55 protein-coding genes (2 of these 55 cut by a window edge) are annotated in these 57671 nt (G+C 45.6%); 21 read left to right on the top strand and 34 right to left on the bottom strand.

Features of this window, described 5'->3' with window-relative positions:
- Nucleotides 1–410 carry the end of an AraC family transcriptional regulator gene (locus ACESPU_RS02945; RefSeq protein WP_008778253.1) on the top strand. The gene continues 460 nt to the left of window position 1, outside the view, so only the last 410 of its 870 coding nucleotides appear in the window; the start codon falls outside the window, past its left edge; the stop codon is at nucleotides 408–410.
- A gap of 7 nt (nucleotides 411–417) precedes the next feature.
- Here the strand turns inward: ACESPU_RS02945 and ACESPU_RS02950 are convergent, their stop codons facing one another.
- Entirely contained in the window at nucleotides 418–2010 is a 1593-nt protein-coding gene (locus ACESPU_RS02950) for an alpha-galactosidase (RefSeq protein WP_373133123.1), read from the bottom strand.
- A gap of 146 nt (nucleotides 2011–2156) precedes the next feature.
- Entirely contained in the window at nucleotides 2157–4199 is a 2043-nt protein-coding gene (locus ACESPU_RS02955; protein WP_009276336.1) for a M13 family metallopeptidase, read from the bottom strand.
- A gap of 182 nt (nucleotides 4200–4381) precedes the next feature.
- On the opposite strand from ACESPU_RS02955, the gene ACESPU_RS02960 reads away from it, so the two are divergent.
- A complete protein-coding gene (locus ACESPU_RS02960) occupies nucleotides 4382–5917 on the top strand; it encodes an alpha-N-arabinofuranosidase (RefSeq protein ID WP_373133124.1) in 1536 nt (511 codons plus the stop codon).
- Between the two features lie 82 nt (nucleotides 5918–5999).
- The gene (locus ACESPU_RS02965; RefSeq protein WP_005855808.1) at nucleotides 6000–6902 is read left to right on the top strand and encodes a nucleotidyltransferase; all 903 of its coding nucleotides are present in this window, start codon (nucleotides 6000–6002) and stop codon (nucleotides 6900–6902) included.
- A gap of 202 nt (nucleotides 6903–7104) precedes the next feature.
- On the opposite strand, the gene ACESPU_RS02970 is transcribed toward ACESPU_RS02965, so the two are convergent.
- Both ACESPU_RS02970 and ACESPU_RS02975 read right to left on the bottom strand, forming a co-directional pair.
- Nucleotides 7105–8130 (bottom strand): alpha/beta fold hydrolase, encoded by a 1026-nt coding sequence (locus ACESPU_RS02970; RefSeq protein ID WP_005867989.1) that lies wholly within the window; start codon nucleotides 8128–8130, stop codon nucleotides 7105–7107.
- A 17-nt stretch (nucleotides 8131–8147) separates the two neighbouring features.
- Nucleotides 8148–9311 (bottom strand): aldo/keto reductase, encoded by a 1164-nt coding sequence (locus ACESPU_RS02975; RefSeq protein WP_005867987.1) that lies wholly within the window; start codon nucleotides 9309–9311, stop codon nucleotides 8148–8150.
- A gap of 160 nt (nucleotides 9312–9471) precedes the next feature.
- Here ACESPU_RS02975 and ACESPU_RS02980 point away from each other — a divergent pair, with 160 nt between their 5' ends.
- Nucleotides 9472–10368, top strand: a complete 897-nt coding sequence (locus ACESPU_RS02980) for an AraC family transcriptional regulator (protein ID WP_005867986.1) — start codon at nucleotides 9472–9474, stop codon at nucleotides 10366–10368.
- Nucleotides 10369–10399: 31 nt separating this feature from the next.
- Here ACESPU_RS02980 and ACESPU_RS02985 read toward each other — a convergent pair whose 3' ends face one another.
- Complete coding sequence (locus tag ACESPU_RS02985; protein WP_373133125.1) at nucleotides 10400–11671, bottom strand: MBL fold metallo-hydrolase; 1272 nt, start codon at nucleotides 11669–11671, stop codon at nucleotides 10400–10402.
- A 195-nt stretch (nucleotides 11672–11866) separates the two neighbouring features.
- Here ACESPU_RS02985 and ACESPU_RS02990 point away from each other — a divergent pair, with 195 nt between their 5' ends.
- The 3 genes from ACESPU_RS02990 to dinB all read left to right on the top strand — a co-directional run bounded on the left by ACESPU_RS02990 (nucleotide 11867) and on the right by dinB (nucleotide 14460).
- Nucleotides 11867–12538 (top strand): peptidylprolyl isomerase, encoded by a 672-nt coding sequence (locus ACESPU_RS02990; protein WP_005867983.1) that lies wholly within the window; start codon nucleotides 11867–11869, stop codon nucleotides 12536–12538.
- Nucleotides 12539–12545: 7 nt separating this feature from the next.
- Nucleotides 12546–13310 carry a peptidylprolyl isomerase gene (locus tag ACESPU_RS02995; protein WP_057326624.1) on the top strand — a complete coding sequence of 255 codons (765 nt, stop codon included), beginning with the start codon at nucleotides 12546–12548 and terminating at the stop codon, nucleotides 13308–13310.
- Nucleotides 13311–13371: 61 nt separating this feature from the next.
- A complete protein-coding gene (gene dinB / locus ACESPU_RS03000) occupies nucleotides 13372–14460 on the top strand; it encodes a DNA polymerase IV (RefSeq protein ID WP_081024208.1) in 1089 nt (362 codons plus the stop codon).
- Between the two features lie 8 nt (nucleotides 14461–14468).
- Here the strand turns inward: dinB and ACESPU_RS03005 are convergent, their stop codons facing one another.
- Nucleotides 14469–17027, bottom strand: a complete 2559-nt coding sequence (locus ACESPU_RS03005; RefSeq protein ID WP_158533001.1) for a DUF5686 and carboxypeptidase-like regulatory domain-containing protein — start codon at nucleotides 17025–17027, stop codon at nucleotides 14469–14471.
- Between the two features lie 119 nt (nucleotides 17028–17146).
- Nucleotides 17147–20059 (bottom strand): bifunctional fucokinase/fucose-1-phosphate guanylyltransferase, encoded by a 2913-nt coding sequence (locus tag ACESPU_RS03010; RefSeq protein WP_158533000.1) that lies wholly within the window; start codon nucleotides 20057–20059, stop codon nucleotides 17147–17149.
- A gap of 145 nt (nucleotides 20060–20204) precedes the next feature.
- On the opposite strand from ACESPU_RS03010, the gene ACESPU_RS03015 reads away from it, so the two are divergent.
- Nucleotides 20205–20834: a master DNA invertase Mpi family serine-type recombinase gene (locus ACESPU_RS03015; protein WP_005867974.1), complete on the top strand. Its 630-nt coding sequence runs from the start codon at nucleotides 20205–20207 to the stop codon at nucleotides 20832–20834.
- Nucleotides 20835–21058: 224 nt separating this feature from the next.
- Nucleotides 21059–21520, top strand: coding sequence for a nucleoside-diphosphate kinase (ndk, locus tag ACESPU_RS03020; RefSeq protein WP_005867972.1), 462 nt, complete (start codon nucleotides 21059–21061; stop codon nucleotides 21518–21520).
- Nucleotides 21521–21715: 195 nt separating this feature from the next.
- On the opposite strand, the gene ACESPU_RS03025 is transcribed toward ndk, so the two are convergent.
- The 14 genes from ACESPU_RS03025 to ACESPU_RS03090 all read right to left on the bottom strand — a co-directional run bounded on the left by ACESPU_RS03025 (nucleotide 21716) and on the right by ACESPU_RS03090 (nucleotide 36004).
- Nucleotides 21716–22906: a glycosyltransferase family 4 protein gene (locus tag ACESPU_RS03025; protein ID WP_158532999.1), complete on the bottom strand. Its 1191-nt coding sequence runs from the start codon at nucleotides 22904–22906 to the stop codon at nucleotides 21716–21718.
- A complete protein-coding gene (gene wecB / locus ACESPU_RS03030) occupies nucleotides 22903–24063 on the bottom strand; it encodes a non-hydrolyzing UDP-N-acetylglucosamine 2-epimerase (protein WP_158532998.1) in 1161 nt (386 codons plus the stop codon). Before wecB ends, ACESPU_RS03025 begins: the two co-directional genes overlap by 4 nt.
- Before the next feature lie 29 nt (nucleotides 24064–24092).
- On the bottom strand, nucleotides 24093–25298 hold the full coding sequence (wecC, locus tag ACESPU_RS03035) for a UDP-N-acetyl-D-mannosamine dehydrogenase (protein WP_158532997.1): 1206 nt from the start codon (nucleotides 25296–25298) through the stop codon (nucleotides 24093–24095).
- A gap of 277 nt (nucleotides 25299–25575) precedes the next feature.
- Nucleotides 25576–25899 carry a nucleotidyltransferase domain-containing protein gene (locus tag ACESPU_RS03040; RefSeq protein WP_057320057.1) on the bottom strand — a complete coding sequence of 108 codons (324 nt, stop codon included), beginning with the start codon at nucleotides 25897–25899 and terminating at the stop codon, nucleotides 25576–25578.
- 228 nt (nucleotides 25900–26127) lie between these two features.
- Complete coding sequence (locus ACESPU_RS03045) at nucleotides 26128–27201, bottom strand: hypothetical protein (protein WP_373133126.1); 1074 nt, start codon at nucleotides 27199–27201, stop codon at nucleotides 26128–26130.
- Nucleotides 27202–27269: 68 nt separating this feature from the next.
- Nucleotides 27270–28397: a glycosyltransferase family 4 protein gene (locus tag ACESPU_RS03050; protein WP_057320045.1), complete on the bottom strand. Its 1128-nt coding sequence runs from the start codon at nucleotides 28395–28397 to the stop codon at nucleotides 27270–27272.
- A gap of 9 nt (nucleotides 28398–28406) precedes the next feature.
- Nucleotides 28407–29678, bottom strand: a complete 1272-nt coding sequence (locus tag ACESPU_RS03055; RefSeq protein WP_057320046.1) for a nucleotide sugar dehydrogenase — start codon at nucleotides 29676–29678, stop codon at nucleotides 28407–28409.
- 73 nt (nucleotides 29679–29751) lie between these two features.
- The gene (locus ACESPU_RS03060) at nucleotides 29752–30834 is read right to left on the bottom strand and encodes an EpsG family protein (RefSeq protein ID WP_158532996.1); all 1083 of its coding nucleotides are present in this window, start codon (nucleotides 30832–30834) and stop codon (nucleotides 29752–29754) included.
- Nucleotides 30831–31982: a glycosyltransferase gene (locus tag ACESPU_RS03065; protein ID WP_140394016.1), complete on the bottom strand. Its 1152-nt coding sequence runs from the start codon at nucleotides 31980–31982 to the stop codon at nucleotides 30831–30833. Before ACESPU_RS03065 ends, ACESPU_RS03060 begins: the two co-directional genes overlap by 4 nt.
- A 209-nt stretch (nucleotides 31983–32191) precedes the next feature.
- The gene (locus ACESPU_RS03070; RefSeq protein ID WP_373133127.1) at nucleotides 32192–33061 is read right to left on the bottom strand and encodes an EpsG family protein; all 870 of its coding nucleotides are present in this window, start codon (nucleotides 33059–33061) and stop codon (nucleotides 32192–32194) included.
- Between the two features lie 26 nt (nucleotides 33062–33087).
- Nucleotides 33088–34626 carry a lipopolysaccharide biosynthesis protein gene (locus ACESPU_RS03075; protein ID WP_057320050.1) on the bottom strand — a complete coding sequence of 513 codons (1539 nt, stop codon included), beginning with the start codon at nucleotides 34624–34626 and terminating at the stop codon, nucleotides 33088–33090.
- 219 nt (nucleotides 34627–34845) lie between these two features.
- Complete coding sequence (locus ACESPU_RS03080; RefSeq protein WP_022192974.1) at nucleotides 34846–35163, bottom strand: DUF86 domain-containing protein; 318 nt, start codon at nucleotides 35161–35163, stop codon at nucleotides 34846–34848.
- 49 nt (nucleotides 35164–35212) lie between these two features.
- Nucleotides 35213–35506, bottom strand: a complete 294-nt coding sequence (locus ACESPU_RS03085) for a nucleotidyltransferase family protein (protein WP_005855753.1) — start codon at nucleotides 35504–35506, stop codon at nucleotides 35213–35215.
- Between the two features lie 69 nt (nucleotides 35507–35575).
- Nucleotides 35576–36004, bottom strand: coding sequence for a hypothetical protein (locus ACESPU_RS03090; RefSeq protein WP_005855752.1), 429 nt, complete (start codon nucleotides 36002–36004; stop codon nucleotides 35576–35578).
- A 137-nt stretch (nucleotides 36005–36141) separates the two neighbouring features.
- Here ACESPU_RS03090 and ACESPU_RS03095 point away from each other — a divergent pair, with 137 nt between their 5' ends.
- Both ACESPU_RS03095 and ACESPU_RS03100 read left to right on the top strand, forming a co-directional pair.
- Nucleotides 36142–36705 (top strand): BT4734/BF3469 family protein, encoded by a 564-nt coding sequence (locus ACESPU_RS03095; protein WP_005855750.1) that lies wholly within the window; start codon nucleotides 36142–36144, stop codon nucleotides 36703–36705.
- A 55-nt stretch (nucleotides 36706–36760) separates the two neighbouring features.
- Nucleotides 36761–38593 (top strand): DUF3987 domain-containing protein, encoded by a 1833-nt coding sequence (locus ACESPU_RS03100; RefSeq protein ID WP_122144609.1) that lies wholly within the window; start codon nucleotides 36761–36763, stop codon nucleotides 38591–38593.
- Nucleotides 38594–38726: 133 nt separating this feature from the next.
- On the opposite strand, the gene ACESPU_RS03105 is transcribed toward ACESPU_RS03100, so the two are convergent.
- Nucleotides 38727–38966, bottom strand: a complete 240-nt coding sequence (locus tag ACESPU_RS03105) for a DUF4248 domain-containing protein (protein WP_005855745.1) — start codon at nucleotides 38964–38966, stop codon at nucleotides 38727–38729.
- Nucleotides 38967–39195: 229 nt separating this feature from the next.
- Between ACESPU_RS03105 and ACESPU_RS03110 the strand changes: the two genes are divergently transcribed.
- The 4 genes from ACESPU_RS03110 to ACESPU_RS03125 are packed head-to-tail and all read left to right on the top strand — an operon-like array spanning nucleotide 39196 to nucleotide 40498.
- Nucleotides 39196–39693: an HU family DNA-binding protein gene (locus tag ACESPU_RS03110; RefSeq protein WP_122144649.1), complete on the top strand. Its 498-nt coding sequence runs from the start codon at nucleotides 39196–39198 to the stop codon at nucleotides 39691–39693.
- Nucleotides 39694–39737: 44 nt separating this feature from the next.
- Complete coding sequence (locus ACESPU_RS03115; RefSeq protein WP_080598090.1) at nucleotides 39738–39938, top strand: hypothetical protein; 201 nt, start codon at nucleotides 39738–39740, stop codon at nucleotides 39936–39938.
- A 5-nt stretch (nucleotides 39939–39943) separates the two neighbouring features.
- Nucleotides 39944–40039, top strand: a complete 96-nt coding sequence (locus ACESPU_RS03120; protein WP_005855736.1) for a smalltalk protein — start codon at nucleotides 39944–39946, stop codon at nucleotides 40037–40039.
- Nucleotides 40040–40051: 12 nt separating this feature from the next.
- The gene (locus tag ACESPU_RS03125; RefSeq protein ID WP_057326612.1) at nucleotides 40052–40498 is read left to right on the top strand and encodes an N-acetylmuramoyl-L-alanine amidase; all 447 of its coding nucleotides are present in this window, start codon (nucleotides 40052–40054) and stop codon (nucleotides 40496–40498) included.
- Between the two features lies 1 nt (nucleotide 40499).
- Here ACESPU_RS03125 and ACESPU_RS03130 read toward each other — a convergent pair whose 3' ends face one another.
- The 6 genes from ACESPU_RS03130 to ACESPU_RS03155 form a co-directional block, all read right to left on the bottom strand.
- On the bottom strand, nucleotides 40500–40874 hold the full coding sequence (locus tag ACESPU_RS03130) for a DUF86 domain-containing protein (protein WP_044546756.1): 375 nt from the start codon (nucleotides 40872–40874) through the stop codon (nucleotides 40500–40502).
- Nucleotides 40867–41160, bottom strand: coding sequence for a nucleotidyltransferase family protein (locus tag ACESPU_RS03135; RefSeq protein WP_044546759.1), 294 nt, complete (start codon nucleotides 41158–41160; stop codon nucleotides 40867–40869). The genes ACESPU_RS03130 and ACESPU_RS03135 overlap by 8 nt, the downstream gene beginning before the upstream one ends.
- 69 nt (nucleotides 41161–41229) lie before the next feature.
- Nucleotides 41230–42378 carry an MraY family glycosyltransferase gene (locus tag ACESPU_RS03140; protein ID WP_087347289.1) on the bottom strand — a complete coding sequence of 383 codons (1149 nt, stop codon included), beginning with the start codon at nucleotides 42376–42378 and terminating at the stop codon, nucleotides 41230–41232.
- Nucleotides 42375–42764 carry a hypothetical protein gene (locus ACESPU_RS03145; protein ID WP_158533139.1) on the bottom strand — a complete coding sequence of 130 codons (390 nt, stop codon included), beginning with the start codon at nucleotides 42762–42764 and terminating at the stop codon, nucleotides 42375–42377. Before ACESPU_RS03145 ends, ACESPU_RS03140 begins: the two co-directional genes overlap by 4 nt.
- 65 nt (nucleotides 42765–42829) lie before the next feature.
- A complete protein-coding gene (locus ACESPU_RS03150; protein WP_217799588.1) occupies nucleotides 42830–43933 on the bottom strand; it encodes a transcription termination/antitermination protein NusG in 1104 nt (367 codons plus the stop codon).
- A gap of 509 nt (nucleotides 43934–44442) precedes the next feature.
- Complete coding sequence (locus tag ACESPU_RS03155; protein ID WP_009276318.1) at nucleotides 44443–45375, bottom strand: site-specific integrase; 933 nt, start codon at nucleotides 45373–45375, stop codon at nucleotides 44443–44445.
- A gap of 155 nt (nucleotides 45376–45530) precedes the next feature.
- Between ACESPU_RS03155 and ACESPU_RS03160 the strand changes: the two genes are divergently transcribed.
- The 5 genes from ACESPU_RS03160 (at nucleotide 45531) to ACESPU_RS03180 (ending at nucleotide 50825) form a co-directional block, all read left to right on the top strand.
- Nucleotides 45531–46034: a DUF4494 domain-containing protein gene (locus ACESPU_RS03160; RefSeq protein WP_005855722.1), complete on the top strand. Its 504-nt coding sequence runs from the start codon at nucleotides 45531–45533 to the stop codon at nucleotides 46032–46034.
- 4 nt (nucleotides 46035–46038) lie between these two features.
- Nucleotides 46039–46707: a YggS family pyridoxal phosphate-dependent enzyme gene (locus ACESPU_RS03165; protein WP_057327156.1), complete on the top strand. Its 669-nt coding sequence runs from the start codon at nucleotides 46039–46041 to the stop codon at nucleotides 46705–46707.
- Nucleotides 46708–46736: 29 nt separating this feature from the next.
- Entirely contained in the window at nucleotides 46737–47714 is a 978-nt protein-coding gene (locus tag ACESPU_RS03170) for a dihydroorotate dehydrogenase-like protein (RefSeq protein WP_005855718.1), read from the top strand.
- A 209-nt stretch (nucleotides 47715–47923) separates the two neighbouring features.
- Nucleotides 47924–48289: a MarR family winged helix-turn-helix transcriptional regulator gene (locus tag ACESPU_RS03175; protein ID WP_005855716.1), complete on the top strand. Its 366-nt coding sequence runs from the start codon at nucleotides 47924–47926 to the stop codon at nucleotides 48287–48289.
- A 67-nt stretch (nucleotides 48290–48356) separates the two neighbouring features.
- Complete coding sequence (locus ACESPU_RS03180) at nucleotides 48357–50825, top strand: FAD-dependent oxidoreductase (RefSeq protein WP_057327154.1); 2469 nt, start codon at nucleotides 48357–48359, stop codon at nucleotides 50823–50825.
- Between the two features lie 69 nt (nucleotides 50826–50894).
- Here ACESPU_RS03180 and ACESPU_RS03185 read toward each other — a convergent pair whose 3' ends face one another.
- The 6 genes from ACESPU_RS03185 to ACESPU_RS03210 all read right to left on the bottom strand — a co-directional run bounded on the left by ACESPU_RS03185 (nucleotide 50895) and on the right by ACESPU_RS03210 (nucleotide 56978).
- Nucleotides 50895–51152: a DUF2442 domain-containing protein gene (locus ACESPU_RS03185; protein WP_005855712.1), complete on the bottom strand. Its 258-nt coding sequence runs from the start codon at nucleotides 51150–51152 to the stop codon at nucleotides 50895–50897.
- A gap of 15 nt (nucleotides 51153–51167) precedes the next feature.
- Nucleotides 51168–52442 (bottom strand): serine--tRNA ligase, encoded by a 1275-nt coding sequence (serS, locus tag ACESPU_RS03190; protein WP_009276314.1) that lies wholly within the window; start codon nucleotides 52440–52442, stop codon nucleotides 51168–51170.
- A gap of 47 nt (nucleotides 52443–52489) precedes the next feature.
- A complete protein-coding gene (locus tag ACESPU_RS03195; protein WP_121956657.1) occupies nucleotides 52490–53029 on the bottom strand; it encodes an NlpC/P60 family protein in 540 nt (179 codons plus the stop codon).
- A gap of 129 nt (nucleotides 53030–53158) precedes the next feature.
- Nucleotides 53159–53869 (bottom strand): LytTR family DNA-binding domain-containing protein, encoded by a 711-nt coding sequence (locus tag ACESPU_RS03200; RefSeq protein ID WP_011966047.1) that lies wholly within the window; start codon nucleotides 53867–53869, stop codon nucleotides 53159–53161.
- Nucleotides 53866–54888, bottom strand: coding sequence for a sensor histidine kinase (locus ACESPU_RS03205; protein WP_057327152.1), 1023 nt, complete (start codon nucleotides 54886–54888; stop codon nucleotides 53866–53868). Before ACESPU_RS03205 ends, ACESPU_RS03200 begins: the two co-directional genes overlap by 4 nt.
- Before the next feature lie 98 nt (nucleotides 54889–54986).
- Entirely contained in the window at nucleotides 54987–56978 is a 1992-nt protein-coding gene (locus ACESPU_RS03210; protein WP_195284008.1) for a glycoside hydrolase family 97 protein, read from the bottom strand.
- Nucleotides 56979–57060: 82 nt separating this feature from the next.
- Between ACESPU_RS03210 and ACESPU_RS03215 the strand changes: the two genes are divergently transcribed.
- Nucleotides 57061–57671, top strand: the 5' portion of a protein-coding gene (locus ACESPU_RS03215) for an SGNH/GDSL hydrolase family protein (RefSeq protein WP_048928395.1). 1129 nt of this gene lie beyond the right edge of the window; 611 of the gene's 1740 nt are visible here — the first part of the coding sequence; it begins with the start codon at nucleotides 57061–57063; its stop codon lies off the right edge, out of view.

Consider the following 57671-nt stretch of genomic DNA (forward strand, 5'->3'; position numbering starts at 1 on the left):
ATCTCACGATATTCATGCAAGGAACGGCTGAGTTATATAAAAATCATAGCCATTGGACAAATGGAATCCGTACGCGCACCAATGAGATTTACCGTAAGTTTATCCAACTTGTCGTAGAGCATTATACCACCGAGCACAGCGTTTCTTTTTACGCCGCTCAATTAAATTTGTCGTTACCTCATTTCTGCACGACTATTAAGAAAGCGATCGGACTTACTCCCTTGGAAATCATCTCCTCCATTATCACGATGGATGCCAAGGCACAATTAAGATCAACAGACTTAACCGTAAAAGAGATCGCTTTCTCTTTAGGCTTTAACAACCTGTCTTTTTTCAACAAATATTTCAGGCAGCATACGGGAATGACACCTCAAGAATATAGAAGAATGAAAATTCCCTCAAGCACGTAGCCGGCAATCACTTCTTTTGTAAAACCATACGATCAATATCGGGCATCCATGAGTTTCCATTCGATAAGCGTATGCGATTCATCCCGGGTTTCAAACGGATCTCTATTTGCTCGCTAGCGACCTCATGCGCAGGATGAGCCTCTACATTTTTTACGACAACTCCATTAACTTGACAAATTAATTCTCGATTCTCCGCACACTGATAATCCACGGACATCAAGTATAAACCTCCCTCACGACTGTATACATTATGCCATTCCAGATAATTGCTATCACGATTACCTAATCCCGTAACCTTCGCACCTCCAGAGCAATTCCCGTCATCCTCATAAATCGCCGTTCCAAACGCTTTGTGATTTTTTATTTCTTGATAGTCTTGCAACCAAGCACATTCCGCCTCATAAACCGTCCGTTCTCCCCTTTCCGATCCATCCAGACGGAAAATACGTGTCCCATGCGCAGGTATGGTTACGGAAAAATCCCGATCCTTGTACTTTCCAAGATCTCTCCTTTCAAATAAGTCCCGTACACTCACGTCGCCCCGCAAATAGAAATCGGCAAAATCCAGATGAATAGTCCGTTCCTCATCCGTAGAGTTATAGACGGCAACAGCGCATGTATTCCCATTCACTTCTTCCAGATCCTTTGTCAAGATATACACTCCATCCATTTGCTTAACGACATAAGCTTGCAAGCCTAGTACGTCTTGATTTAACGCTATCAGTTCCTCGTTTTTCAATAGCCGCAAAGATTTCTCAGAGATGGTAGTCAGATCACAGCCGATCAATAAAGGGGAGCTCATGATACACCACATTCCAAAATGAGTTTTATCTTCTTCCTCACTCATTCCACGGCCGATCTCAAGCATATCCATATCATTATATTTTCCTTCGCTCGCATAAGCGGACAAATATAGATTCTGCCGGATAATATTCTTCACGGACTCCCAGCTAGGATTTATATCTTGCGAGATACGCCATGAGAAGGCAACGTCATGCACCCACGTACCGGGAAAATCCCAACGACATACATTCATACGCACATCTTTACGGCTGGTAGCTAGTATCGCATTATGGATCGCCGTGTATCGCTCTTGCTCATCCAGACCTAATTGATCGAAATTCTGTTTGGCATCGCCGCCACAAAAGTCGATCTTAATAAAATCGAATCCTATTTCCTTAAAGAAGTAGTCTGCGTCCTGACGATCGTGCCCATAAAAGCCGACATTAATCCCTAAAGAATCCTTATCCCAAAAGGAGCCGCAAGTATTCCGGCCCGCATCGGAATAAATACCCGCCTTAAACCCTAACGCATGGATATGATCTACCGTCTGCCTCAAGCCATTCGGAAAACGGACCGGATGAGTGATTAACTCCCCGCTCGCATCCCGTCCCCCAAAATACCCGTCATCAATATTGATATATTTATATCCAACCTCTTTCAAGCCATTCCGCGACATCGCATCAGCTTGTTTCATTATCAGTTTATCACTGATATTCACTCGATAGGTATTCCATGAGCTCCATCCCATCGTGGGAGGATCATACGCAAAAACAGAAGATGCCAAGAGAAGTAAGGCGATTGATATATAGTTTCGCATGGTATAAAATTTTCATGTATAACGTTCTTAATCAAACAAAAATAAGAAAAGTGCATCAGACCGCCAAATCGGGATAAACGAAAAAAGGGAAGTATGCCTTTTTGACGTGACATACTTCCCTCACTTATATAAACTCTGTATTTGGGTTACCAGATAACCACCCGATCAGCCGGAGCCATAAACATCGGATCGCCCTCTTTAATGTCAAAAGCGGCATAGAACGGGGCGATATTACGCAAGGCAGCGTTCACACGCCATTTTCCCAATGAATGCGGGTCGATCTTGGTACGACGACGGATCTCCTCGGGACGGATATTTTGTCCCCACAACGTCGCATACCCCAAGAAGAAACGTTGCTCATTCGTGAAGCCATCGATCGGGGCCGGAGTCTCTTTGCCCTTCAAGCTATTCAAATAAGCTTGGTGAGCGACCAACAAACCTCCGTGGTCGGCGATATTCTCACCCAACGTAAAACGTCCGTTGGCATGAAGCGTATCTATTACGATAATCTGGTCATATTGATCAACCAATTTATCAGCACGCTCCTTGAAACGAACAGCATCCTCGGCAGTCCACCAATCGATCAAATTACCATCCTTATCGTAGTTACGTCCCTGATCATCGAATCCATGCGTCATCTCATGGCCGATTACCACGCCAATAGCGCCATAGTTCACCGCATCATCGGCATCCGGATTAAAGAATGGAGGCTGAAGGATCGCAGCCGGGAAACAGATCTCATTCGTAGTCGGATTGTAATAAGCGTTCACGGTCTGCGGATTCATATGCCAACGAGACTTATCGACCGGCTTATCCACGTCCGCCAATTGATAGGCCATATCGAAGATGTTAGAACGGCGGACATTCGCCCAATAAGAATCGTCCTTGATCTCCAAGCCACTATAATCACGCCATTTGTCCGGATAACCTATTTTCACCGTAAAAGCGGCCAATTTCTCTTGCGCTTTCGCCTTAGTCGTATCGCTCATCCATTCCAAGCCATTGATCCGCTCGCTCAAAGCAGTCTGCAAATTCCCCACTAGCGTCAACATCTTTTCCTTAGAAGAAGCCGGGAAGTATTTCTCTACATACATCTCGCCGACAGCCTCGCCCAACGCACCGTTTACCGTATTCAACGAACGCTTCCAACGAGGTTGTTGTTCCTGCTTTCCGGACATTACCTTTCCATAGAACTCAAAATCAGCGTCTACAAAATCATCACTTAGGTACGGAGCCGCCGCGCTCAATAAATTAAACGCCAAATAATATTTTTGCTCATCGACCGTCGTATTCTGCAAAGCCTTATTCATATCCTTATAGAAGTTGATTTGCTTCGCATCCAACTCTTTCAGCCCAGCTAATCCCATGGATTCAAAATATACATCCCAATCCAACGGGGATTCTATTTGCTTGAAATCCTCGTAAGCCAATTTATTATAGTTTTTCTGGGAGTCACGCAAATCCTCACGGCCATAAGAGATCTCAGCGATAGCCTTCTCTATTTTCATCACGGCATCCACCGCCGCATCCGCCTGTTCCGGGCTTGAGCCGGCCAACGTAAATAACTTATTTATATAAGCCCTGTAAGCGTCACGCATCTTAGCGGAACCTTCATCTTCCAACAAATAATAATCCCGATCGCCCATTCCGATACCAGCCTGATACAGCTGGACGATATTCATGGCACTATTCTTCTCGTCAGCGTCCACGAACAAAGCGAAGAACGGAGCCATGCCTTCCTTATGAAGCGTAGCCACCATCTTAGAGACATCCGATTTCGTCGCCAGCGCATTGATAGCGGCCAGTTCCTCTTTGATAGGAGCCACTCCATCGGCATTCAACTTCGTGCTATCCAATCCCATCGCATACAAAGCGCCGATCTTCCCGGCGACACTACCCGCCTCATGGGGCGTAGCGCTAAGTTCCTCGATCAATACCCGGAGCTGCTCTTGGTTATTCTCTAGTAATTGGTCGAAAGTTCCGAAACGAGCGTATTCCGGTTTCAAAGGATTATTCTTAATCCATCCACCACAAGCGTATTCATAAAAATCCGTACCTGCGGCAACCGTGGTATCCATATTCGCAGGATTAATAGCAGCGATCTTCACTACCTCTTTCTGAGGAGTGTTACAACTCGCTAAAGCGACTATCCCAGCCGCTAAAAACGGAAACATTTTTCTCTTTCTCATTTTGTTTAGTCTTTTGCCTTAAAACCTTACAAAGATACGATAAATACGCAAAAGAAAAACATGTACGTGTTTCTTTTAAAACATGTACGACTTTTTCCGAAAACACGTACGTGTTTTTCGAACGATAAAAGGATTTATATATTCAAGAATAAGTGTATCTTTGCCAATAAATCATTTATATCATGAAGAAACTAATAATCAGCGTTTGGGCATTTATCGCCCTTCCTTTATTCGCTCAACGAGACGCGAATATCCGTATTTATCTGGAGCAAGGTAACCAACAGATCAGTAAACATATTTACGGGCAATTCGCCGAACATCTAGGGAGTTGTATCTACGGTGGCTTATGGGTGGGACCAGAGTCCGACATCCCTAATACCCAAGGATACCGTACGGATGTCTTAAACGCGTTGAAGAAACTACAGATCCCGAACTTACGTTGGCCGGGCGGTTGCTTCGCCGACGAATATCATTGGATGGATGGAATCGGCCCCAAGGAAAATCGCCCGAAAATGGTGAATAATAACTGGGGAGGGACGATTGAGGATAATAGTTTTGGAACCCATGAGTTCTTGAATCTATGTGAGTTATTAGGTTGTGAGCCTTACATCAGCGGAAACGTGGGAAGCGGTACGGTTGAGGAAATGGCTAAATGGATGGAATACATGACCTCGGAAGGAGACAGCCCTATGGCCAACCTACGCCGGAAAAATGGCCGGGATAAGGCATGGAAAGTCAAGTTTTTCGGCGTTGGGAACGAGAGTTGGGGATGCGGGGGCAGTATGAGACCGGAATATTATTCCGACCTTTACCGTCGTTACTCTACGTATTGCCGTAACTATGATAGCAATGTCTTGTTCAAGATCGCCAGCGGTGCCAGCGATTATGATTACAACTGGACCGAGACGCTGATGAAACAAATCGGCGGACGCATGGATGGTATCTCTTTACATTATTATACAGTAGGAGATTGGAACAATAAAGGCTCCGCTACCGATTTCAACACGGAGGATTATTACTGGACCTTAGGAAAATGCCTTGAGATAGAGGATGTCGTTAAAAAGCATATCGCTATCATGGATAAATACGACCCGAAGAAAAATATAGCCCTCATGGTAGACGAATGGGGCACTTGGTGGGATGTGGAACCCGGTACGATCCCCGGCCATCTGTTCCAGCAAAACACGATGCGCGACGCTTTCGTGGCCGCTCTTACCCTACATGTCTTCCACAAATATACGGATCGGGTAAAAATGGCCAATATCGCACAGATTGTCAATGTATTGCAATCCATGATCCTCACGAAAGGCAAGGACATGGTGCTTACGCCTACTTACCATGTGTTCGAGATGTACAAGGTTCATCAAGACGCTACCTTTTTGCCGATGGACTTAATCTGCGACAAGGAGAAAGTAAGAGACAACCGGGAAGTGCCGGTCGTAAGCGCCTCCGCATCCCGGGACTCGCAGGGTAAAATCCATATCTCGTTGGCGAACGTAGATCCCCGGCAAAGCGAGAACATCCATATCGACCTGCAAAACGTAACGATAAAGAGCGTGAACGGGCGTATCCTGACAGCGTCCTCCATAAACGACTATAACACATTCGATTCGCCGGAGAAGGTCAAGCCGGAAGTTTTCAAGGGAGCCAAGGTGGAAAAGGGAAAGTTAAGCGTCAGCCTTCCTCCCATGTCGATCGTCGTATTAGAAGTTTTATAAAAAGACGGACAATAACATGGCAATGTTTCTATAATTATTAACTTTGCCCGAAGAATTAAAAAACACATTAAAGAAACGCATTATGAAACCTACATTATTTGTATTGGCAGCCGGAATGGGTAGTCGTTATGGGGGATTAAAACAATTGGACGGCCTAGGTCCCAATGGCGAGACCATCATGGACTATTCTATTTTCGATGCTATTCGTGGCGGGTTCGGTAAACTTGTATTCGTTATCCGCAAATCTTTCGAGAAAGACTTCCGTGAGAAAATCATCTCCAAATATGAGAACCATATCCCGGTTGAAGTCGTATTCCAAGACTTGAACGATCTTCCGGAGGGCTTCACTTGCCCGGAGGGACGTGAGAAACCGTGGGGAACCAACCATGCCGTATTGATGGGCAAGAAGGTTATCAATGAGCCTTTCGCCGTAATCAACGCCGATGATTTCTACGGACGTGACAGCTTCGCCGTATTAGGCAAGCAATTGTCTGAGATGGATGGCAAGAAGAATGATTATTGCATGGTAGGCTACCGTGTAGGTAATACGTTGAGCGAGAGCGGTTCCGTGGCACGTGGTGTTTGCGCCACGAACGAGGAAGGTTATCTGACAGGCGTCGTGGAGCGTACCGCTATCGAACGTATCGACGGAGATATCCAGTTTGTAGACGAGAACGGAAAGAAGGTCGTATTGGAAGAAAACACGCCGGTCTCCATGAATATGTGGGGCTTCACTCCCGATTATTTCGAGTATTCCGAGGAATATTTCAAGGAGTTCTTGAAAGCGAACATGGGTAATTTAAAGAGTGAGTATTTCATCCCGTTGATGGTAAATAAACTGATCACGGAAGGAACAGCCCGTGTGAAAGTATTGGATACAACCTCCAAATGGTTCGGCGTAACTTACGCGGCGGATCGTCAAGGCGTTGTGGATAAGATCCAAGCCTTGGTAGACGCAGGCGAGTATCCAAGCAAATTATTCTGATTATAAGGTTCTTATGGCTGATTCCTCAGCAGGAAGTAACAGCCGTGGCCTAAGATTTTTATCGTATCACCCTTGTGAAGCGATCTTTTCACCTCTGTGAAACGATCTTTTCACGGGGGTGATACGATCTTTTCACCTCTGTGAAAAGATCAATACCTCCTAATGAAAACGATACTATATATATTTCCATTACCCAAAAGACCTAGTCCAAAGCTTTTGTATGTAACCATTCAGAAAGCAAATCCGCAACCTCTATATTATTTAAATCCGACATAGGGAAATGGGTATTGCCATGTAATCCTACCTCCGGTAAATGAATAACGGTGACATCCCCACCCAGATCATTCAGCATTTTTGCCCATATCTTCATCAAGTACAAACGGCGTGTCCATTCATATAACTCCGGACGCTCATCAGTCTCGGGTAAATTATCTCCATAATAAATGACGATAGGGACCTTGGTATATTCCATGAATACGGACATAGGTACTTCAATGCCTTCCATTTTCTTGGAAAGCGTAATAAACTTAGCCTCCTCCGGCAATTGCCCTTCCGGAAAAGGAACCGCTCCACCCGGTTCGTATGACGCGATAGCCTTAATGTTTCTCGTCTTAAGCAATGTATTCCATCCAACGGGCCCGCCTTGCGAATGGGTAATAAATACGCCCGGGCCTATCTTGTCGAACAAAGCGGCGTAGGCATCCGAATAGACCTCAAAATCCGTCGTGCCAATAGTCGGCGTCATTTGACGAAAATATTGGTCCAAGGTTTCCTTATCCCGCTTAAACTGTACTCCTTCAAAATAATCCGGCCAGATACCTACACGAAAACGGTTAAACCAAACCTCCTCGTCAAACGCCGGGGAAATTGTCACGCTCTCCGTACCTCTACCGGCGTTCCCTCTACGAGGCTGATCGACAAGATAGACACTAAACCCGCAACGTAAGAAAATATTCTGGAAGCCCTCACGCCCGTCGGGTGTGGTTTCCCATGTCTTAGAAAACTGCCCTACACCATGGGCGAATACCAATGGGTATTTCCTCGCTCCGACCGGCTTTTGATAAAATACGTACGCATGGTCGCCATGATAAGTATGCCCTAATGAGTCAACCAAGACCGTACCTCCAATAGCGAAGCTGCCTTGCTCATCCACCATCAGGACACGCTCATCTCGCTGTTTACATCCAACAAGCAAAAGAATGATACTAAGTATAAAAACAGGTCTCATATTTCCGATAGCTAAATCTATTTCTGTACTTTTGATTCTTGTAACGCGTTATAACGGCTTCCCACTACAGGGATAGCGGAAACCGCATCCTCCAATTCCCTCATCTCACCGGCGGTGAAAATGATATCCGCAGCACGTAAATTCTCCTCCAGATGAGACAGCTTCGTAGTCCCCGGTATAGCTACAATCCAAGGTTTCTTATTCATTAACCATGCCAAGGCAACTTGCGCGGGCGTGATCCCCCGTGTCCTCCCAAAAGCATTCAGCACTTCCACGATCCGCATATTGGCACGGATAGCTTCCGGTTGGAAACGAGGTAAATCTTGACGATTGTCGTTTTCCGGATCAAACCGAGTATACTCGTTAATCAAGCCTCCCAAAAAGCCTCGATTTATCGGACTATAAGGAACAAAGCCAATACCCAGTTCCTCACACAACGGCAATATGCTATCCTCCACGGCACGATGCATCAAATGGTATTCACTCTGTATAGCCGTAACAGGGCAGATCCTATGGGCACGGCGGATGGTATCGGCATTCACCTCACAAAGCCCGAAATGTAATACCTTGCCTTCTCTGATCAATTCGTTCACAGTCTCAGCGACGACCTCAATCGGAGTGTTCGGGTCCGCACGATGCTGGTAAAACATACCGAGAGTTTCTACTCCAAGGTTGCGAAGCGAATTCTCACATACCTTACGTATATTGTTGGGAGAACTATCTTCCTCGGTCTTGATTTGTACGCCATCCACAAACTTATGCCCAAATTTAGTAGTTACAAATACCCGGTCCGAATAACCTTTCAACGCTTCGCCAACTAATCGTTCATTCGTTTGATAACCATAGCTCTCTGCCGTGTCGAACAAAGTAACGCCACGATCGATGGCCTCATGTACCAAAGCGATTACTTGCTTCTTGCCGGGATGCTGGCTGCGATGATAATTCAATCCCATACAACCGAAGCCAATAGCCGATACGACCATGGAAGCCGTACCGCTTCCCAAGGTTCGTTTTGCGCTAATTCCAGCCGCGACCTTACTACCTAAAGCCAAGGGCTCTTGCTTATCCCGGCTCTCATTAGCTACCATTTCATTGGATATAGAAGAAACACACATAGCGGCTCCCGACAGCATCGCCGACCTTAAAAATCCCCGACGATTTATTCCATTGTACTTTCTCATAACTTATGATCTTTTAATAAATAATCTATTTGTCGCAAAAATACCATGTTCCGACATCCGGACATGTACCAAAAATACGGATAGATATACCAATTTCATCGCTCGGAAGACAAAAACATAGGAAAAGAAGTACATTTGCGAAAACTAAAGAGATTAAGCCATGAATGAGATAATGAATATCAACACAGTACAACAATACAACGATTATTTCGGCATAGAAACCAGACATCCATTAGTCAGCGTTATCGACGGACGTGAAGCAAAGCCCCTGCGCTTTTGCAGAAAGCTATATAACCTTTATGCTATATTGCTGAAAGACACGGACTGCGGGCAACTGAAATATGGACGAAGTATATACGACTATCAAAAGGGAGCGATGCTCTTTCTTGCCCCGGGCCAAGTATTGGGTTCGGAAGACGATGGATTATTACACCAACCGGAAGGATGGGTATTGGTATTCCACCCCGAGCTTTTACGAGGAACGCCATTGGCCCATATCATGAGGGACTACTCCTACTTCTCTTACTATGCGAATGAGGCCCTTCACCTTTCGGGACAAGAGCGCAAAACGGTGATCGAATGCATGGAAAGGATAAAGGAAGAACTGCAATACCCTATTGATAAGCACAGTAAATCATTGATAACAGATAATATAAAGCTATTCTTGGATTATTGCACACGTTTCTATGACCGCCAGTTCATCACACGTGAGAATACGAACCAAGACACATTTGCCCGATTCGAGGCATTATTAAACGAATACTTCAATTCAGGAAAACCAGCCCTATATGGGATACCGTCCGTACCCTATTGCGCGGAGAAACTCTGTTTGTCCCCTAACTATTTGAGCGATTTGCTGAAAAAGGAAACTGGCTTATCGGCATTGAAACACATCCAGCAAAAAACACTGGAGATTGCCAAGGAACGAGTGTACAATACTAAAAAGACAATCAGCGAGATCTCCTGCGAGTTAGGATTTCCTTATCCGCAGCACTTCAGTCGATGGTTTAAAAAAATGGCAGGCTGTACGCCTAATGAATATAGAGCGGCCAATTAATAGGTTTCCACCAGCCTGTCATCCGAACCTGTCAATTATACTCCTTATCCGTCACAGCCCGAAGTTGTACGGCATGATTATCGATCGCATGTTCCGTAACGGTCATACATACGATAGAGCTACCCGGTGTCGCCCCATTCCAATGGCGTACATTAGGAGGTGTCACGATCACATCACCCTTCCGGATCACACGTTTCTCTCCTCCTTCCTCTTGATAATATCCTTCTCCATCAAGTACTAACAAGGTTTGCTCGGCATCCGGATGGTAATGCCAGAAATTACGACTGTAAGGTTTGAATATAAAATGTGCGATCATCGTATTACCAGACTCCTTCAACAAGGAGACATAGACATCCCCCGTATTATACTCCGACGAAGCCTTTGCGTCGGCAGGGAAAATCAAGGTTTCGGCACATTGTTCACCCTTGCTAGAGCTGAGAGCTACAAGGTCAAAAGCTTCTCCCGGGGCTAAGACATGAACACGTTCCGGATTACGGATACGCCCTTCTAGCATTTTAGGGTCAGCATTAAATGGTTTCATATTGGGAGCATCCACCGTTCCCCAATGAGACAGGAGAAGCTGCGCTTTAGGATAAGCATTTGCGATCTTTATGGCTCCCTCCAATCCTATATGCCATGAATCATCCGAGAAATCAAAGAAAATCACGTCCGGGGCAGGTAATTCCAAGAACTCAGGAAGAAAGCGGGAATCTCCCGGTGCCCAAATTAAGCCATCCGGTGTTTTCATGAGGAAACCACAATAATCTTCAACCTTAAATTCATGCGTATATCCCGGATACTCATTTTGCCACGTATGGTAAGCCGGGGTTAACTTGATAGAAATCGGACCGACATTAAAAGTCTCCCCGATACGATGTCCGAAAGAGTTCAAACCCTGTGTTTCCATCAAAGAATCCACGTAGAATGTAGAATGATATTCCCGGCATACAGAAGACATTTCCGTACAAGTAGGAACACTGTAATGATCATTGTCGCAATGAGTAATCAATACCGCATCCAAATGGGGAACATCTTTAGGGGCGATCGGCATATTTATTAACAAAGGCATATCAAATCCCCTCAACATAGGATCGACCATCAAACACGTACCACGGCTATTAATCAGAAAGCCAGCGTTCCCCAACCAGCGTATAACCGTATGCCCGGTTGGCTCAAAAGCCTCTTTGCCGAAAGGTTGTGATGCAGAAGGGATGGCTTGAGCCTTTTCATTATAAGAAAACTGAGCCTTTATGTTTAAGACAATCCCCCCTAAAATTAAAATAGCTAAGATACTTGCTCTCATAGTATATTGAATTTAGAGTTTTATTTCTATGACAAAATTACCTAGATTCAACATAAAACGATGTGCATATATTACAGATGTTTGTAACGCTATTACGGTTTCCTACCAAAGAAATCATGTTTAGACCTATTCCTTTGATCATAGATATCGATATTTATTCTTATTTTTGTCCATCTAAAACTAATAGAAATAAATATGAGACGGATTCTTACGATGTTGTTTGTTTCGGTATTTATGCTTTCGCTATGCCCGCTGCATGCGCAAGAGACTGAGACATTGGTGCTGATTGATACGGATATGGGTAAGATCAAGGTGAAACTGTTCAACGACACGCCGTTGCACAGGGATAATTTTATCAAGAACGTAAAAGAACACCGTTACGATGGATTATTGTTCCATCGGGTTATCAAGCAATTCATGATACAAGGAGGCGATATCAACTCGAAAGACGCTCCTTTGGATGCGCATCTGGGCGACGGAGATCTAGATTACACCATCCCCGCAGAGTTCGTGTATCCGAAATATTTTCATAAGCGGGGAATGCTCTGTGCCGCACGTACCCCGGATGAGGAAAATCCTGAGAAGGCCTCATCTGCGACTCAATTCTATATCGTGACCGGAAAGTTCTTTACGGAGATGGAGCTAGATAAGATGACCAAGGAGAAAGGCATCGAGTTTACTCCGGAGCAAAAAGAAGCCTATATGCTGGAAGGCGGAACGCCTCATCTGGACGGCAACTATACGGTATTCGGAGAGGTTATACAGGGTATGAAAGTCGTGGATAAGATACAGTTCGTCGAGACGAACGCCGATGACAGACCCACGAAGAACATAAAGATCAAGTCAATGAAACTCATAGAAAAATAAGTATAAAATGGAAAATCAAGCAACTGAGACAAGGGTGCTTATGCACACCAACAAAGGAGATATAAAGCTGAAATTATATAACGACACGCCATTACATCGTGATAACTTTATCAAGTTGGTACAAGAAGGGCAATATAACGGCTTGCTGTTCCACCGTGTGATCAAGGATTTCATGATACAAGGAGGTGACGTGACTTCCAAGGATGCCCCGATGAACAAGCAACTGGGAGCGGGCGATCTGGGCTATACCGTTCCCGCCGAATTCCGTTACCCGAAATATTTCCACAAGAAAGGAGCCCTTTGCGCCGCACGTACCGGAGACGAGGTGAACCCGGAAAAGGCCTCTTCCGCCTCCCAATTCTATATCGTAACGGGGAAAAAGTATTCGGAACAAGAGTTGAACCAGATGGAAAAGCAATTGGAAGGCCGTCTGAAACAAGAGATATTCGCCCGCCTGCAAAACGAGAACAAGCCTAAGATCATGGAATTCTATCGCAGTGGTAACAAGGAAGAACTGGCGATCCTTCGTGATACCTTGATTGGCAAGACCGAGCTGGAGGCCGAGAAGCGGAAAGACGAGGTAAAGTTAAACCCGGAACTCCGTGAGGCTTACAAGAACGAAGGTGGCGTACCGTTCCTCGACAATCAATACACGGTTTACGGCGAAGTGGTAGAAGGCATGGATGTCGTAGACGCCATACAGTCCTCCAAGACCAACAAGCAAGATCGTCCGGCCGAGAATATCGTCATTAACTCCGTAGAGATCTTATAATGCGGTTATCGGCTTCATAAACAGACGAAGGGTTATCGTAAATACCAGTAATAAAAGAGCTATCTTGAGAAAGATCATACATATCGATATGGATGCCTTTTATGCCTCGGTGGAACAACGAGACAATCCGGAGTTGCGAGGAAAGCCCCTAGCGGTCGGGCATGCGGAGCAGCGAGGCGTAGTAGCTGCCGCTAGCTACGAAGCCCGGAAATATGGGGTACGTTCCGCCATGGCGTCTCAAAAAGCCAAACGTTTATGCCCAGACCTGATATTCGTACATGGAAGGATGGACGTATATAAATCCGTCTCACGCCAGATCCACGAGATCTTCCATGATTATACGGATATCATAGAACCGCTTTCCTTGGATGAAGCCTTTTTGGATGTCACTGATAATAAACGAGGCATCTCTCTCGCTGTAGATATCGCCAAGGAGATCAAGAAACGGATCTGGGATAATTTGAACCTGATAGCGTCAGCGGGAGTCTCCTACAACAAATTTCTAGCGAAAATAGCCTCGGATTATCGGAAGCCCAATGGATTATGCACCATCCATCCAAGCCAAGCCCTCGATTTCATAGCACGTCTTCCCATTGAGTCCTTTTGGGGAGTAGGCCCCGTAACAGCCCGGAAAATGCATACACTCGGTATCCACAACGGGCTGCAATTACGGGAATGTTCGGGGGAGATGCTTACCCGCCAGTTCGGAAAGGCGGGAATACTTTATTATGAGTTTGCCAGAGGTATAGACAACCGTCCCGTAGAAGCGGTACGAATCCGGAAGTCGGTAGGTTGCGAGCATACGCTAGAAAAAGATATCTCCCGCAAATCCTCTGTTATCATCGAGCTTTATCACGTAGCGACCGAACTTATCGGCAGGCTGGAACGTTCCGGATTCAAGGGAAACACACTGACCTTAAAGGTCAAGTTCCACGATTTCAACCAAATCACGAGAAGCCTCAGCCGTCCGGAAGAGTTAACAACCTTAGATAAGATCCTTCCCTTGGCCAAGGAATTACTGAAAGAAGTGGAATATACCGAGCATCCCATCCGACTGATCGGCCTATCCGTATCCAATCCCGTAAAAGAGGAGCCTCATACGAAAGACCGTTGGGAACAATTAAGTTTTGAGTTCAGCGACTGGAAATAACACTTGCCCTAGAAGGATAGCTTCATCATAAAACGTATACCCTTTGTCTGGATGCCCGGATGATCCTTATAGGTCAGACGCCATACATAATCCAAACGCAAGAACTTAAAGATATTCTCGATACCGACACCCGCCTCCATATAAGGAGTAGACGGGTCCATCAGGTAAGAGCCCTGCGGGAATAAGAACAAGCCCTCATTTTGCTCACCGATATACGGATTATTCTTATCCGTCAAGTGACCGAACATACCCCGGAAAGAAAAGACCTCTCTCCATTTTAACTTCTTGATAAGCGGAATACGGTTCAATAAGGCTCCGTTCATGAAATAAGTAATATCCCACGAAGCGTACTCATCGTTGATGAACTCCATCGCGTTCATATTCGTATAAGATTCCGGTTGCACCAAATACGACAAGTTTGCGTTTGGCAAGATCAACAAAGGATAAGGGGCCTTTGTCCAAACTTTACCTGCTTTAGCGAGAATATCCACATAACCGAAAGCAGAGAACCAAAAGCGTTTCTGGATACCAAGCTCCGTCTTCTGATAATCATACGAACAACCTAATACATCTTGGAAAGCCATCGTATGGTTCAAGGTGAATACCGGTGCGTCAAGCGTAATCGGATAACGGTAATTACGAGTCTGGTAGAATTTCTCATTCGGGGCAAAACGGAACTTAAACTCCACTTCCGACATCCGGTAGGAATCGGTAGCCGTGATCTGGCCATCCGGACCGATACGGTCAAACGCGGCGTAACCGGTTGAGTATTCCTTAAAATTCCGAAGTACCGCCCCATAAGCCCAGCCGTTATAATGCTCACGGTAATACGTCAGTTCCATATTCCTTAAATAGGTGGCACGTGTATCCTTCTGCCGCTTCAAGGCTAAGAACATATTATCCTTGTTGGTATACATATACTGCTGACCTAACTGGTTGATATCATATAGGTACTCGAAGCGAATAGAATGCACGGGAAATTCTTTCCGATAATCCTTCTTATCGATAAAAGAATATTCTACGATACCATCATATTTCAACTTGCGGTCTTTCGATCCATAAGCCAAATAACCATCCAAGAAAAGACGTTTACTGAACGCCGTTGTCGTGGTTCCACCGACACGGAAGCGGGCCCCCTCAATCGCGTTACCACTGATATAGGTGTTCATCGGACCAAACTCGAACTTGCTCTTCTCCGGAATCTTATTCGTCGCGATATAACCGGAGGTAAGGATCGAAACAACCTTCTCCGTCACATAGAAAATAGGAACGGAACGAAGTTTCGCCATTAGCAACTCCACGTTATTCTGCTTGCGAGTTCCCGCCTCAGTAGGACGATTCTCCTCCCAGAAATCCGCCGAACGGCGATAAGCTTCCATCGGTATAATAATAGGTGCGCTCTCCTCAAAAACTTTAGGATCATCTGGTCCCTCAAACGCTTGATTCGAATAGATATTCAAACGGCGGGCATACATTCCTTTCGATTTCTCCGTCAATTTGAAGTCCACGTTGATATCATCTTTCGTAATGATACGAGTCCCATCCGGGGCACGGTCGAAAGTCTGCTCGATCGTCATTCCACCGACAAAATTCAAGTTGATCTTCTTCGGGACATTCAACTTAACCTTCTGCACGAAATAAGTAGAATCCAACGTGATAAAAAGATGTCCCGTAAAACCGAACGTCTCCGGAGTAAACGGAGCGAAACCCAAATCCACGCACTTCTGTCCGGCGACCTCCACCGTGTCTAGCAAATAATATTTATAGAAGTTAGGCCCCATCGTAGACATAGGACTAACGAAACGGTTCAAGAACAAAGGAATATCATTCTGGAAGATATTCACTTCCCGGAATACCTCATTCAAGAACTGTTGCATACCGTCTCGTGAGAAGACCTCATCCACACCAGCCGCTTTCGTAGCCAGAACGACCCTCTTTTCCGTCTTCGGGTCTTTACGATAATAAACGGTCTGGATTTTCTCACGTTCGGATACCGGCAAGATCGTCTTTCCCACCTCCAACGTATCGATAAACTCAGTCAAGAAGTCAAACTTTCCCGCCTTTCCATCTTTTTTCGGTTTCGGTTGGTAATCGTTCATAGCGAAGACCATCTTCTCGTATTGATCATACCGAAAATAATCATGATTACGAGGATCGTTGCTCTCCCGACGTGCGATAGCGTTTTTGATAAAGGTAACCGCAGGATTATCCTTCTTCCGATATCTTTCCTTTCCCGGCTTGATAATCACCTCCGACAAATTAATACTTGTCGGAGCTAACTGAATCTTCAAATGTTCCGCTTTACCCGGAACGAATTTCAATTCTTTCTCCGTATAACCCAGATAAGAGACCTGTAAAGTACGTACCTTAGATGAAGAGGAGAGCGTAAAAGCCCCATCCAGATCTGTCGTAGCACCTATCGTAGTTCCCTTCAAAATCACAGCCACATAAGGCAAAGGTTCTCCCGTAATAGAATCAGTCACGATTCCTTTTATCATGTAGTTCTGGCTCTTCGCTACCCAAGCGAACGCCAATAAAAGCCATATAAAAACAATTCTCTTCCCCATCAGATCTGACACCTCATTAAACTCCGCAAAAGTACAACAGGATCATTTATATAAATGTTCCAAAACACATGCAATATATTCCAATTAGCAACAAATGGTCTAAAAAGCCAATCGTACTTTCAAGAACGACTAATCTGAAGCCCCTTATTCGATAAGCTCATCTCCACGAACCGGGCGTTCGAATTGGGTGGAGAAAGAGTCAATATCTTTCGGATTTGCAGGGCCGCACCCGGGTCTTTCGCTACGATATATAAGTAACCACCACCGCCTGCTCCCGGAAGTTTATATCCCAAGGCATAAGCCTGTATCTTGGAGATAATAGCTTCCACCGCCGCCGGATTCGTTCCGGAATCGAGTGCCTTATTTTGCTCCCAAGTCTTTCCGACCCATTTACCATAAGTCACGAAGTCTCCGCATTGGATCGCCTCGTACATATCAAGCGCATGAGCTTTCATCTCGGACAAAAGACCTAAATGCGCCTCGCTATTCAAGAACATACCTCGTACGATTTCCGATAAAATATCTTTTGCCGTACGAGTAATTCCCGTATAATAAAGAAGATGACAAGGCCGGTATTCCGGATCAGTAAACAAGTATTCCGGCAGCCAACGTACCAAAGGATTCTGATTAAAACCCTCGTTCGTTTGCAAGAGTTTCAAACCGTGCAATACGCCACCGTATTGATCTTGCCATCCCCCGCCGGTAGTCAGCAATTGTTCTAAAATCAAGGTGCGGTTTCCGATCTCATTCTTATCCCAAGCCAAGCCACAAAAATCAGAGATAGCGCCCAGCACGGTAGCCGCGAGGATCGAGCTAGTGCCTAAACCGGAACCCGCCGGTATCGCCGCCAACAAGGTAATCTCCAGCCCGCTACCAAAAGCTTCCAACTGGACATCCAAAGAAGCATAAGCCTCCGCCGAGAATTCCGGGACAAATCCCGCCAAGGCCAAAGCCGCTTTCGGGATGGAAAACGGCGATCCTACCTTATTATAATCACGAAGCTCGTCCCATGAAGAGATAACCTCCATCGCTCCCAGATCGATCGAGCGAAGGATAATCTTATGGGTATCGGAAGGCTTGATATAGACTTGTAGCGGTGGTTGCCCGTTTAACTCGATCGCCACGTTCACCACGTTTCCACCCGCATATAAGCAATAGGGCGGCGTATCTGTCCACCCACCTGCCAAATCGATACGTACCGGACTACGTCCCCATACGATCTGGTCCCGATAGACATTCAAACACGGCTGCTGCTTACTTCCGAGGACGGAACCGACCAGCCCCTCCCGCAACAAAGCGAAAGCCTTTTGCTCCTCCTCCTTATACGTTTCCCCCAAGATCTTCATCACCTGAGAGCGGAACATATGATTATGTATCCTTTTCATCAACGGATTATCCTCGGAAAGAGCTTTCGGTAAGACAATCTTGTCTTTGGCGAAGCTTTCCGCCGCATCCGAAAGATCCAATTGATAGAATACACTTTTCTCATGATTAGCGGCCAATAATGACCAGTCTTTTTTACGGAAAACTTCTCGCTGAGCTACTAAACGGCGTAAATTCGCTTGATCGGACAAATCATTCGCCGATAATTTTCGGGCGGAAAGCCAAATAAACTTTCCCTCTTCTCTATCCGGCTCCGTAATCATCCAGCGCAGCACTTTTCCCAGCTCATCCACGGTTTGGCAAATAGGGAACAAAGGTGCGTTTTGTATATCCTCATTCCCTCCCAAGGTGATCCCTCGCTCCATCGCCCAAGTCAAGATAGGTTTCCCCATAAACAAGGTAGACACATCAGACAAGGCCCCTTTAAACAAGTCATTAAAACCATAGGGCCTTGCCGCCCAATTAGCTTCCCCTACCGGGACAACATCTACACAGACACCTTCCGGAAGAGATAAGTTCCAATTATTCTCCGGAACACCCGTTATAATTTGCTGGCCACGTAACGTCCAATTCTCACCGATATAACTATTCTCTATCCATAATTCCGAATTCTCAGCGGTCAATTTCTGGTGTAACACCGCATTCTGCACAAACATGGCGGGATGTGGTTTCACCTTACGCTGCATGATCGCACGTTGATCCCTAACTAAGTTCTGTACCGCCAATGTAGAGGAAATCAACTCACGGCTAGTTCCATAATGATAGAACTCTCCACCCGGAAGCGGCAGAATCGCTACTGAAAGCTGATTCAACTCCGAGTCCGTGATACGTGGATTCTTCCCCAAGGCCAACCCGAACTCAGCATATAAATCATACGCCTTCATCGCCTTGCCATCCTCGGTATAGGAATGTTTCATTAATAACCGCACCGCCTTGTCGCTTAGCAGCCAGATACCGATATCCATCAAGAATAAATGACTACCCGCCAATTCCCCCAAAGTTTCCAACGAAGGCTTCTGTAGCATGAAGTCCAGAGTGTCCGGAGACTTACGGCTCGATACAAAAACCCCGTGATTCTTGGCCAACGAAGGCTCGACCCATAAACCGTAACAAACCACATCTACCTCAGGAATCTCCTGCAAAGGCTGGTTAGCACGGATATATACGTCACCGCTAGCGATCAAGGTATGAAGCGATTCCGGTGCCTTTTTCATGATCCGTTCATAAAGAGGTAATTGCAAGGACAATAAGTTCTGGGATAACCTCTGCCCTCTTGCCCAGCGAAACACAGGGATCGGAGTCAATATTTTCCCGGATGGCGCATATCCGGGCAAACGGCGGCTTTGCCCTCCGGCATGCAACAAGATACGCTTCTCCTGTCCCAACCACTCTTCCGTCGGTACATCCGGAGCCTCTTTTTGCCGGGAGGCCTCCAACAACCAAGTCGTTCCTCCCCCGGACCCTAAGCGGGCGCCTACCGGATCCGAGGTGCAAAACCATTCCTCTGTACTTACATGCTCTACCGCATGGAAACAATCTACCAAATTTGGAGGTAAAGACAATAACTTTTTCATACCCATGATCATTCTAAGACTCCATCTTATTTTTCGAAAGCAAAAGTAACTTAAATTTTCTATACGGATATCCATTAACCCTTTTTATTACAATTTGTATGGAGTTCAAGCCCACTCAACTTCTTTAACACACCCATAAAAAAGTTTGTTTTTACTAAAACGCACTATCAATCAATCCGTTTCCAGTATCTTGGTTGTTGTTTAATTAAATATAGGACATATGGTATACGGTTATGTAAGAGTCAGTACAGACAAACAAACTACTGAAAACCAGCGATTCGAGATTGAGAAATTCACAAAATCGAGGAACATGAGAATCGACAGGTGGGTAGATGAGACGATCAGCGGGACAAAAGTAATCGCCGATCGCCAACTTGGTAAATTATTAAAGCAAATACGTAAAGGCGACATCCTGATCACGACGGAACTGTCACGTCTCGGACGTAATCTTATGCAAGTTATGAGCTTCCTTCATCAATGTATGGAAAGAGACATCATTGTATTTACGGTAAAGGAAGGTTACGAACTCGGAAATAACATTAACAGTAAAATCTTGGCATTCGCATTTAGCCTAAGCGCCGAAATTGAACGCAACCTGATTTCGCAACGAACGAAAGAAGCGTTGGCTCGGAAAAAAGTGCAAGGTGCCAAACTGGGCCGTCCGAAAGGAGAGCGACCGGAAACCTGTAAGCTAAAAGGTAAGGAAGAGATGATCTTGCAGTATATTAAAGAACATAAGACTAAAGTATATATCAGCAAGAAACTGGGAGTAAACCGGCAAACCTTGAGGGAATTTCTCAAGACTCATCCGGAAATTCCACGGAAATGGAAAAGAATACAGAAGGATTAACAACTCGAGCAATAATTAACGTATGTTAAATTAGTTTAGTTTAGCAGACTTATCGCTCGTTTATTTGTTTATTCCCATTAACTTGCGGAGGAATAAGATAGAAATATACTTGAAATATCCTAAAAAACATTTCATCCTTTATTCCTCTATCATTCATAAAACGCCGCAAGGTTAACATGTATTCAAGACATCAAACATTTGTTTAATCTTTTAATATAAATCTTATGGAAAAAACATTGGTTATTTTAAAGCCTTGTACCGTTCAGCGAGGGCTGATCGGTGAAATCGTAACCCGTTTCGAAAAGAAGGGACTCCGTCTGGCCGGCATGAAGATGGTTTGGCTGACTGACGAGATCTTGAGTGAGCATTACGCCCACCTAAAAGAAAAGCCTTTCTTCCAACGGATCAAGGACGCGATGAGTGTATGCCCGGTAATTGTATGTTGCTGGGAAGGGGTAGATGCCATACATGTAGTAAGAACCTTGGCCGGCGCTACCAATGGTAGAAACGCCGCTCCCGGTACGATACGGGGAGATTATAGTATGAGCGTACAAGAGAATATCGTACACGCATCAGACTCACCGGAGACAGCCGAGATCGAATTGAAACGCTTCTTCAAGGATGACGAGATATTCGATTATGAGCTGAAAAACCTATTGAGTCTTTACGCCAATGACGAGTTTTAAATAAAAAAGAATAGCCGGAAACGAGAGAAATCATTCTCACCTTTCCGGCTCTCATATTTAGAAACCAACATCCTATTCTCCCGAACTGAATGAACAACCTAATTACTAATCTAAAAATCTAATACCATGAAAAACACACTACTATATCTATAACAGGGCATCCCCGCAAAATGTTTAAGGGATTTCATCCTGAAATTAGAAAGCCGATAAAAAACGTTTGTACGCCTCCAGTTGCCTTTCAAAACAGAAAGTTGTCTGGGATAATCTTAAGCAGTTCGCTTTTAGCTGTCGATACTCCTCATCCGGCAAGTGGCTCATGGCCCGTATATTTTTAGAAAGTCGCTCATAATCTCCGGGGGCCGAGACAAGGCCCAACTGATTCTCCTTTACAATCTCCTCGCCCTCGCCGCCTCCACAAAACAAGATAGGAACGCCTAACGGCAGCAAATCAAATAATTTAGAAGGTACCGCCCCCCTTATACGAACCGTCAAGGGGATAATGGAGGCATGGTAACGTGTAAGCTCCTCACGCATCCGTTCCTTGGGCAAAGAGCCATGATAAAAGACCCCTTTATCATGTGTCCTCACATAATCCTCTATCTCCAAGGCTTGATTGCCCCCTCCAAATAAATGAAGCTCCGCTCCCATCCCTTTAAAATCGATACGCTCTATCAACTCCAATATATTCTGCGCCACGCCCAGCAAACCGGCATAGACGATCCTGAAAGGCTTTCGAGAAGAAGGGGGTTGATTCGGTAAAACAAAACGATGCTGCAAATTCCGATACAAGAACGAGGCCTTGCCCGGCTCATACCGTTTTATATAATCCACGATCTCCTTACTCTGCCCTTGACAGGCCGTGGCCTTACGATAAAGGAACCGTTCGATACGCCCCATCACCCCATGATAAACGCCCCCCTCTTTCATGGCCCCCAGCTCCACGGCCGACAATGGCCAAAGGTCTGAGACGTTCAGCACCACCTTTTTCTGGTAGCAGCAACGAAAAAGCAACATGGCCGAGGCCGCCGCCAAAACAGGAGGGGTCTGGATGATCACCTTATCATAAGATTTTATACGCTTACGCTTGAGAGCGAAACACCAAAGGGTCGTGGCGAAAGTGCACATACTGGCAAGACGGACCAACGGTCTCCTCGAGATCGAGGCATACGTCCAGTACCTGAAGACCATTATCCCGTTTACATCCTCTGTCTTGGAAAAAGCCCCCCTATATCCATCAAAGATACGTCCCTTGGGATAATTGGGTAAGCAAGTCAACACATCCACCTTTATCCCTAAGCCGGACAGTCCCTCCGCCATGTTCGTAATGCGTGAGGGTGCCGCACCGATCTCCGGAAGATAAGAGGGAGAAACGATCAAGACCCTCATTCCTTCCGGTTCAAAAATTCCACGATCCTTCCGCAAGCCAATCCATCGCCATAGGGATTGACCGCCTTGCTCATCGCATCGTAATAAGCCGTATCATCAAGCAACGCCGAGACCTCGCTCACGATCTTGTCATAGTCCGTTCCGACCAGTTTCACCGTACCTGCCGCGAGAGCCTCCGGACGCTCGGTCGTATCACGCATCACCAACACGGGCTTGCCCAAGCCGGGAGCCTCCTCTTGGATACCGCCGCTATCGGTCAGCACTATCGTTGATTTCTCCATCAGATAGACAAACGACAGATATTCCAATGGCTCAATGAAGAACATATTACCCAGATCAGATAAATCCCCGCCGAATACCTCGTGAATCGGTTTGCGCACATTGGGATTCAAGTGCATAGGATAGACAAAATCCACCTCCGGATACTTCCGGGTCAAGTCCTTGATAGCCGTACACATCTGGATGAATCCATCACCGAAGTTCTCCCGGCGATGACCCGTGATCAACACCAGTCTCTTGCCTCCGGCCAGACGGTTCACGTCATACCCCGAACGTAAAAGCACGCCTTCCAGCTCCTTGTCCAGCTCAGCGTCCGTCTTTATCTTAGTCACCACTTGCCGTAAGGCGTCTATCACCGTATTGCCGGTAACCAAGATTGAGTCCGGATTCACGTCCTCTCGCATCAAGTTTTGCTTGCTCAACCGCGTGGGTGCGAAATTATACGTGGCGATACGCCCCGTAATCTGCCGGTTCATCTCCTCCGGCCACGGGCTATAGATATTGTGGGTACGAAGGCCGGCCTCTATATGACCTACAGGTATCTGTTGGTAGAAAGCGGCCAAGGCGGCCGCCGTGCTCGTGGTGGTATCCCCATGCACCAGCACGACATCGGGTGTCGCCTCACGCAACACGTCACGCATACCGGTAAGGACACGGGCGGTCACGTCATATAAGTCCTGACCCTGCCTCATGATATTCAAATCATAATCCGGCGTGATCTCGAACAATTTTAACACTTGATCCAACATCTCCCGATGCTGTCCGGTAACGCACACGATGGTCTCGAACGACTCCGGATGTTTCTGGAACTCCTTCACCAGCGGAGCCATCTTGATCGCCTCGGGACGGGTCCCGAAGACTAACATTATTTTCCTCATTACAGCGTATTCTTCTATTTAGCGAACGATTATTTCTTGAATGTCCCGCAAAAGTCCAGCACCTCCACGTCATCCCGATAATTCAACCCCGCAAACTCCCTATGATTCACCAAGAAAACCACTATATCCGCCTTCTCGTATGCCTCCTTATAAGGGGTCAACTTAAACAGCTTATGCTCCGAAACGTTCGGCTCCACCACCATGATATCAGCGTTGTTGCACGATTGCAACACCTTCGTCGTTATTCCCTTGGCCGGAGACTCGCGCAAGTCATCGATATCAGGCTTGAAAGCCAAGCCCATCATTGCCACCGCCGGCTTACGCCCATGCTTCAGCTCAAACCGTAGCATGGCGTTCCTCACTTTCTCAGCGCACCAGAAAGCCTTGTAATTATTCGTCTCACGGGCCGTCGAGATCATACGGCTCTCCATCGGAAACTCCGCCGTGATGAAATAAGGGTCCACCGCTATGCAATGACCGCCAACACCACAACCCGGCCGTAAGATATTCACACGGGGATGCCTGTTCGCCAAATCGATCAGCTCCCACACATTGATTCCCGCTTTATCGCAAATAAACGACAGCTCATTGGCGAAAGCGATCTGTACGTCCCGGCTTGAGTTCTCGGTCAATTTACACATCTCGGCCGTCTTGCTATTCGTTGGGTGAAGCGTACCCTTCACGAACTGGCCGTAGAACTCCATCGCCTTACGGGTAGAGGCCTCGTCCATACCGCCGATGACCCGATCGTTATGCACCAACTCATAGATCACGTTACCCGGAAGCACCCGCTCCGGACAATAAGCGATATAGATCTTGCCCTCCAGCTCCGGCCGTTCCGAGAAAATCAAACTAGCCATCAGCTCGGTCGTCCCCACCGGCGAGGTAGACTCGATCACGTACAAATCCCCCTCCTTCAACAAAGGAAGCACCATACGGGTAGCCGACTCAACGAACGATACGTCCGGCTCATGATCCCCCTTGAAAGGAGTGGGTACCACCATGAAATAAGCGTCGCTCACCCGAGGCTCGGTGTACGCCTTGAAATGTCCGGAGGCCAGTACCTCCCGCAACATCTCCTCCATACCCGGCTCGATGATATGCAATTTCCCTTGGTTGGTAACCTCCACCACCTGGGCGTTAATATCCACGCCGGCGATATCCACCCCGTGCTTTGCGGCAATAATAGCCGTGGGCAGGCCAATATAGCCCAAACCCATGAAACATGCTTTCATAAGAAATATGTGTTAAAAAGATAATGTATCAAAAAGTATTCGGCCTTTCAGTATTCAGACCGGTAGGAATCCTTAATAGTCAGGTTTTGACATACGCATTCCAAGCATATCTAATGTAAATGATATGCGTTAGATTCACGCTCAAGACTGGAAAAAGTATTTTTTCAGCCTATTTATCGATCAATAAAAGTAATGTATTTAAATAATCCTCAACAGAATCCATCAAAGGAAGAATCTCATTGGCATCAATCACAATCCAGTCATCATAATCTCCACTTTACCTCAACTCAAGCTCAATAGCATCTAATTCCACATTCTTGAAAAAGGGAGTCCCCTTACGCTTCATCCATTCCGTGAAAGTGTACAACTTCGTGCTAAAATATTCACTGAATTGCCATCCCAGATCCACTAAAGGATACGCATAAGTGTCAAAATCAGCGGAAGTGATCTTTTCCTTATCTAATAATATCAGAATATCCCAATCCGATTCATCATGCACATCTCCACGGGCTTGCGAACCGAACAAAAAGACCTTTGTCCCTGCCGGCATCACTTGCTTTATCAAAGCCCTAAGAGAAATTAATATATCGTCCTTACGCATTTGCATTTAAAATAAATCTTAGAATAAAGATACTTACTTTTAGTAAGGTTACAAATATTCTTCTTGATTTTCTATTTCTACTATCTCATATAGGTTTCACAAAATTGATAGATTTCTGATTAAAACCATTTAAAGTTCCATGCTCACGAATATAAGCACGCATAGCCCGTTTGTCCTCTATCATCTGTTTAAAAAGCCCTTTGCCCTTCTCCACGGAGGAATCAATCGCTAATGTATCTTTAATCCATAAGTATTTGATAATTCTAAATGATCAACTATACCATCATAATCATCAACAGAAACAGGATTAACAGGAAGCGATGAAATTTCCATATGCTCATCAAAAAGTACAGGAAATGTAACACACCCATATTGAAACAACCTCATAGGCAAAAAATCTTTTTTATATGATTTTAGTTTCTGACAAGCCAAATCATCAGATACATAAAACACATCGATAAGATTAGATTTTATACCCTTGCCTCTCCTATTATCAATTAAAGAGATAATCTTAGAAGAAACAGAAGGTCTGGGTTCTACTGTCGTCGAGAAGACCAAACCTTCTTTCAAGATCAATCCATAAATCACAGACCCACCAAGAGATAATAGTTTCCGGGGTATGCTATCAGAAAAAGGCACATAATATAAATAGTTATCCTCCATCACCGCATCTGTGGCGTAAAGCAATCCATTTTCCAATACCTTCCCAATCACAGCTCGGTATGACTGTTGACCTACTAAATAAGGAGTGACCTTAGAAAAATCACTATTAGCTATGTAAATCCCCACGTCATCACCAAAATCCCCTGTGAAAATAAAAAAGCGTTCACGATATTTATCGTATAATATATTATGTATATGTTTTACTGATCCTGCGGGAAATGTATAGCATATTTCACTATGCAAAGATTCATCTAATTTATAGATATGAATTTCTTCACCATTCACATTTTGACCATAATCACCATAATATACGACATTCATTCCATAAGACCTCATAGAACAAAATGTTAGCACTTCACTAAATCCTATTCTGAGATTTTCCACACTCACAATATTTGCTTTACTTAGCGATATAAACCACAACTTCCGAAGGAAAGCGAGTATTAAAATATCTTCCGTAAGAAACGTTGCGCACCGTGGCTCTAATCGGAATAGACGAACGAGGGAACGAAATCTACACAAATATTTTATAAAAGGCGACTGTGTTGGCATTTCGATTTTACAACCATCGGGCAAGAGCACTTTCATTCTGTCAAAACCAATAAACCCATGATCCGATAAGATAGATAGTATTTTCATTCTTTTATCTTTTTTTTGATTAAATAGAAGATATTTTTCAACAGGAACATGAATGCCCCATCATATCCTTACTGAACAATACTCTTATAACCATTAATATATTTCTCCGCAATCCAATTCCAATCAAACAGGGTAAAATCAACTTGCTTATTGGAATATATGCTCTGATTATTCAATATCGTGTAAATAGCCTGCTCTATTTCCTCTATCGATTTAGCGTTAACTCCTATGCCTACAGGAGATTCTTTTTCCGAGAATAATTGGTCAACACCTTGACCTTTACCATATATTATCGGGAGATTCTGCGATAATGCCTCTATATAAACCAATCCGAATGTTTCATAAATACTTGGCATCGCAAATAACGCATGATGCCTCATTATAGATCGTATTATCGATTTATCATGAATCCTACCTAAATTCCGAACAAAATCACTATTCCGATTTATCACATTGAGAGTCTTATTTCTATGATCTTCACCTCCTCCAATAATAGTCAGGTAAACATCTTTAAAAGCAGGATTAAAACGAACCCGACGTATAGCCTCAATCAAACGACTCACATTCTTATTCCTAGAAAAATCCCCAACATAAAGCACTCCCCTTCCTGATCTTATGGTCGTATCAAGGTGTGAAAGCCAATAATCATCAATACCATTGGGCTGAAAAACAAATTTATACCTAATACATTCTAGAATAGATCGTGTAAAATAAAGTTGCTCAAATTCTTTCTTAAGGGCTTTCGATAAGAAAATTATATTCTTTGCATGTAGTAAAATTTCACGACCGGCGTTCCATGTTTGGGGCTGGGTTTTTGAAAAAGTATTTATGTCCGTGTTCCGAACGGCAACTATGTAAGGGATGCCGTATTCCCTATAAGCCTTATAAGCTAATCCGCCATCAGAAAACAACGTAGCAGCATGAATCAAGTCAAATTCACTTAAATCGACCCTTGCTTTCATGTCCTTATACAAAACTCTTCGCTTATAATGATAAAGAAACTTATACCACGACTTGATAATATAACTATAAATAAATTCGACATGAGTTCCTTCAAATCGGTTAACACCTATTAGCTTCTGATCTCGGACAGGACAATAGACCACTTGTTCCACTCCCTTTTCATCCAATTTTCTCACCAAGCTAACATGAACCTTACTCCCCGCAAAGTCATTACAGATCTGTAAAACTTTCATTCTGATATATTATAACCGACCATCTATGATTTCTCTTTTAAAAACCCCCTTGACATCATAGATCACGCCTCCATCCTTAATAAGACTTTTCACATTAAGACTCAAAAATTCCGCATGGGCAACACCTAAAATGACGGCATCAAACTTCTCTTTCTCTGCAAGGCTACTAACAATCTTTATACCATACTCATGTTCTACAGCTCTAGGATTTGCCCATGGATCATAAATGGTAATATTTTCCGTGTATTCTTTAAATGTATGATAAATATCCACGATCTTCGTATTACGAATATCAGGGCAATTTTCCTTGAAAGTGATTCCTAGAATAAGGATCTTAGCATTTTTCACTATTACCCCTTTTTTATTCATACATTTAATAGTCTGCTCTGCCACATAGGCACCCATGCCATCATTCAAGCGACGAGCAGAAAACATCAGACGAGGTAGTACCCCATATACCTGTGCTTTTTGAATCAAATAATATGGATCCACCGAGATACAGTGACCACCCACCAAACCCGGTTTCAACTTAATAAAATTCCATTTGGAACCGGCCGCCTCAATCACGTCATTCGTATCGATACCCATTGCATTGAAAATCTTAGCTAACTCATTCATAAAAGCGATGTTTACGTCACGTTGTGAGTTTTCAATTATCTTCGATGCTTCTGCGACCTTGATAGATGGAGCTTTATGTGTACCATTCACTAATACCGAATTATAAACCTCATCTACGATATCAGCTATTTCCGGCGTAGAACCTGAGGTTACTTTCTTGATTTTCTCTACCGTATGCTCCTTGTCCCCCGGATTGATTCGTTCCGGTGAATAACCGGCAAAGAAATCCGTATTAAACTTCAAACCCGATATTCTTTCTACAACCGGAAGACATTCCTCTTCCGTGACACCCGGATATACCGTTGATTCATACACCACGATATCACCTTTGGATATCACCTTCCCCACCGTTTCACTCGCATCCCATAACGGGCAAAGATCCGGACGATTATTCTCGTCCACCGGAGTAGGTACAGCCACTACATAGAAGTTACAATCCTTAATATCCTCCAACGAAGTAGTACACTTAAAACCATGGTTACAGATAGCATCCTGCAACAATTCATCCGCTACTTCCAACGTAGCATCATGACCTATCATCAATGTATCTACACGGCTTTGATTCATGTCAAAACCAATTGTGGGATACTTCGTTGAGAAAAGTCGAGCTAAAGGTAAACCGACATAACCCAAGCCAATTACGGCAATCTTTATAACATTCATACGTGTAATTATTTTAACATAATAATCTAATTATTATATATCTATCAATAAAATAAGAAGTCTTTAAACTATATCAATTTAGGGAAAGAAAGAAATTATAGGAATATTCTCCAGTATTGCCCATTATAACTTTTAGACTATATGGCAACAACAAATAAATTAGCACAAGAATATATACTAATTTTCGGCTATTCATCTTTAAATAAATCAGCAAATACACAAGAGGTATACAAGAAAACAACTCAAAATAAAGTCCCAAACGAGACACTAGAGACATTGATACTACAGAGAGTTTGAAAGCATACCCACATAATCCAAAAACGAATAATTTTCTTTGATAATTAGTAAGATCCATTCTAGGATATATATATATAGCATATAAGAACAAAGGCATACATACATATTTTGTAAGTATTAACAAAGACTTCTGACTATCCATTTTTTCTGACCCAAAATACCCGCTATACTGATCAAAATAAGGCAAGAAGAATGCTATAACATCATCCGATATCAATAAGCTACAAATCATACCTGTCACTAATATACCATAAAGCCACGTACTCTTCCGCCATTCACTTACCCAATAATAAAGGACTGGAAAAATCACCATGACAACGAGTGAACTTTGGTGAAAAAAGGGAATGACAACAAACAAGGCTATAGATACTACATAACGTTTTTTCCTTATAAGGATAATGGCCAACCACAATAAATACATGGCAAAATACTGTCTTATTCCATTCATTTGATTGTTAAAAGCTCCGGTAAAGACAATAAATACAAACAAAAACAGGTAGATGTATTTGCTGCCGACAAGAGAATAAGCAATATATAAATATATCACAGACCAGACAGCAGCTATAACAAAAAAGATACCCTGTCCATATACTCCTAAGTGCTGACACGTTTCAACAAACCAAGAAAAGGCATATTCGCCTCTACTTTCATTCACATAAGCCAAATTTGCCCCGGGAACAAACATTTCCATATAAGAAAAATAATCAGTTCCTACGTTATACTGTCCGCCGATTAAAAGACTCCACATCATTAACATCGGTAAACCAAACAATAACGTTTGTCCAAGACTTAGCTTCCTGCACTTACTCAATAATGACAGGTAACCACAATTTACAACTATAAAAAGAAGATAAATCATAATGACAACAAAGAAATAGCCTCAAAGACCCGATCACATCCAGAGTCGAACCCGAAATGAGAAACATAAATACGCAATATGTCTGATTGCCAATTCTCATTATCTCGCATAAAAACAACAAGCGTTTCGAGTCCTTTCTTAAAACTATCCTCATCATGATAAACTTGAAAAAAGGGATAACCAAAGAAAACATCATACCCGCGGGCTGACACCTCATGCGTAAGTACAGGCATACCTCGCCTTAAGGCATCCATCAGACGTAATTTTAAACCCCCACCCACATTCGTAGGACATAAAAAGATAGACCCCCTATCTATTACCTCATCCATGACAGGAGGATTGGGTATCAAACTTAAGCGATCCGAATGTTCATCACAAAAGCCAACAATTTCTTCCCCGGGATTTCTTCCCGCAAAAATCACATTCCAATCTTTATAGTTTTCTTCTAGAATAGAATAATAACGTTCCTTGAAATCCATAATACCGGTTATCGTCTGCGTAGAGTTCATGCTTCCAGAAACGATGATATGCCGGACAACGGAATCTCCCTCTCCTCTCATAGGTAACAAGCTGACAGATGAAGGTTCAAATACGCCCAAAATATATTCCCTGCCACGGCAATCCCCATAATATTTATGAAACAAACGCTTATCTTCTGCGGTTATGTAACAATTAAGGTCGCTCTTTAAAAAGGCATTTCGCTCAATACGATTCAGCAATGTGGCATTCAAGCCCCATAAAGTCTTCCAAGACCTATTTCCCAAATGGTATTCGCGCTCGAAATTATGATGAATCACGATCACCTTAATCCCTTGCTCATGAAAAAGGTTGATCATATCACCGGCATATACGCCACCATTTATCACGCAACAGCTATATTTTCCAGCTACCGCCCTTACATAGTGCCTAAAGAAGGCTAAATTACGATGAAACTCACCATGCACTATCCCTATTATTTTCTTCACAAATCCCCTCCGAGGAACATGAATTGCATCCGCATACATACCTATGCAATTCTCCTCTGCCATTGCCAAATCCACGACACAAGGAAACAGATGCTTAAACGCATTATAATAAGCTAAATTTGCTAAACCTCCACCTGTTCGTTTACCCATATCACACGTGGCTATAAAAAGAATCCTTCTCATACTAATTTATAATATTGTGCCAAAAGGCAAGTAGGCTTCACCGCCATAATCCACAAACAATTTCATATATAACTGAACTGCCATCATTGCTATAAATAAGGCGAAACACCAAAACTTCCTAACATCTGAACTCAAGGAAAAAATCACGAGGGTCAGCAGCAATGATTGACAATACATATAAGGAGTCAACATACGACTAAACGTATTCGTTACACTACTGAAAACCGGTAATAAAACGACAGCGAAGGTAAATAGGTTGAGCATCCCCCCCCAATTGTTATTTTATGTTTCTTTTTTATAAACAAGACAAACAAAAGTAATAAGAGCAAACGCCCTAGCATGGAACGCATATACAATTGCGCGGCAGTCTGTCCGGCATTAAAACTCATATCAGCACCTCTGCTCATATATCCCTCAATCTTAGCTTCATACATTCCACCCAAGAAAGAACCTATAGAACTAAAATAATCCGAAAAGTCAATTATTGAACCTATCAATATGCCACAAACTATCGCAAGTACAGCTCGTCTATTTGAAAAATGGAACTGATAAATCCAATAAGCCGGCAAAAACGCAAAAGCGGAGCGATGAATAAGACCGGCTAAAAACACCAGCACTAAAAATGCCAACAAACGTCTGTCACGTATCATTACAATGGAAAAAAGTAATATGGCCGTAGATACAGATTGGCGTACAAAAAATATACCACAAAAGTTTGATCCCCATAAAAGCATAAGAGTAGTCATAGGAAAAGGAGACAGCCGCTTGATCGCAGCAGTTTGAAAAGTAAACAGCAAGATCCCCTGAATAAATAAAGTTACCGTATAGCTTTCAAAATAATTTTTACCGATACTATTAATCATCATGAAACCCGTCTCCATGTTAGCGTATAATTCCGGATGCAAATAGATCTCATAATAACTATCCCAATCTGTTCCTACTCTCCAACGAAGGAACGACAAGCAAAACAAAAAAAACGAGAAAATATACAGCCAATACGTACAACGTTTTTTGACTAGAAAAATCTCCAAAAATGAAAAAAAAGTCAAAAGAAATGATAACGTAATATATAATAACATACAATCAAACTACAATTTACATATACTTATATAATAATACTCACTATCCTTCGTGCAAAATGGCGCAATCCTTGTCCTATATGATACAAGATAGACACAATACTCAGCATGAAAATAAGCATGACAGTTATCCCATAAAAGAAGAACGAAAAGAATCTATCCTCCGGACGAAAAGGTATATAATCAGAAATATAATAAACAAAAAACGAACATACCATACTTGCGATTAGATGCTTAACATACATAACCACATAAATCCGCAAAGGCAATCTCAATCCCTTACAAAACAAGAACCAAGGTTTCCAGCAAAAAACGACGATCAATAGGCTTATCAACACGCCCAACAACACACCATGTAATCCAAAGAAATATCCCAGCAGGACAGACATCCCGATGTTAATAGAAGCTTCCGTTACCGGTGCCCAAATATCACCGAACAGACCATAAGCGTTAATATAAGCATCCACGGTCGTGCGGCTCAAGTTGATAAACAAGATGGCAGTCATCAATAACAACGTCATGGAGTCTAGCACATATTCTTTCCCGATCCACAAGGTTATAAATGAGGGAGTAAGCATAAATACCCCAAAACACATCACGCAGGTAAACAAAAATCTCACGGAGAACAGTTCCTCAAACACCGACAGAATCCGTTTTCGATCTCCCTCCGCTACCAAATTCCCAACCCCCGCATTCATACTATTAAAAATAGCGATCATCAGTGTCTGAATCCCGAGGATCACCAACATATAATTACCGTAAAAAGCAACTACCGTTAAAGTCGTATAAGCATATATAATAATGGGACTTGTTTGTGTCAACGCAAAGCCTCCGATCTTATGAAAAAAAAGTTGCTTAATTTTCGTTAGTATATCCGGATATTTCCTTGCCAGCTCTCTGCCCATAAGCAAATTTGTCTTTAAATGAGGATAAGTACGGTCGATCACCCGATTCAAAGCAATCGAGGCTACTACCGCAAACACCACCTCCAATACCAGCCACCAAACATATCCATGATCCAAGAACCGAATCGCTACTATCTGGCAAAGCAACTTAACCAACATAGAGGCCTTATAGCTATACTGGATCTTATACTCTTTCTGATCCGCGGAAAGAACAATCTGCTTGTAATTAACAAAATAACTCAGTAACGCACTAACCAACAATACCCCAAAAGAAGCATACGCATACCATAAGGGTAACGGCATCTTAGCGAAGATCCAAGGGAAAAACGCCATCAACACGAGACTTCCCACTATCACGATCCATGCGATACGCCGATACAACCAGCCTTGCAAGGAAACAATCTCATTGATAGCAACCGTATCCTTCTCTAATAAAGGCTTATATAATGTACAAGCAATGGCTGATCCTATTCCTAATTCCGCAAGGTTCAAGAACTGAAGCAAATTGGTAGCCGTAGTATTCAGTCCCAAGATCTCTGCCCCAAGATAATCCAAGAATACCTTACGGGAGAAAAATTGAAGAACCAGATTAATAAAATAAAAAGCCAAGGCTACCAAACTATTTTTTATACTTTTCGAAGTTCGTGAGTCTGTTACCATTGCTACAAAGAATTGTGTTTAATACAAAAATTGCTCTCCATGATAAAGAGCATACGCACGTAGAGGAACAGCGTATTCTTCGCTATCCGCTTATTATTCTCTGATTTACTAGGAATAAAGACAAGTACACAAACCACTCCCATCCCGCCGGTAAACCAGTAGGGCAAAAAACGAGTGTCTTGATTTAAAATGAGTTTAAACTATATTTATCGTGATAAGTCACCGAGACAAATCCCTCAGCATAACACAAATAGTGGAGTACAAATCCGGAACCTCCTTTTGAAGACTATAAAGTATCACGCTTGCGTCAATATCAAAATAATGATGGACAATGATATCTCTCATCCCTTTAATATCCTTCCAGTTTACAGCCGGATATTTAAGAAGTAATTCCTTATTCGTTATTTTGTCTAGATTTTTGATTGCCTCACCTACAGCGACAAGTTTCATACAAACACTATCCAATAGAATCATACCGGACTCATTCATATAAAAATCATCAACCGTATGAATATGCGAAGTTCTTGCCATTATCATTGAAAGAGTATCCTTTATCTGCGATAAGGTATCCAAGGCCAACTCTCTATCAAACATAGATCCCCTCCCTCTCGATGCGTTTACGAAGCAACTGATTCATCCGGTCTCTAAGACGGATGATATCCACCGGGCTTCCCAACAGTTCTTCCAATTCATTTTTCAAATGGGAGAGAGAGAAAAGCCCTTGCGCCTCACCCTCGTAATAAATGTCCACATCACTGCTTTCCGTCTGTTGATCACGAGCTACAGAGCCAAAGATACCCATCTTCAAGATTCCGTACTTTTTGCCTTTACGAACCTTGAAGTCTCTTAATAACGCTAGGATCTCTTGTCTCGACTTCATAAGAAAATAGAATATTGACAAAGAAACAAATAAATATCCAATTATGCAATCATTCATAAATCAAAACACCTACCCTTCCCCCAGCACATACTTCACGATCGCCCGCCGGATATTGCGCAAGCTCTTGCCTTGCTTGAAGGGGAGCAGGGGGATGATGGCGTTGATGAATTCCTTGCTCTTGATAAGTTTGGCCGGTTCCACGCAGTCGCAAAAGACCTCGTTGAAAAGGTCGGTCAGCACCGTTTGGCAGAGGGTGGCCACATCCGGGCATTGGGCGATTCGCTTTACGAAGTCGTGACGTACCTCCTCGTCTTGGATATAGGAGGCTAATAAATCACACGGCTCCGGATCCGGCCTCACGTCCTTTTCCGAAACGACCTCCGGCTTTTCTCCCGGGTCCAAGCAAATATATTGAATGGCAAACATGGCGTTGGGCAGCACCTGTATGTTCTCGCCATGGATGTGCAGCACACACGGGCTCGCTTTCTCTTCACTCATATCTTCTTCTTTTTCCTGTCACCGAATTACTTTTATGCGCAAATAACTTACCGATAGGTGCAAATAACTTACCGGACCGTTTTTTCTCACTCTTTTACCTTTCCTTTACCAGCCTAAACTTTAAATCAAACGAGTTAATGAAAGAATGTATCATGTCCTTTTTCAACGCCCCCATCTCCAATCAAGTGCCGAGCGGCGTGACCAGTGTCAAACAGTTGCATACCTATATCACCTCCAACGAGTGGCTGAAAGAACGAACGCTCAGCGTACAGGACGCTTTGAGCGACGAGAAACGGTTCCGCAAACTGAAGCAAAACTTACTGCCATACGTCACACCGGCCGGGGTCTTCTCCTATCGCAAGGAAGACCGCCTGTTATTCCTTTCCGGAGAGTTTGTCATCGATATCGACCATCTCCCCTCGCCGGAGGAAACCCTCCACTGGCGAGACACCTTGTTCGCCGATAATAAACTGAGACCGGACCTAGCTTTCGTCAGCCCAAGCACCACAGGTGTGAAACTGCTCGTCCCCTACCGGCTCTCACCCAAGGCTTCCATAGAGGAATCTTTTGATAAGGCACGGCTATCGGCATGGGAATACCTGAAATGGAAATACGGATTGAATGCGGATGCCTCAAACGCCGATCTCTCACGGGCGTGTTTCCTCTGCCATGATCCCTCCGCTAAGCTGCGGGAGAGTTGATAGTTGACAAATGACAGTTGACAGTTTAAATCATAAATTATAACTTATAAATCAAATGAACCCATTATCAGATTTAGAGCGGCTTGTCGCCGCCATCGAACACCAAGGGGCGAACATCGCTCCCACTTACCAAGAGTATATGCCGATCGCCTTCGCCACCGCCAACGATTGCGGGGAAACGGGAAGGACGTTCTTTCATCGCATCTGCCGCCTGTCCGAGAAATACCTCTACGAAGAAGCGGACAAGCTATACGACCACGCCCTCAAAGCGGGAAACGGGCGCAACGGATTAGGCTCCGTCTTCCACTGGGCCGAGATTGCCGGCGTAAAAACGGACAAGCAACTGGCCGACACCTTCCGCCAATACCTGAGGGAGAACAAGAATCCTTCAAACCTTCAAGCCCCTCTCACACCCACACACGCACATACGTACGCACGTGAGGACTTGCCACCCGCTTTCCCGGATTATCCGTGGCCCCCGTTCATCAAGCAGATGATCGATTGCGGGAACTCCATCGCCCAGCGTGACATACTCCTGCTGGGAGTATTCACCGTACTCGGGGGCACCTTGAACAAGCGGGTACGGGTATTATACGGACAAAAATACATGTACCCATGCCTACAAACCTTCATCGTAGCGCCTCCCGCCTCCGGAAAAGGAGCCTTGACATGGGTCAGGCGCCTAGCTGAACCTATTCACGAGGAGATGATGGCCCGCTACAAAGACAGCCTAAAGAATTATCGGGAGGAAAAGAACCGATGGGACTCACTCGGCAAGAAACGCTCCGAGACGCCCGAGCCGGAACAACCGCCCCTCAAGATGTTCCTCATAGCCGGCGATAACTCGGGTACCGGTATCTTAGAGAACCTCATAGAGGCCGACGGCGTGGGGCTGATCTGCGAGACCGAGGCTGATACCGTGAGTACCGCCATCGGAGCGGATCACGGCCATTGGAGCGATACCTTGCGTAAATGCCACGACCATGAGCGACTGGCCTTCAACCGGCGTACCAATCATGAGTACCGGGAATGCGATGAGTCTTATCTCAGCGTATTGCTAAGTGGAACCCCGGCGCAAGTAAAGCCGCTGATCCCCTCGGCGGAGAACGGCCTGTTCTCTCGCCAGTTATTCTATTTCATGCCACCTATCGATGAGTGGATGGACCAATTCGATTCGGAAGGCGAGGATTACGGCCTACGCTTCGCCACATGGGGAACACAATGGAAACAGGTACTGGACCTGATCAACGGATCGGTCCAAACGATCCAGCTAAGACTATCCGAGAAACAGAAAGAGCTGTTCAACCAACGGTTCGCCCAGTTATTCTCCCACGCCGGTTACGCCTATGGAGGTTCCATGCGAAGCGCCGTGGCCCGTATCGCCATCAATACCTGCCGGATCCTGAGTATAGTAGCCCTGTTGAGAGCCTTGGAGAAATTCCTCCCTCCCCAACAAAAAATTTTCAATTCTCAATTTTCCATTTTCAATTCCCCCGGTCTCTCCCCCGCCCCGGAGATCCCCATCGAGAATATCAAGGATGGTATCGTCCCCAAGCTGGACCTACGGGTCACCGACGAGGATTTCCAAGCCGTACTCATGCTCATTGAGCCTCTTTACCGCCATTCGAGCTATGTGCTGGGCTTCCTGCCTACCTCCGAGGCCGTCCCTGTCCAGACCTCTCCTGAACAGGCTTTATTCAATGCCCTCCCAATGATGTTCTGCCGTCGGCAGGCCGTGGAGGAGGCAGCGAAGAACGGCATACCCGAGAAAACACTCGACTCCTCCCTCAAACGGATGCTGGAGAAGGGAACACTGATCAAGACCGCACGGGGCGAGTACGCTTTCTCCTCGCACGTGTGTGTGCGTGAGAGACGCCCGAAGGAATGAAGGAATGAAGGAAATGCCACTACTGTCATCGCCCGTAAGCACTACCGTCGCAGCCCTACGCCAGTACTGGCGTTGTCTGATGCCAGTACCGGCACCGCCGCTCGCCTATACCGACGGGTGGCGGTATCTCCTCTCAAGGACGACCCAAGTAACGGAAGATCAGCTCCACTTGGAGGGAGGTGAAGACCCGTTGCCTCGGGCGGTAGCCCGTATCACCAAGCTCCCGGGTCAGACGATCGTTATACCGCATCCATTCCGCCAGCCGGTTCAGGGCCGAGACGGGGCTGATCTCGGGGGCGTAGGCCATGGCCAGCTCCCGCTTGGAATAGGGCCGCACGGGCCACTCGTCGATTTGTGTATATCCTGTTCGCATATCGTTCGCATTTTTAAGATTTATCTTATTGGTATAAAGATACTTAAAACATACGACACGAACAACTATACGGATGTTTATTTTTCAGCATATCTCCTCTTTTATCTCCCTTATTCATCCGCTGTCAGCGGTATTCATTTCAGAGGAAACCGAATGTCGTACATTCGTTATCGAAAACAAATCGATTTCATTTTCAATTTTCAATTATCAATTTTTAATTATCAAATCTATGGCTTTAAATTACAGCGTGTCCCTTCGGACCAATCCTATCAAGAAAGACGAGCCGGCGAAAGCGTACGCCACGGCACAGATCAATGGTGAGCTATCGCTCAAGCAGCTGAGCCGCCGGGTATCCATGCAAACCACCGTCAGCCGGGCGGATGTGGTGGCGGTATTGATCTCCACTGTCGAGAACCTGCTCGATGCCCTCCAAGAGGGGAAACAGGTGGATTTCGGCGAACTGGGTAAATTCCGGCTCCATATCCTCAACGAGGGTGCGGAGAGTCTTGAGAAATTCACATCTACAAACATCACCGGGGTTAGTATCCAGTATATACCGGGCGAGGACTTGAAGAATGTCTTCGCCGGGCTGGAGTTCCAGCCCGTGGCTACCCGCAAGGCTCAGCAAGCGGTACTCCGTGCGGAGAAGGCTGGGGAGACTACCGTGGATATCTCGAAGAAGTCGGCTGCTGGGGGTGGGGATTCGGAGTCGCCTGATGAGATCTAACGTGTCACTTTTGGCTTGACCCAAAAGTAACCAAAAGGTCAAGGCTGACGCTGACGGGCTACTTCGAGACCTACGCTCGCTGTCGCATCCCAACTCGCTTCGCTCAGACAGGGATGCTCCTCACGCTCGCTACGGTCTCTTCGCTTGACGCCCGTCCGCTGAGGCCGTCCGAAGGAAAGCGAAGCTTTCCTCTTATATCAGCCGGGATATCATTATTCAATTCATTATTCACTATTAATTATTAATTATCATGAAAAAGTCCGTATGGAGTACTATTATCAAAGTGATCATCGCCGTAGCTACCGCCATCGCAGGGGCACTTGGCATCCAATCCTGTATTCTCTAATTTTCAATTATCATGGGTAAGGCTTATTGTTTCTACCAGAATTACAGGGAGGTCAGACTCCTTGTAATTCATTGCTCGGCCACACGATATGACAGGGATTTTCCTGTGGAGGCGCTCCGTTCATCGCACAAGGCACGGGGATTCGCCGATATCGGCTATCATTTCTATATCACACGGGACGGGGAGCTACATCGTTGCCAACCGGTCAACCAGATCGGGGCGCACGCAGCCGGATGGAACGACAAAAGTATCGGTATATGTTACGAGGGAGGACTCGACGAACAAGGCCGTCCAGCCGATACCCGGACCTACGCCCAGCGCTGTACCTTGATGGATCTGCTACGGCAATTACGAAGGGATTACCCGGAGGCACGCATCCTAGGACATTACCAACTTAGCCCCTATATCCGTAAGGCTTGCCCCTGCTTTGACGCAAGGGAGGAGTATAGGGAACTATAATTTACTGATGAAGATCGAGAAGCATCCTATTAATCGTATCCAAAAGAGGTGGAACATCCTCTTTACAGATACGAAAAATTTCTTCCGCATCCACCTCGAAGTAATGATGTACGATAACATCCCTGACTCCCATCACATTCTTCCAAGGTATCTCAGGGTAATTAGAGAGAAACTCTCGCTTAGTTATCTTATCCAAATTCTTTACGCTCTCGCCGACAGCCGATAATTTCATGCAAATGCTGTCCAGCAAGATCACTCCCTCATTCGAGGAGAGGAAGTCATCCGCAAACCGTATCCTCTCGCTTCGCTGGATGATTTCCTCCAACGATTTTTTCAGCAATTCGAGTATATGATAAGCTATTAGTCGTTCAAACATAGATTCCTTCACTTAATATGCGATCCTTAAAAAAGGTATCCATTCTTTCCCGCAGACGGACAATGTCAACTGGACATCCCAAGAGCTCTTCTAAATCAGCCTTTATTCCAGACAACGCAAAGAAACCATGGAGATTTCCCTCCACGTAAACATCGATATCACTCTGCTCCGTGTTCTCGCCACGGGCGACAGAGCCAAATATCCCCATACGGGAAATGCCGTATTTGGAGGCATTCTCCGTCATATACTGACGCAGCAATCGTATATATTCGGTCTTTGTCTTCATAAGCGATGCTTTAATGAGCCAAATATAAGCTTTATTTGTCATCCTTACAAGAAAACAGGCAAAGAGCTGTCAGAATTTCTTACCAGACGCTTCCTCCCTCTCTCTCCGCTCCCGATTCCGGGAGATAAGCCTGTTGATTGACAGATGGAGAAGAGACCACAGGAAGAGGTTCAAGAACAAGAGGTATGTAATATTCATACGCTTGGCCAACAGCAAGTTCAACGCTATGAAGAAGACCGATACGCACAGGATCGTCACCATCACCATGCGAACTCGCATGCCCGTGCGCAACAGCTTATGATGGAAATGGTTCTTATCCGGTAAAAAAGGGTTCTTGTGCTCACGAAGACGGTGCAGGACTACACGGATAACGTCCAACAACGGTACCAACACCGTGGAGAAGGCGATCACCAGATAGGGATTCGACCGATCCGGGAACGAGCCGTTCGACACGCACAAGTGGATGATCAGGAAGCTGATCACGTAGCCCAGCGTCAAGCTGCCAGCGTCGCCCATGAAAAGCTTATGACCACGGTTTGCGTTGCCGAAGACGTTGTAACACCAGAAGGGCATCAAGACTCCAAGCGTGCAGACCGCCAGCAGGGTGTAAATGTATTGCCCTTGGATGAAAAAGATCACGCTCAAGACCGACAGGGCGATGCAGCAAAGGCCGGACGATAAGCCGTCAATCCCGTCAATCAGGTTGATGGCGTTCGTCACGTAGACCACGGCGAAGACCGTGATCGGAACGCCCAGCAAGGCCGGGACTGAATAAATCCCGAACAGGCCACCCAACGAGTCGAGCCAGTTGCCGGACAACACCAACAGAAAGGCCGACACGACCTGCACGACGAACTTATAGCGATAGCCCACCCCGACCAAGTCGTCGCAGACACCCACCAAGTAAAGCAACGTCATGCCCACAAACAAGAAAAGATACTCGTGGAGCATGTCAAGCGAGAGACCCGACAGATCCGAGGGCCACAGGTAAAGGCGAAAGCCCATCACCAAGGCCATCGACATCAAGATAACCGGAAAGAACGACAACCCGCCCAAACGGGGGACAGGGGTCGTATGCACCTTACGGGTGTCCGGGATATCATACAGGCGTTTCTTGTGCGAGATCACCAGGATCCTCGGGATGATGGCCATGCCCAAAAACACGGAGGCCAAGAATCCGCACAGTAATAACAATAACGGTATTTGCGTCATACTCATACTTTTTCACTCAATAAAGGTACCCCCTCCACCTCGCCGGCGTGCCACTCATGGTAGTCCGCAAGGGAAAGTACGGGTACGGTCAATTGCTTGTAATCCTTATCGTCTCTTCTCAATATATGCTTGCGGGCATACGAGCTTAGCGAGCGATCCGTAACGGACACCATCACGATCGGGAACGGGTAGGCGAACAGGCGCAGCGGCGTGGTCTCGCTATCCGAGAACGCACGATGCAGTTGGTAGGCGGAACGCTCGAACGCTACCCAGTAGGGACCCGTGCAATACAGGTGTATTGAGTTTCGGTTCACACGCTCACGATCCATGATCTCTGTCAAATGCTCACGCAACAAGTTCATTAACCGGATACCCGAAGGAAGAGAAGACATTTCTTTTTGAATCTTGATTTCTGAATCTTGAATCTTGAATTATTTAATTCATTATTCCTTATTCACTATTCATTATGTTTCAGCCACCGGTCGTAATCACGTAAACGACGTATCAACACGGTCTTACTCTTCTTGGGCGAGGGCTCCTCCATCCAAGGGTCAACCAGCTCGTGCGCCATGCGCTGGTAGAGGCTGCTGTCCGTACAGCCGTACAGCGTGACCAGCAGCAAGGCACGGGATTGCCCCGCTTTTATCACCGGGAGCATGCTGCGCATCGTGGAGCGCAAACGATCGAACTCATCCGACTCGCCCAAAAGCAGATAGGCAGGAAGGAGCAAAGAGTAAAGCTTGCAACGGATCACGTCGGTCTCACCACGGAGAGAGGCGTAGCCACGCAGGACCTCACGGGCCAGACGGGCATCCTCATCCACTACCACGCCGGAGGCGTGGTAACGGCCCAAGGCATCGTGCAAGCCCTCCGACAGACGGTCGTTGTCCAAATGGGTATAGACGTGCTTACCCTTGGTATTCAGCTCGATCAACTCGTACTCCCCAGCTCTCACCTCGAACAAGGGGACCCACAGACAGTCGAGGATACGCACCATCACGTCCTTATGCCCACCGCCCGGCTGCACCACCACCTCCGCCTCCATGTCGGTAAAAGGGCCGGAGGTGATACGCACACGGTCGCCTTTCAACAAGCGGCCGCTATCTGGCACGTATACGGGAAGCTCGTTGGAGTAAGAAGCTGCGACCCAACGCAAGGTATCCATCTCACGATCCGAGAGGTACGGGAAATAAGACCGCCCGCCGGAGGAAACCCGGGGGAGGAAATTATACAGGGGAAGCGTACGCTTCAGGCGGAAGATCTCGTCCTCCGAGGCGTGGACGAACACGTAGTTGTACAGCAGGGGCCGTTTCGTGTTGACCATCTTACCGCCCACCTTCCTCGCCTCGACATACGAGGGGGAGAAATACTCGAACAACGCCTCACCACGACGCTCACGGCGGGAAAGCTCAGCGTCCAGCCCCTTCGAGGGGCTGATCCTGTCACGCCCGCCACCGGCGGTAGGGAGCGTGAGCACGTACCAGCGGACGGCCTCCTGGTCACGTCGCTTCAGAACATGCGCCATGAACCTATCCGAGCACTTGCCTGTCAATATATCCATCTCTATGATTATCTTTTCTAGTGGTTATCCCGTGGCCCGAAAACAGACCCCACGGCAATTCAGAGCCCTACCAAGAATCTTTTATATCATCTTGATAAACAGCGTTTTATATTTTTAAATATGGCATTACTGAAAATTACCATCTCTTGAAATCTTAGGCTACTTGGGGAGTAGCCTAAAAGGTGCGAGAACGCTTATCACCCGGTTGTAGAGACGGGGCGTGCCCCGTCTCCCACCGGGTGATAGTATCTTTAAGTTACCATTTGGAGGGGATGAGACGGGGCACGCCCCGTCTCTACAAGAATGTATGTTCGATTTTTAGAAGGGACGTGATGATGTAGGAAATACGAGATCATTTCGTCTCTATTGCCATGTCTATACACTAGGAATAAGAACGAAGATTTAAGGAGAATCAAGGTCGGAGCACAAACTAAAACTAATGATTGCTTGTTATTTGCTATTTTTTGCTACATTTGCACCGTGAAATGAACGCTACTCCCCAAGTAGCCTCAACCCACCTCTGGCATATAATTATATACATTCTCAAAGCAAGACTTATTTACCACCGTCATCTTCTCCAACGAGAAACTTCTTAGATAAATCTGGGTTGTCTTGATGGACTTATGCCCCAATAACTCGCTGATCATCTCAATGGGGACATTTTGTTCCTTCAATGCCATGGCGAAGGAATGACGGATCGTGTAAGAAGTCACATCCGAGGCTATTCCCGCAACCTCCTTCAACGTCTTCAAGTTCCGGTTAAACCGGGACAAGGCCGCATTGTATTCGAGATATTCCTCATGGCCGTTCTTCGTCCCACTTAAAAAGGGAAATAAATAGCCGGAGCCTCCACCCCTCTCACCTGCCAGCTCCTTATACATAGCCTCCGCCGTATCCAAGACCTCCAACCGCATAGAGGTCCCGGTCTTCTGGCGATTGTAATCCAATATGCCGTTCTTGATATTACCCCTATTCAAATGGGCGAAATCAACGAACGACATCCCCCCATATTGAAACATCAAGCAAAGCGTCAGCTGTGTCTTCCTCAACTTCTCTCCTTTTACCGGGACAGTCATCAAGCGATTCAAATCTCCCAGAGGCAAGGATTTCTTGCGCTGGCTTTCCACACCCGTAAAAACCCCCTTGAATAAAGAGGGGATAAACGCCGCCTCGCCATTCTCCACCGCCTTGTTATAGATACAACGCAAACGGCGGATATACGTGGAGACCGTATTACGCATGCAGCCTTTCTCCAACAAATAAGCCTCGTACCGGCGAAGAGTATCCTTATTTATATATGTATATGGGATACGATCCGTCCCGCTATACCGTATAAAAGAGTTCATCGCGTCTTGATAACTTTTCGCCGAGGAATACCGTCCTTCCTTTTGTAACAGACTTATATACTCTCGCATCCCTTCCACCAAATCTTTCTCATCCATATCTCTCTATTTTAAATTCCAACTGAAAACAAACACGCGAAATTAGACATCCTGACAAATTATATCTTTTGCGGCAAGTTGTTTTATTGACGAATAGCCACTATATTTGTACGTTGTTTTAAACAGAGTACAGACTAAATTAAAAAGTAAAGCATATGCACAATTGGTTTGAATGTAAGGTCTCTTACGAGAAAATGCTGGAAAATGGCATGCAGAAAAAAGTAACCGAGCCTTACTTGGTAGACGCCCTGTCTTTTACGGAAGCGGAAGCTCGCATCATCGAGGAGATCCGCCCCTTCATCACGGGTGAATTCACGGTAACAGACATCAAACGAGCTCGTTTATCCGAATTATTCTTCAACGAGAATGGTGATCGGTTCTATAAGATCAAGGTTTATTTTATCACGTTGGACGAGAAGAGCGGAGCGGAAAAGAAAACCGCCGCACAAATGCTTGCCCAAGCCACTACGCTGAAAGAGGCCATCGCCGTATTGGAAGATGGAATGAAGGGTACATTGGCGGATTATACCATCGCCTCGGTAACGGAAACCCAGTTGATGGATGTATTCCCATTCGATGCGAACAGTATTCCCGGCGAGAAGAAAAGTGGCGAGGAACTGATAGCGGAGCAAAAACAACAAGCTGAACAAAGAGGATAAAAACATGAGTATCGCTCAAAACATAGTACAACTGAAAACGTCGCTCCCGCAAGGGGTGACGTTGGTTGCCGTCTCTAAGTTTCACCCGGTGGAGGCTCTATGGGAGGCTTACAACGCCGGACAGCGGGTGTTTGGCGAAAGCAGGGCACAGGAACTGAGCACCAAGCAAAAAGTACTACCTGAGGATATCGAATGGCATTTTATCGGCCCGTTACAAAGCAATAAGGTAAAAGATATCGCTCCTTTTATTCATTTGATCCATAGCATAGACTCCTTGAAGCTTTTGGCTGAGGTGAATAAACAAGCGAAAAAATACGACCGCACGATCCGGGTATTATTGGAGATCCATGTGGCGCAAGAGGAATCCAAGCACGGACTCAGTCCTGAGGAATGCAAGGAGTTGTTGCGTGACGAGTCCTTGGCCGAATTCCAGCATATTCGTATTTGCGGATTGATGGGCATGGCTACCAATACCGATGATACGGGGTTGATACGGGAAGAATTCCGCAAGATCCATGATTTATTTATCGAACTGAAAGAGACGCTCTGTAAAGATAATGTCGATTTCAAGGAGATATCCATGGGGATGAGCCATGATTACCCGATCGCTATCCAAGAAGGAAGCACCTTGATACGGGTGGGTACCAGTATCTTTGGCGAACGGGAATATTAAAGTAATTATTAAATCTAAATATAGGCAACATGATTGACATTAAAACCCAATATGCGGGGTTAACACTTCGCAATCCGATTATCGTAGGGAGCTCCGGACTCACCAATAAGGCGGAACGTAACAGGGATTTTGAGAAAGCAGGTGCTGGAGCGATCGTATTGAAATCTCTTTTCGAAGAGCAGATCGAGATGCAGAGCGAGGCTTTGATGCAAGACTCCGATTACCCCGAAGCGGCGGATTATATCCGTGGTTATGTAAAAGCGAATCAAGTAAATGATTATCTGGAACTGATCAAGAAGAGCAAGGAATTATGTACGATCCCCATTATCGCCAGCATCAATTGCTATAAGGCGGACGCTTGGATCGACTTTGCCCGCCAAATTGAGTTAGCGGGAGCGGACGCTTTGGAATTGAACGTGTTCTTCATGGAAACCGAACTGACCGAAGATTTCGAGAGTATCCGGGATACGTATGTCAGTATCATCCGCAAGGTAAAAGAGACCGTATCGATTCCGGTTATCATGAAGATCGGAAAGAATTACAGCAATATTCCTTCGCTGGTTAATTTGTTGAAAGTAAACGGTGCTGATGGTGTCGTGCTATTCAATCGTTTCTACCAGCCGGATATCGACATTAATAATATGCAGATCGTTTCGGGTAATGTATTTAGCAATCATTCCGATTTGAGTGACACGATTCGCTGGACGGCTATCGTATCCGGAAAGATCCCGGGAATCAGTATCGCTTCCTCTACCGGTGTGCATGATTGGGAAGATGTCGTTAAATGTCTATTGGCCGGCGCTTCCGCCGTACAGATGTGTAGCGCTGTCTATACACATGGAGCGGAAATCATCTCCCAAGTATTGACTTGCGTGGAAGAGTGGATGCATCAGGCACATTACCAATCCCTTTCCCAATTCCAAGGCAAATTGAATTACGCCAATATCCCGAACCCGGCGATGTATGAGCGTTCACAATTCATGAAATATTTCTCCAACAGAGATTAAAAGAAATACCTAGTAGTAAAGACGGGGCGTGCCCCGTCTCATCCCAGCTAAATGGTAACTTAAAGATACTATTCAGACGGTGATGAGACGGGGCACGCCCTGTCTCTACTATAGGGTAATATACAATAGTCTTAATTATTTTCCACTAGAAAGTATTTTTATTAGAAAATAGTTATATCTTTGCATCATCAAACAAGTTATAAAGAAATATGGAACCAATTTGCGCCATAAAGGATATCTATAAGATACTGTACCAGTTCGAGAAAAATTTCTCGGAAGTACATGCTATCACCATCAACGAGGCCATGTTGCTTTGTTGCTTAAAGGATAATGAGGCAAAGTCGGCAGGAATGATTTGCGATTATATCGGTCTTTCAAACTCCCGGGTCTCAAAGGTGATCACCTCTGTCGAGAACAAGGGGTTTATCCGCAGGAACATCAATAAAGAGGATAAGCGGCAAATGTTTTTCTCGCTCACCCCAAAAGGGAAAGAGAAAATACAACAGATGATGCAGGCCGAGCTAAATATGGATAGCCTGTTCAATCAACTCAAAGAATACATACAAAAGGGATGAATCCCTTTTTTTAACTAATTATTGTCTACTAACAAATATGTATAATACAAATTAAATAAAAATAGATATGAAGTACTTGATTATTGGAGGTGTAGCCGGTGGAGCTACCGTAGCAGCCCGGCTGCGTAGAATGGACGAGAAAGCGGAAATCATCCTTTTCGAACGTGGAAAATATGTTTCTTATGCAAACTGTGGATTACCTTATTATATAGGAGACACGATCAACGACCGGAATAAATTATTCGTACAAACCGTGAAAGGCTTCACGGATCGATTCCGCATCGATATCCGTACGGAGCAGGAAGTGACCCGAATCCTTCCCGAATCCAAGCAAGTGGAGGTGAAGAAACTCGGCACAGGAGAAACCTACACGGAGACTTACGATAAACTAGTGCTCTCTCCCGGTGCGGAGCCTTTGCGTCCACGCATCGAAGGAATCGAGAGTAAAAAGATATTCACGTTACGTAACGTGCCGGATACGGACACGATCAAGAATTACGTGAACACGGAAAAGCCCCGTACCGCCGTTGTTGTAGGGGGTGGTTTCATCGGCTTGGAGATGGCGGAGAATTTGCATGAGCTGGGTGTCCATGTCACCGTCGTGGAAATGGCTAACCAAGTGATGGCACCCCTCGACTATTCCATGGCCGCTATCGTACATCAGCAATTGATCGGCAAGCAGGTAGGCTTGATGCTGGAAGATGGCGTATCTCGTTTCGAGGAGACTTCCAGAGGCGTGACCGTTCATTTGAAAAGTGGGAAGCAGATCCCGGCGGATATGGTTTTATTGAGTATCGGTGTCCGTCCGGAAACCCGATTGGCCAAGGAAGCGGGACTTACGATCGGAGCACTCGGCGGTATCGCTGTCAATGAATATATGCAGACCTCGAACCCGGATATTTATGCGTTGGGAGATGCCGTGGAAGTACGCCACCTCGTGACAGGCAAACCAGCCTTGATCCCATTGGCGGGTCCAGCGAATAAGCAAGGACGTATCGTAGCCGATAATATCGTATCCGGCAATAAGGAAACTTATGACGGGACGATGGGAACCTCTATCGCCAAGGTATTCGACTTGACGGTCGCCACGGCGGGAGCTAACGCTAAGCTGTTGAAACGGGAAGGAATCGCTTATCAATCCTCCTATACGCATGGAGCCTCGCATGCGGGATATTACCCGGGAGCCGTGCCTTTATCGATCAAGATATTGTTTGCGCCGGAAGACGGACGACTGTTAGGGGCGCAAGTCGTAGGTTTCGGAGGCGTAGACAAACGGATCGAGATGTTAGCGCAAGTGATCCAGCGGAAAGGTACGGTCTATGACCTGACGGAGTTGGAACATGCGTATGCTCCTCCTTATTCAGCCGCTAAAGATCCCGTAAATATGGCCGGGTTCGTAGCGGAGAACCTACTTACGGGAAAAGCGAAAGCGATCCAGTGGAGAGAGATCCAGAACTTATCGCCAGATACCGTACGTATCGATGTCCGTACCCGTGACGAGTACAGCTTAGGGACAATCCCCGGCTTCATCAATATCCCGGTTGATGAGTTAAGAGAACATTTGGCGGAACTGCCCAAGGATAAACTGATCGTAGTGACTTGCGCCGTTGGATTAAGGGGCTATTTGGCTTATCGCATCCTGACTCAAAATGGCTTCACGAATGTCCGAAACCTATCCGGTGGTTACAAGACTTGGAGTGTAGCGACAGCAAAGATCAAGAATGAGCCGGCCTGCGCACCTTGTTCGTCCGAAGCTGTTTCTGATAAGGCATCTGGTAAAAGTAGCTCTTGCAAATCGACTCCGGCAGCTACGGCGATTAAGGTAGACGCTTGCGGATTAATGTGTCCGGGACCAATCATGCAGTTGAAAAAGAACTATGAGAACTTGCGGGAAGATGAGTCATTGGAAATCACCGCAACAGATCAGGCTTTCGGAAAAGATGTCTCTTCATGGTGCAAGATAACCGGGGCAGAGTTAGTCTCTCTGGAAAATAAGGGAGGCACGATCGCCGCCACGGTACGAAAAAAAAAAGCTGAATGCAAAATAGCGACAGGTGGTAATAGTGCCGACAACAAGACATTGATCGTTTTCAGCGATGACCTCGATAAGGCGTTGGCCTCATTCGTCATAGCAAACGGGGCTGCCTCCACCGGAAAGAAGGTGACTATGTTCTTTACTTTCTGGGGGCTTAACGTGATTAAGAAACGGGAAAAACCTGCCGTATCTAAAGATATCTTCGGCAAGATGTTTGGCTGGATGCTTCCGGCAAATAGCGAAAAGCTGAAACTATCTAAAATGAATATGGGTGGAGCCGGCAGTTGGATGATGCGCCTTATCATGAAGAAGAAACGGATCGACAGCTTGGAAAGCCTTATGGCACAAGCCGTAGAGAATGGTATCGAGATGATCGCCTGCACGATGAGCATGGACGTAATGGGCGTCAAAAAAGAAGAACTGATGGATAACGTTGTCCTAGGAGGCGTAGCCACCTATCTGGAACGTGCGGAAGACGCGAACGTAAACTTATTCATCTAATTCATTCAAAAAAAATATCCCAGCATATCCACAATAAGGACAATGCTGGGATATTTTATAAAAAAGAGATTATACGAAGTCCAATGTTGAACGTTTCATAATAAGAGGATAACGTTCTGGATGTTTCAAACTTTCGATCTCCAAATCAACATCTAACTCCGGCCATTCTATCGCATTACGCCCAGCCATCCGAACATTTAACACATTACTAATACGTGCTTCTTTCAACCATGGAACACGATTATATGACAGAAAATAATCCCGTCCTAACACCGAAAGCATAATACCCTGCGCATTAATCATTAATACGTTTACCGATGTGTTCATCAAATGATTTGATGCTTATTTAATCATATCAAACCCAGTGTAAGGGATCAACGCTTTCGGGATGCGGATGCCCTCGGGGGTTTGGTTGTTTTCCAATAAGGCGGCTACGATGCGAGGTAAAGCCAAGGCACTACCATTCAAGGTATGGCAAAGTTGCGTTTTCTTATTCTCGTCACGATAGCGGCATTTCAAGCGGTTGGCTTGATACGTATCGAAGTTGGACACGGAGCTAACTTCCAACCAGCGTTGTTGTGCCTCGGAATACACCTCGAAGTCAAAGCAAAGGGCAGCCGTGAAACTCATATCACCCCCACAAAGACGAAGGATGCGATACGGCAACTCCAACTTCTGAAGTAATCCCTCCACATGATTCAACATCTCTTGGTGAGATTGCTTAGAGTGCTCCGGTTTATCGATCCGAACCAACTCCACCTTAGAAAATTCGTGCAAACGATTCAAACCACGTACATCCTTGCCATAAGATCCGGCCTCACGACGGAAGCATTGTGTATAAGCGCAATTCTTGATCGGTAACTGCTTCTCATCCAGAATGACATCCCGATAAATATTTGTCACGGGCACCTCCGCTGTCGGGATCAAATAGAGGTCGTCTACCTCGCAATGATACATCTGTCCCTCCTTATCCGGAAGCTGTCCCGTACCATAACCGGAAGCCGAGTTCACCACCGTAGGCGGCATGATCTCCAAGTAACCGGCGTCACGGGCCTCATCCAAGAAGAAGTTGATCAACGCACGTTGCAAACGAGCGCCCTGTCCTTTATAGACCGGGAAACCAGCTCCCGTGATCTTAACACCCAGATCGAAATCAATCAAATCATATTTCTTCGCCAATTCCCAGTGCGGAAGAGCGTTCTTCGGAAGTTCCGTTTCCATACCTCCCATTTTCTCTACCACATTGTCCTCGGCGGAGGTACCCTCGGGCACCTCATCGTAAGGTACGTTCGGGATCGTATAAAGTAAGTTCTGCAGCTCCTCGGCAGCCTGATCCATCTCAACCTGCAAAGCCTTGCTCACCTCCTTGATCTCGGAAACATGTTTCTTAGCGGCCTCCGCCTCTTCCTTCTTGCCCTCTTTCATTAATTGTCCGATCGACTTAGAGGTTGCGTTTACCTCCGCTAGGTTCTTATCTAATTGATTTTGTGCGATACGTCTTTTATCATTCAATTCCAACACTTTATCGATGCTTTCTTTCGCACCCTTAAAATGTTTCTTTTCCAGTCCACGGATTACGGCATCCGTGTTTTCAGTGATTAATTTGATTGTCAACATATTCTATTTATGTTTAATAGTTTTTCTAAGACGCGAATTTAGTAATTTTATTTTACCCGACCACCCGTTAACCAAGTTCTTGTATAATAAGGTTCGCTAAGGTTACTTACCATCACGCCGCTAGAAGTACTGGTATGGATGAAGCGCCCATTTTTCAAGTAAATCCCCACGTGATTCGGAACGCCACGTTTCCCGCCACGACCCGTCTTGAAAAATACCAGATCTCCTTCCTGCAATTTGGCACGACTCACTTTCTTGCAATTATACTTCAGCATATCCGCCGAGGAACGAGCCAGCTGCTTTCCGTATACCTCCCGATAAACGATCGATACGAAACCGGAGCAATCCACGCCCCGTTTCGTGCTCCCTCCCAATTTATGACGTACACCCAACCAACGGGCCCCCTCGTTGTACAAGAATATATTATCTTCCGGAGTGATACGTACCCCATATAAGCGAGCCAACTCCTTCGGTCCCTTGAAATCGGCGGGCAAAGCTACTTTTTGTTGTTTTTTGCTACCGCACGAGGTCAGACATATAAGCAGGATAAAGATCCGGATAAACCCTAAAGGAATGCTATTCTTCATATCGTTTTCTCTTAATTAAGGCACGAATATACACATAAAGTTTAGAATGCCCATTATAAGGTTCCTACAATGGGCATTGTAAGGTCGTTAGAATGCCCATCGTAAGGAGCTTTGAATGGGCATCCAAGTTCAAGAAGGTTGAGCAGCTTTCAGATAAGCGTTGAACGCCTCTTTGTAGGCATCCGTCACGTGGATGATCTCCTTCCCGATATAAACGCAATTATTCCGGTCGACGGAACGGATCTTATCCAACGCCACGATATAAGAACGATGTACCCGCATAAAGCGACCGGTAGACAGCATCTCTTCCATGGCCTTCATCGTCACGTGGGTGATAAGCGGACGGGCCTCCCCTTCCAGATAGATCATCACGTAATCCTTCAAGCCCGTCACGTATAATATCCGGGAGATTTCCACCTGCCGCAACTGGCTATCCACCCGCACGAAAAGGCTGCCTCTCTCCTCCTTCACGCTACTCATCTCAAACCATTGGCGGGCCTTCTCCGCAGCTCCGAGAAACTTATGGTATCGGATGGGCTTCAGCAGGAAATCGAGGGCATTCACCTCATAGCTATCAAAGGCATACTCCTTAAAGGCGGTCGTGAAGATCACCCTCGTACCGGGGGGCACCATGCGGGAGAGGTTCAGCCCGTCCAGATCCGGCATCTGAATATCCAAGAAAAGCACGTCCACCGAAGACTCACGCAACGTGGAGAGTGCCAGCACCGGATCATTGAAGGAAGCCGCCAGCCTCAGATAAGGCGTACGGCTTACGAAGTCCTCCAGCATCTTCACCGCCAAGGGCTCATCGTCTACGATCATGCAAGTCAGTGTTTTCATAAGCAGTCTCGAAGTGTTATTTGAACAAAGTAACTATTTTCCCGGAGCGCTTGATCATATCGGTAACGACCGGGATAAGCCAGATCCAGCCTACGCCTCAGGTTTTCCAACCCGATCCCCGATCCGCTACGGTTCACATCCGGTTTCGGATGGTCGCTATTCTCGCAGGTAAAAACAAGGTCATCTCCTTCCGCCTTGAAACGAATACGTACGAACGACGACTTACGGCTATTCACGCCATGCTTGAATGCGTTCTCTATTAAAGAGATGAACAAAAGCGGCACGATCCTCATCGGTTTAGGCGGAACTTGCAAATCCACTTCCACGGTAGCCAGTTCATTGCAGCGCAACCTCATCAGCTCGATGTAATTATTCATGAACTCGATCTCGCCTTCCACCGGTACCAGCTCATGGTTCGACTCATAGAGCGTATACCGCAGCAAATCGCTCAATTGCCCGATACTTTCTTGCGCCGTATCTTGGTCTATCTGGACCAAGCTGGATATATTATTCAAGGTATTAAAGAGAAAATGCGGATTCAACTGGTTCTTCAGCCAAGCCAGTTCCGCCTCGGCGTTTTTCTGCCGTTCCTCTTTCAAACGCATCTGCATATCGCCCCAGCGTACGATATAACGGAATCCCACGGCACATCCAACCACTAGCAAATGTAAGAAGAACGCTCCGAAAGCGACCATATACATTCCCGAACGCCATTCGTCCGGGAAATCCGCCTTAGGAGAAAATATCCATAGGTTAGCCCCCGTGATCAATAGCAAATTCATCAACCCAAAGAGCATCTTCCGATCCCGATAAAGCAAATAGGGAACCAATACATAGAAATTAGCGGTGAAAACAATAGCCAACGGAGTAATGAACCCCGTATTAATCTTCCACACCTCGAAAGCCGAACTCGGATTAAAGCGTATGAAAAAATCGATCGCAGGAGGAATCAGCCATAAGGTGATCCACAATAAAGCCTGTCCTCCCGCCAATATATAATCTTGCCTCGTGAGTTTCATAATACGTTTTTTATAAAAGTAAGCGAATCTAACGCCTGCGCCTATGAACGCAAGCGTTTATTCGACGAGTGGCAGGGTCGCTTTAGACGAAAAAAGAATTATCGTTTCTGGATACGAGCCGCATAGCCTCCACCGGGAGCCATACGGATCTTTAATTTGCGATCTGTCGGGACTGGGATTACCTCTTTCTTATAATCACGGGCAGCACGATCGGCATTTATGCCATCCTTGAATAATTCCAAAGTATAATCACCTTCGCCCAAGAAAGACAAGTCTAAATCCAGCTCCCTCGGCGTCCAGTTGGTCAACGCCCCGATATACCAATCATTACCATGACGGCGGGCGATCGCTACATACTCGGAGACCTTTCCATCCAATGAGACCGTCTCATCCCAGATAGTGGGAATGTTAGAGATAAACTCCGTACATTCCTTTTCCCTCCTGTAATTAGACGGGGCATCGCACAACATATTGAAAGGAGACTCGAAGATCACGTAAGTAGCCAACTGGCGGCAACGGGTTCCTTGGCTCATCGGCTCCGAGTTTACCGGGCGATAATTACCTTTAACGGCGTTACGCATAGCGCCTTGCGTATAATCCATCGGGCCAGCGATCATACGGATGAATGGGATCGTGACATCGTACGTCACCATATCGTAAGACTCGGGAGACCATTTCAGTTGCTCCAAGCCATTCACACCCTCATAGTTCAATACGTTCGGATAGGTCCGTTGAAGACCTGTCGGCTTGAATACGCCATGGAAATCCACTAGCATCTTATATTTCGCGCATACCTCGGAGGCCTCATAAATAAAGTTCACCATTTCCTGATCGTCACGATCCAAGAAATCCACCTTGAAGCCTTTCACGCCCATATCCGAATAATGCCTCACGACATTCTCCATATCACGAGCGAAAGCCCAATAACCCGCCCAAAGGATAATTCCGACATTCTTGGACTTACCGTAATCCACCAATTCTTGAAGGTCGATCTCCGGTATTACTTGCATCATGTCCGCTTGCAGGTTCACGGCCCAGCCCTCATCCAAGATTACGTACTCGATGCCATGCTCGGCGGCGAAGTCGATATAATATTTATAGGTGGGATTATTGATTCCGGCACGGAAATCCACGCCGTATAGATTCCAGTCGTTCCACCAATCCCAAGCCACCTTACCCGGCTTGATCCAAGAGATATCGTTTACCCGGGAGGGAGAAGCCAGGCGGTAGACCATATCGCAATCGGCCAACTCCTTATCATTCCGGGAGATTATAAACGCACGCCAAGGGAAAGAACGGGTCCCGGATGTTTTGGCGATATAGTTCTCACGCTCTTTCACCAACATCTGTAACTGATTATGGCCGCCTTGCTCCTTCACTTTCGGATAAGGCGCATGAACCGCTTTCAAGGAAGGTTTTCCCGTCTCGTTATTCAAGAACATCCCGGGAAAATCCTCTAGATCGGCTTCCGTGATACAGACCTTGCGACCGTCTCCCAGATCCACCAAAAGAGGCAGGATCTTCAGGCGTTTATCATTTAGGCTAGAGATCGTCTCGTTTACGTAGGGCTGCTCGAAGGAGTTGAAGAATTGCTCCTCGAACGTCGGCTTCGTACTATTCACGTAAGCGGTGAATGTCTTATAATCCGAGGGGAAGTTATAGACGGCCTCCTCGTCGGCGATAACGATCGGTTCCTTTCTTTTCGTCGTGAAACGGTAAGCGACTCCATCGTTATACACCCTAAAAACCAGCCCGTAGTTTCCCCGGAACGAGATTTGCATCTCATTATAGATATCCTTTACTACGTCCTTCTTATAGAACGGAGAGGGTATTTCCTTGTCTACCGAGGTCTTCGTCACTTTCAAGACTTTCGGGTTAGCGCCAAGTACCTCACCTCCTTGTAAAGTCATAGATACGGCAGAATTCATCACCTCCGAATGATCCTGTACGATAGCGAAAGTGACTTTATCGGCTACCGTAACCTCCACCTTTATATCCCGGTTCGGAGACTGGACTTGATAATTCTTCTGGGCGATCGACGGGATAGCGCCCATTAAAAAGAGAAAAGCAAATAGAATGTTTTTACTCATGGTTTATTGATTTAAGTTTGTTTATGAATACAAATATATATTATCTTTGTCATATTCATAACAAAAAACAAATAATACCGAAATGATGAGACTTCACAAAATCCTCTTAACGCTCGTATGTTTCACGGTTCTCTCCGCCCACGCACAATGGAAATGGCTCAACCCGCTCGAATGTGGATTCCCTGTCATACAAAACCAAGGATGGACCGAAGAGATTGGAGACCGTTACGTTCGGCTTCCCCAAAGAGCCGAAGGCAAGGTACGTAAACCCGTCTGGGATTTATCCCGCAACTCCGCCGGTTTGGCAATTCATTTTTTCAGCAACGCCCCTGAACTAAAAGTACGCTATCAAGTAAGCGGACCGCTGAATATGCCACATATGCCCACGACAGGCGTATCCGGTGTAGATCTATATAGTATCGATAGCGATGGCCAATGGAGATTTTATTTCGGCGGTTATCCTTCCGGAGATACGCTTCAATATCATTATACGAACATAGGCAAAGATCTGTATCATGACAGGGGCTATGAGTTCCGCCTCTATCTGCCTCCTTATAATACGATAAAGTGGTTGGAAATCGGCGTGCCCGAAAACGATGAGCTTACGTTTATCCCCGTATCGCCCGAGAAACCGATTCTTTTATACGGAACCTCGATCGCCCAAGGCGCATGCGCCTCTCGCCCGGGCATGAC

The organism is Parabacteroides sp. 20_3 (assembly GCF_964238835.1).
In the GTDB taxonomy this organism is placed as follows: domain Bacteria; phylum Bacteroidota; class Bacteroidia; order Bacteroidales; family Tannerellaceae; genus Parabacteroides; species Parabacteroides distasonis.

Bases quoted from the DNA above. Each gene is read 5' to 3' on its own strand.
- ACESPU_RS03070 (WP_373133127.1), bottom strand. From the start codon at position 33,061: ATGTTATTATATATTACGTTATCATTTCTTTTGACTTTTTTTTCATTT.
- ACESPU_RS03180 (WP_057327154.1), top strand. From the start codon at position 48,357: ATGAAGTACTTGATTATTGGAGGTGTAGCCGGTGGAGCTACCGTAGCA.
- ACESPU_RS02975 (WP_005867987.1), bottom strand. From the start codon at position 9,311: ATGAGAAAGTACAATGGAATAAATCGTCGGGGATTTTTAAGGTCGGCG.
- ACESPU_RS02980 (WP_005867986.1), top strand. From the start codon at position 9,472: ATGAATGAGATAATGAATATCAACACAGTACAACAATACAACGATTAT.
- ACESPU_RS02965 (WP_005855808.1), top strand. From the start codon at position 6,000: ATGAAACCTACATTATTTGTATTGGCAGCCGGAATGGGTAGTCGTTAT.
- ACESPU_RS03155 (WP_009276318.1), bottom strand. From the start codon at position 45,375: ATGGATGAGAAAGATTTGGTGGAAGGGATGCGAGAGTATATAAGTCTG.
- ACESPU_RS03140 (WP_087347289.1), bottom strand. From the start codon at position 42,378: ATGAGTATGACGCAAATACCGTTATTGTTATTACTGTGCGGATTCTTG.
- ACESPU_RS02970 (WP_005867989.1), bottom strand. From the start codon at position 8,130: ATGAGACCTGTTTTTATACTTAGTATCATTCTTTTGCTTGTTGGATGT.
- ACESPU_RS03175 (WP_005855716.1), top strand. From the start codon at position 47,924: ATGGAACCAATTTGCGCCATAAAGGATATCTATAAGATACTGTACCAG.
- ACESPU_RS03145 (WP_158533139.1), bottom strand. From the start codon at position 42,764: ATGTCTTCTCTTCCTTCGGGTATCCGGTTAATGAACTTGTTGCGTGAG.
- ACESPU_RS03090 (WP_005855752.1), bottom strand. From the start codon at position 36,004: ATGAGTGAAGAGAAAGCGAGCCCGTGTGTGCTGCACATCCATGGCGAG.
- ACESPU_RS03185 (WP_005855712.1), bottom strand. From the start codon at position 51,152: ATGAACACATCGGTAAACGTATTAATGATTAATGCGCAGGGTATTATG.
- ACESPU_RS02985 (WP_373133125.1), bottom strand. From the start codon at position 11,671: ATGAGAGCAAGTATCTTAGCTATTTTAATTTTAGGGGGGATTGTCTTA.
- ACESPU_RS03105 (WP_005855745.1), bottom strand. From the start codon at position 38,966: ATGCGAACAGGATATACACAAATCGACGAGTGGCCCGTGCGGCCCTAT.
- ACESPU_RS03010 (WP_158533000.1), bottom strand. From the start codon at position 20,059: ATGGATATCCGTATAGAAAATTTAAGTTACTTTTGCTTTCGAAAAATA.
- ACESPU_RS03210 (WP_195284008.1), bottom strand. From the start codon at position 56,978: ATGAGTAAAAACATTCTATTTGCTTTTCTCTTTTTAATGGGCGCTATC.
- wecC (WP_158532997.1), bottom strand. From the start codon at position 25,298: ATGAAAGCATGTTTCATGGGTTTGGGCTATATTGGCCTGCCCACGGCT.
- ACESPU_RS02950 (WP_373133123.1), bottom strand. From the start codon at position 2,010: ATGCGAAACTATATATCAATCGCCTTACTTCTCTTGGCATCTTCTGTT.
- ACESPU_RS03110 (WP_122144649.1), top strand. From the start codon at position 39,196: ATGGCTTTAAATTACAGCGTGTCCCTTCGGACCAATCCTATCAAGAAA.
- ACESPU_RS02955 (WP_009276336.1), bottom strand. From the start codon at position 4,199: ATGAGAAAGAGAAAAATGTTTCCGTTTTTAGCGGCTGGGATAGTCGCT.
- ACESPU_RS03005 (WP_158533001.1), bottom strand. From the start codon at position 17,027: ATGGGGAAGAGAATTGTTTTTATATGGCTTTTATTGGCGTTCGCTTGG.
- ACESPU_RS03025 (WP_158532999.1), bottom strand. From the start codon at position 22,906: ATGAGGGTCTTGATCGTTTCTCCCTCTTATCTTCCGGAGATCGGTGCG.
- ACESPU_RS02960 (WP_373133124.1), top strand. From the start codon at position 4,382: ATGAAGAAACTAATAATCAGCGTTTGGGCATTTATCGCCCTTCCTTTA.
- ACESPU_RS03050 (WP_057320045.1), bottom strand. From the start codon at position 28,397: ATGAAAGTTTTACAGATCTGTAATGACTTTGCGGGGAGTAAGGTTCAT.
- ACESPU_RS03015 (WP_005867974.1), top strand. From the start codon at position 20,205: ATGGTATACGGTTATGTAAGAGTCAGTACAGACAAACAAACTACTGAA.
- ACESPU_RS03060 (WP_158532996.1), bottom strand. From the start codon at position 30,834: ATGATTTATCTTCTTTTTATAGTTGTAAATTGTGGTTACCTGTCATTA.
- ACESPU_RS03170 (WP_005855718.1), top strand. From the start codon at position 46,737: ATGATTGACATTAAAACCCAATATGCGGGGTTAACACTTCGCAATCCG.
- ACESPU_RS03095 (WP_005855750.1), top strand. From the start codon at position 36,142: ATGAAAGAATGTATCATGTCCTTTTTCAACGCCCCCATCTCCAATCAA.
- ACESPU_RS03100 (WP_122144609.1), top strand. From the start codon at position 36,761: ATGAACCCATTATCAGATTTAGAGCGGCTTGTCGCCGCCATCGAACAC.
- ACESPU_RS03150 (WP_217799588.1), bottom strand. From the start codon at position 43,933: ATGGATATATTGACAGGCAAGTGCTCGGATAGGTTCATGGCGCATGTT.
- ACESPU_RS03160 (WP_005855722.1), top strand. From the start codon at position 45,531: ATGCACAATTGGTTTGAATGTAAGGTCTCTTACGAGAAAATGCTGGAA.
- ACESPU_RS03080 (WP_022192974.1), bottom strand. From the start codon at position 35,163: ATGATAATGGCAAGAACTTCGCATATTCATACGGTTGATGATTTTTAT.
- ACESPU_RS03040 (WP_057320057.1), bottom strand. From the start codon at position 25,899: ATGCGTAAGGACGATATATTAATTTCTCTTAGGGCTTTGATAAAGCAA.
- ndk (WP_005867972.1), top strand. From the start codon at position 21,059: ATGGAAAAAACATTGGTTATTTTAAAGCCTTGTACCGTTCAGCGAGGG.
- ACESPU_RS02990 (WP_005867983.1), top strand. From the start codon at position 11,867: ATGAGACGGATTCTTACGATGTTGTTTGTTTCGGTATTTATGCTTTCG.
- ACESPU_RS03130 (WP_044546756.1), bottom strand. From the start codon at position 40,874: ATGTTTGAACGACTAATAGCTTATCATATACTCGAATTGCTGAAAAAA.
- ACESPU_RS03135 (WP_044546759.1), bottom strand. From the start codon at position 41,160: ATGAAGACAAAGACCGAATATATACGATTGCTGCGTCAGTATATGACG.
- wecB (WP_158532998.1), bottom strand. From the start codon at position 24,063: ATGAGGAAAATAATGTTAGTCTTCGGGACCCGTCCCGAGGCGATCAAG.
- ACESPU_RS03205 (WP_057327152.1), bottom strand. From the start codon at position 54,888: ATGAAACTCACGAGGCAAGATTATATATTGGCGGGAGGACAGGCTTTA.
- ACESPU_RS03045 (WP_373133126.1), bottom strand. From the start codon at position 27,201: ATGAAAATACTATCTATCTTATCGGATCATGGGTTTATTGGTTTTGAC.
- ACESPU_RS03195 (WP_121956657.1), bottom strand. From the start codon at position 53,029: ATGAAGAATAGCATTCCTTTAGGGTTTATCCGGATCTTTATCCTGCTT.
- ACESPU_RS03165 (WP_057327156.1), top strand. From the start codon at position 46,039: ATGAGTATCGCTCAAAACATAGTACAACTGAAAACGTCGCTCCCGCAA.
- ACESPU_RS03065 (WP_140394016.1), bottom strand. From the start codon at position 31,982: ATGAGAAGGATTCTTTTTATAGCCACGTGTGATATGGGTAAACGAACA.
- ACESPU_RS03120 (WP_005855736.1), top strand. From the start codon at position 39,944: ATGAAAAAGTCCGTATGGAGTACTATTATCAAAGTGATCATCGCCGTA.
- ACESPU_RS03075 (WP_057320050.1), bottom strand. From the start codon at position 34,626: ATGGTAACAGACTCACGAACTTCGAAAAGTATAAAAAATAGTTTGGTA.
- ACESPU_RS03200 (WP_011966047.1), bottom strand. From the start codon at position 53,869: ATGAAAACACTGACTTGCATGATCGTAGACGATGAGCCCTTGGCGGTG.
- serS (WP_009276314.1), bottom strand. From the start codon at position 52,442: ATGTTGACAATCAAATTAATCACTGAAAACACGGATGCCGTAATCCGT.
- ACESPU_RS03125 (WP_057326612.1), top strand. From the start codon at position 40,052: ATGGGTAAGGCTTATTGTTTCTACCAGAATTACAGGGAGGTCAGACTC.
- ACESPU_RS03085 (WP_005855753.1), bottom strand. From the start codon at position 35,506: ATGAAGTCGAGACAAGAGATCCTAGCGTTATTAAGAGACTTCAAGGTT.
- ACESPU_RS03055 (WP_057320046.1), bottom strand. From the start codon at position 29,678: ATGAATGTTATAAAGATTGCCGTAATTGGCTTGGGTTATGTCGGTTTA.
- ACESPU_RS02995 (WP_057326624.1), top strand. From the start codon at position 12,546: ATGGAAAATCAAGCAACTGAGACAAGGGTGCTTATGCACACCAACAAA.